We start from the raw sequence: 48,356 nt of genomic DNA, 5'->3' as shown, positions 1-48,356 counted from the left end.
CGAGGGGATGGCCGTCCTTACTCTCGCCGAACGCACGGACTTGATGTGCTGCAATAGAAGCCGCTTGAGCTGCATCACCCCAGGCTCACACTCTTGAACGCGGCGATGATGCTTTGGGCAGCGAGCTGCGCCTCATCTGACGTCGTCTGGAAATTGGTGACGGAGAGGCGCAGCACGTCGCGGCCGCGCCATTTGGCGCCGCCGGCGAAGATGATGCCGTCCGCCTGAATCTTTTCGATCGTCTTTCGCGTCAGTGCGTCGCCTTCTTCGTTCGGCAGGTCGGCTCCGAAGCGGATGACGAGCTGGTTCAGCGCCACCTCGTTCAGAATGGCGATGCCCGGTTGTTGCGACAGGAGATCGGCCACCAACCGCGCTGAGGCGCAGCACTGGTCGATCAGGGCGGCGATGCCGTCGCGGCCGAGATGTTTCAGCATCGCCCAGGTGGCAAAGCCGCGCGCCCGTCTCGAAAGCTCGGGCACGTAGAGTGAGGGATCGCGTTCGCCTTCGCCTGCGAGCGGCAGGTAGCTCGCGGCGATCGTCATGGCGCGGCGATGGGCGAGCTCGTCGCGGACGATCGCATAGCCGCAATCATAGGGCGTCTGCAGCCACTTGTGGCCGTCGGTCGCCCAGCTGTCGGCCGCTTCGATGCCGCGGCTGAGGTGGCTGGTCTTCGCTGATGCCTGCGCCCAGAGGCCAAAGGCGCCATCGATATGCACCCAGGCGCCTTTCGCCTTCAACAGCGGGATGATGGTGGCGAAATCGTCGAAGGCGCCTGTATTGATCTGCCCCGCCTGGAGAACGGCGATGACCGGTCCACAGAAAGTATCGAGCGTGCCCGCCAGCGCGGCCGGGTCTATCCGTCCCATCGCGTCGGCGGGCAGGCGCAGCACGCGATCATGCCCGAGGCCGAGGAACTGAAGCGCTGAGAAGACGGTCGTGTGGGCATCGTCGCCGATCAGCACCGTAATCTCAGGCGCCCCGAACAGGCCCTTTGCGTCGGCATCCCAGCCCACCTGGCGCAGCACCTCGCCGCGGGCGGCGGCGAGGCAGGTGAAGTTCGCCACCGTCGCGCCGGTGACGAAGCCGACCGAGCTTTCGGCCGGCAGCTTCAGGAGATCGAGAAGCCATCTCGCCGCGACGGTCTCGACGGCGGCCGCGGCCGGGGCGGCGGCATGGTTTCCGGCATTCTGGCCCCAGGCGCTGGTGAGGAAATCGGCCGCGACGCCGACCGGATGGGAGCCGCCGATGACCCAGCCGAAAAAGCGCGGCCCAGTGGTCGCATGCAGCCCGGGTTCGGCGCCGTCCGAGAGACGCCTGATGACATCAATCATATCGGAACCGGCAGCCGGCAGCGGCTCTTCGAAACAGGCAAGCGAGGCTGCGTAGTCGTGGGTGGGCATATGGCGGGCGGGCGCTGCCTGCCGGAACGCGGCCGCAAGGCGGGCGGCTTCCTGAAACAGAGATGCAATTGCCGTCATGCGGATCCCCCTGCCGCCACCGATCCTGGAGGGCCTCACCCTCGAAAGCAGGCTGCTGGCACACGCAATCTAGCCCATATCGCCGAGGCTGTCTTCGCCTGGCAGAACTCGGATCTGGGTTCCGGGGCCTTCCTTGGGCTTGCCGAGACCTCAAGACAAATTGAGCATCGGGGGAGGCGCTTCCTAAATATTTACAATAACTACCTTATCCCGTTCTGTGCATTTTTGAAACTTCGCGGCTCTTGTTGAAAATGATTGCCTTCGTTGCAAGTATCGTTCAATGATGCGGAAATATCATTTGCACCATTGTCAAGTTGGTGCTGCCAATCAGCGAGGGATATGCACTGAAATATTTCCTTCTCTACGCGCTGACATGCACGTTGGTCGGGATAGCTCTTCTCTTCATCATCCGTGAAGTTGTACCGTTCGCGATCGACAAGCCAACCGATCAATCGGTGGCCGGCTCAACAGATGAGCCGGTTGCCGGGCCAACCGGTGAGCCGTTGAGCGCGGCAACCGGCAAGCCGGTGCCGGGGGCAACCGGCAAGCCGGTGCCGGGGCGAACAACCGATCAATCCGCCGTCCAGCCAGCCGATCCCCTGATCGTCCGATCCACCGGCCAGCCGGTCGACGGGCCAACTGGCGAACCGGCAGCAAGGCCGACTGATCAATCGGTGGTCGGTCCGAGCGGTGAACCGGTCGTCCGGAAGGGTGGCCGGCTGGGGAGCCCGGCGCAGTGACCGGCGCCTGAGACGACGGATTTCCGTTCGACTTCGTCACTTTGAGCATATGCTGGACTACGAAGCTTCCTGACACCGGTTGCATCGGCTGAGGCCATCTGTATTGACAGTACCTCTCATCTCGCAGGAGGTCCCGATGGATGGAAGTGGCACGACGATCAGGCATGTCAGGGCAGACGAAGTGGAGGCCTTCCGGCGCATCCGTCTGGAAGCGCTTCGCACCGAACCGTCCCTCTTTGCAAGCCGCTACGAGGATTGGCAGGCTCTTTCTCTCGAGGAGTGGCGCAATCGCCTGAATGAGCCAGTTTTTATCGCCTTTCAGGGTGACGAACCCGTCGGCATAACTGGCCTAGTTCGGCAGCGGTCGAGCAAGATGGCCCATCGCGCGACGATCATCATGGTTTACGTGAGAAGGAGCCTGCGCGGAACGGGCCTTGCCGGCAAGCTGCTCGGCGCGGTGGCCGATCACGCGCGCGATATCGGCATCCTGCAACTGGAACTCTTCGTCAGCGCAGAAAACCCGGCGGCAATACGCTTCTATCAGCGGGAAGGCTTCTCCGAGATCGGTAGGATTCCCGGCGGGGTTCTGGAGGAGGGCAGGGAGATCGACGACGTCATGATGGCTCGCCGTCTGGTCGGTTAGGTCTCACGCGGATGTTTCAGCGCATGTCGGCTTGCCCAATCTATTGACCTCAAGTGGGGTTGGGGTTGCAGCATGCCGGCATGGGTTGGAGATTTGGCCGTGACGAAAATTCTGAAAGACGAGGATCTGGTCGGCAGCGCGCTGATGATGATCGCGATCGATGCTCTCGAGACCGCTTTTCTCGCGAGAGCCGACAATCGGTTGATCTCTCCGCCCCGGCACCATGTCTCGTTTCCCGATCGCGGCGATCTCGTCTTCACCGTCGGCGGCATCCTCGGCGAGAAACCGCTCGCGGGCTTTCGGGTCTATGAAACATTCGACGGGGCGGAGCATTCGCAGATCGTCGCGGTGTGGTCGGCCGACGACGCGAAGCTCAAGGGCATTATTCTCGGAGAGCGTCTCGGTAACCTCAGAACCGGTGCGATCGGAGGGCTCGCTATCCGGCATCTCAGCGCGCCTGACGCCAAGATCGTCGGGATCCTCGGCAGCGGAGCGCAAGCGCGAACCCAGCTTGCCGCGGCCGCCGCCGTTCGAAAACTGGACCGCGCCCGCGTCTATAGCCGCGACGAGGAAAATCGCGCCGCCTTTGCAACTGAGATGCAGCACGCCTTGGGTATTGAAGTGGAGCCTGCCGGCAGCGCTTCTGAAGCCGTCGATGATGCCGACGTCGTCATCTGCGCGACGACGAGCCGAACGCCCGTCATTCATGCCAAGGATTTAAAGGCCGGCGTGCACGTCAACACCGTCGGCCCGAAAACGCATGAGGGATACGAACTCGGCCTGGATATCGCCAATGTCGCAGCCGTGATCGCGACGGACTCTCCCGAACAGGCGCGCGCCTATGCTTCGCCCTTTTTCCTGGCCGGCTCCGGCAATGAGCACCGCATGACCGACCTTGGCGATATCGTGGCCGGGAAGGCGGCGGGGCGAGGATCGCCGGGGGATACGACCCTGTTTTGCTCCGTCGGATTGGCTGGAACCGAGGTCGTCGTCGCCTCGGCAATCCTCGATTTGCCGTGAGCCTGTTTCCCTTTATTCACGCCAGACCCAGCACATCCCCCATGGCGTATTCGCCGGGTGCGCGCCCTGCGATCCAGCGGGCGGCGGCAAGCGCGCCGCGGGCGAACATGCCGCGATCGAGAGCCGAATGCGAGAGCGTCACGACTTCTTCGGCGGCGGCAAACAGGACGCTGTGTTCTCCAACGAGTCCCCCGGCTCGCAACACGGCGAAGCCGATTTCGCCGGGCGGGCGCTCGCCGGTGATGCCGTCACGCCCGCGCCGCTCGACGGATGCGAGGGAAACGCCGCGGCCCTCGGCGGCGGCTTCGCCGAGCATCAGCGCCGTGCCGGACGGCGCGTCGATCTTCCTGTTGTGATGGGCTTCGAGGATTTCAATATCCCAGCCATTCGCGGGAAGGGCGCGCGCGGCCTGGGCGACGAGGCCAACCAGCATGTTGACGCCGATGGAGAAATTGCCAGAGCGCAGGATCGGAATCGCGCGGGCGGCCTTTGCGATCCGTTCGAGCTCATCCGGCTCGAAACCCGTCGCCCCGATCACCAGGGCCGGTCCGCCGGCGGAAGCGCATAAGGCGGCAAGTTCGGCGGCGGCACGTCCCGTCGTGAAATCCAGGATCACGTCGGCCGCCTTAATCGCGGCCGAACGATCGATCAGCCCGGCGCCGGCCGAGCCCTCGCGGCCGATGCCGCCGACGAACGCAAAATCCGGATCGGCCGCCAGCAGCGGCAGGATGGCACGACCCATGCGGCCGCTCGCGCCGGCGACGGCTATTTTGATTGGTGAGGTCACGGACTTTCCTTGGCTCGCGATATTTCCAACGGGCGGCTGTTTGCATCGGCATTACGCCGGCGAATGGGATCTGCCACTACCGCACTTGCGCTCCCGGGGCAAAGCAGCGGTCTCCTCTGGTCGTCTGGTGCCTACCAGTTGCCGGGGTCGGCGGTGTGGTCGATGCTGGCGAATTCGTCGGCCTTTTGCCGATCCAGCTTCACCTCCGTGCCAGCCTTCGTCTCGTCGACGACCGAGTAGCGGTCGGGGATCGGTCCCCTTGATAGTTCCTGATACAGGAGCAAGGCGGCCTCCTCGGCGGTGGCGGCCTCGATCTCCCGAGTGATTGATACGGTGAACTTGTGCATGGCTTCGGCCCTCTCGATCGGTGCGCCGGCGTGTGCGTGGCTTGCGCAGTCTGACACGAGTTTTGTGTCGATGACACTAAAACTGCTCGCTTAGAATTTGATTCATTTGATGGCTTCAGGTCTTTGTTTTTATGAATGTAGTGGTGCCAAGCCGCCGTACCGTTTTGGGCGAACTCAGCCGAGGAGATAGGTCATGCGCCTGAATCAAGTAACCGTTACGATGCCTGACCTCGATGCGGGCTGGAACTTCTACTGCGTTCTCGGTCTCACGCCGGTCGTCGACGCCCGTCCTCGCTATGCGCGCTTCGTATGCCCGGACGGGGACAGCACCTTCTCCCTGCATCAGGGCGAAGGCGGCGGTGGCGGCACCACGGTGTATTTCGAGTGCGAGAAGCTGGACGAGACGGTCGGCAGTCTCAGCGAGGCTGGTGTTCGTTTCGTCACCGGACCGGAGGACAAGAACTGGCTCTGGCGCGAGGCCGAGCTGTTCGACCCCGGCGGCAATCGCATCGTCCTTTATTTCGCCGGACCGAACCGCACCGATCCGCCGTGGCGAGTGGATAAGGCGGAACGCCCGAAGCAGGGCGTCTCGGCGCCTGCCGGTTCCTGCCATTCCCCGAATTGACGAATCGCCGTCGCCTCGGCATCTTTACTTCGGCGTGGCCTAACGCCGAACCTCCCAGGACCTTCTCCAGCAGGGTCTTCAACCGGAGGCAAAGGGACTTTCGTCTCGGGTCGTGATCCTTGGTCCTGATGTTTCGGGCCTGTTGCTGGGGAACGATGTCCGGAACGTGAGAGGCCCTGATATGACTGAGAATGGAAATTTCAAGCGACGGGTGCGTGCACGCGCTGCCAAGACGGGTGAATCCTACACCGCCGCCCGCAGGCATGTTCTTCCCAGGTCGGCGAACGATGCACAGCCTGAGGCAAGACGTTTGCGTCTCGCCGTGGCCCAAACCACCCATGCAGACGATCCCCGCGATGCCGACAAGCTTCGCCAGAGCGGACAGGAGATGCGCCTGCTGATGCGGCGGGCGCGAGAGGCAGGGGCGCGGCTCATCCACTTTCCCGAAGGAACGACATCATCGCCGAACAAGCGCATCATGTCGGAAATCGGGCCGAGAGAGATCGGGCCGTCCGATTGGCGGCGGTTCGAATGGGACGTGTTGCGTGAGGAGCTGGATGCAACGCGCAAGCTGGCGCGCGAGCTCGGCCTCTGGACGGTCATCGGCTCGGTGCATCCGCTGACGCCGCCGCATCGGCCGCACAACAGCCTTTATGTCGTCTCCGATCGCGGCGAACTGGTGACGCGCTACGACGAGCGGCTGCTGTCGAACACCAAGATCTCCTTCATGTACACGCCGGGTTCGATCCCCGTGACCTTCGAGGTCGATGGCATCCGTTTCGGCTGTGCGCTCGGCATGGAGTGCAACTTTCCTCAAATTTTCACCGAATACGAGCGGCTCGATGTCCACTGTGTGCTGTTTTCGTCCACGGGGGGGACGTCGGCCAATGATACCTCCTTCGCCGCCGAGGTGCAGGGGTATGCGGCGAGCAACAAGTATTGGGTGAGTTTCTCCATACTCGCACATCCCGGTTTAGCCGATCGCGTGTCTTCCGGGATCGTCGCGCCCGGTGGTCGGTGGGCAGCGCAATGCCCTGCGGATGGAACGGCCGCGATATCGCTCACCGATATCGACGACAATCACGGCGATATTGCCCGGCCGTGGCGGCGCAAAGCGCTGAGCGGCCTCTACGAGCCGCACCGCGTGGCCGGCGATCCGCGCAGTGACGGGCGGGATATGTTTTAGAGCCGGGTCGCGTCGGCGGCATTCCGGCAAAAGTGAATGCAAGGGATGCTGAACGCACTTGCGGAACCCTACCCACGGTTCCGCAATTTCTTCATACCCGCTTGTCCCGAAGTACCATTTAGCAGCGCCGCGCAATCTTCCCGTGTGAAATCGCTCGGACTGGGCTGGAGAAAAACGGTTTGCCTCTTATTTCAGTGGGCAATGCGAAACGAGAGCGAAAGGACCGCGCAATGGCAAAGAACACGATCTGCGTATGGTACGACAAAGACGCTGAGGCTGCTGCCCGCTTCTATGCCGCGACTTTTCCCGACAGCGCCGTGGGTGCCGTCATTCGGGCACCGGGAGATTACCCTGACGGCAAGCAGGGAGACGTTCTGGTTGTTGAATTCACCGTTGCGGGTATTCCTTGCATCGGCCTGAACGGCGGCCCTGCTTTCAAACACAACGAAGCCTTCTCCTTTCAGATCGCAACCGACGATCAGGAAGAAACCGATCGCTATTGGAACGCCATCGTCGGCAATGGCGGCCAGGAAAGCGAGTGCGGCTGGTGCAAGGACAAGTGGGGTGTGTCCTGGCAGATTACGCCGCGCGTCCTCTCCGAAGCGCTCTCGGCAGGCGGTGGCCAGGCAAAGCGTGCTTTTGACGCGATGATGACCATGAGGAAGATCGACATTGCGACGATCGAGGCGGCGCGGCGCGGCTGAGGCAGCTTCGAGCAGAACGATCTTTTACCAGGCTCGCATCTGGCGCGATCCGGCCGCGTGCCGATCTACGCAGTCGGCTCAGAACCAGAGATCGCGCACGCAGCGCCCCTTGGATGGAAGGTCTTCAAACGTGTCCAGGCCGTCGAAATGATCGATAGGCAGATGCTGAACGAGATCCGGCGGCGCAAGCCGCATGTTGACGGCCATGCGCCTGCGGCCATCCTTTCGAATCCGAAGGCCGCGCCAGCTCAAGACACAGGCGCAGGATGGGCAGAACAAGATTTCGAGAGACGGCTCGTCCCTGTCGGCGCGGGCGTAGGAGGCGGTCTCACCGGTGAGAGCGATGCGCTCTCCTTCGTAGTCATAGGCCCACAGCGTGCCGTAGCGTCGGCAGAGGGTGCAGTTGCAGGCGGTGATCGAGCCTGGATCACCTTCGAGTGTCCAGCTTGTCTTGCCGCAATGACATGAGCCCGTCAGCATGAGCGTCGGTTCGATCCTGCTTGCTATTCAAGGACGGCATCCTGCCTCAGTCGCGCGATGACCGCAATTGGGCGATCCGGCTCCGCTTGCTTCTCTGGCTTCCTAACCGGCGTTCGCGATACGTCAGGCTTCGTCAGGCTTTCTGAAATTTATAATTGAGATTGCAGCATGAAGATGATTTTCTGCGACCTTGCGTAGCTGAGTCCACGCCTCCTCCCGATTTAATCCGAGTGGCCCATGTCGATTTCAGATGCGATCTATCGTCCTTTCGAAAGCCTGATCCGGCCGCTCGATATCCCCTACCGGCCGCTGCCGTCGAAGGGGCCGGTGGCGGTACTCCTGCATTTCATCTCGATGTTTCGCGGCGTGCTGATTGTGGTGACGCTTTGCACCATGGCGAACGAGGCCATGAATCTAAGCATTGTCTGGGGGCTGTCGGTCATCGTCGACGGTGTTACGCAACAGGGTGCATCCGCTTTCCTGGCGAGTGAATGGCCGCTGCTGACCTTCCTCGGCTTGCTGCTCTTTCCGGCCATGCCGATCGCCTCGTTCCTCGTCAACACGCTGACCTCGCATACGCTCGGCATCGGCATGCCGGCCGCCATCCAGTGGCAGGGTCACAAGGCGGTGGAGCGGCAGGATCTCGGCTTCTTCCATGATCTCTATGCCGGCCAGGTCACCTCGCGCCTGCAGCAGGTGGCCTCTGCTGTCCAACAGCAGCTCATTTCCGCCTTCCAGTCCATTCCGCGCTTCCTGATGCAGATGGTGGGCTCCGTGATCCTGCTCAGCGCCTTGTCCTGGCAGCTCGCCGTGCCGACCGTCATCTGGATCACGCTCAACGTCCTGCTCGCCGTCAGGCTGGCACCGATCTTTACCGAGCGCGCTCGCCGCTCCGCCAAGCGGCGCAGCCTGATCGCCGGCGCCATCACCGATCTCTACACCAACATGCAGATGGTCAAGCAGTTCGCCGCCGAAGACAGCGAGGCGGGCACTATCCGCGGTATTATCGGCAAGTCGATCGAGACCCAGCAAAGCGAACAACGCATTTATCGCACAGCCGAGCTGACTGTTGTCGTCCTCAACGTGCTGCACTGGCTGTCCATTCTGTCGATCGGCTTTACCGGCCTCGTCGAGGGGGGCGTGACGATCGGCGAATTTACCGGCGCCGTCTATGTCCTCCAACGGCTGTCTGGCCACACCTTCACCTTCCTGCAAATGGGCCGGCAGATCTTCCAGGCGATCGGCACGATCAGGGATGCCATGCCGGTCATGACGACGCCGCCCGCGATCACCGACCGGCCGGATGCGGCAGACCTCAAGGTCGAGAGCGGCGAGATCCGTTTCGAAAACGTCCGCTTCGCCTACAAGTCAGGCAAGCCCGTCATCGATGATCTGTCGCTGACGGTCCGATCCGGCGAAAAGGTCGGCCTCGTCGGCCTCTCAGGCGCCGGCAAGACCACGCTCGCCAACCTGCTCCTGCGCTTCTACGACATCAGGGACGGCGCGATCTTCGTCGACGGGCAGGATATCCGCGCCGTCACCCAGGCAAGCCTTCGCCGTGCCATCGGGGTCATCGCGCAGGACGTCGCGCTGCTGCATCGTTCGGTCGGCGACAATATCCGTTACGGCCGGCCGGAGGCGACGAGGGACGAGATCGAAGCGGTGGCGAAGATGGCAAGCGCCGATGTCTTCATCGCCGATCTTTCCGACGGTGAAGGCCGCAGGGGTTATGACGCCTTCGTCGGCGACCGCGGCATCAAACTGTCAGGCGGCCAGCGCCAGCGCGTGGCCATCGCCCGCGTTCTCCTGAAGGATGCGCCGATCCTGGTGCTCGACGAGGCGACCTCCGCCCTCGACAGCGAATCCGAAGCCGCCATCCAGAAAAGGCTCAACCTAGTCATGGAGGGAAAGACGGTGATCGCCATCGCCCACCGGCTGTCGACCATCGCCAGGATGGACCGGATCGTCGTGCTCGACCACGGGCGCATCGTGGAGGAGGGCAGGCCGGACGAACTGGTCGAGCAAGACGGCCTATTTGCCCGCTTGTGGAAACGCCAGACCGGCGGCTTCATTCCCGAAGAGATCGACGAACTCTTGCCGGGCTCGCCGGCGGCCTGAGCGGCCGGTCCTCACGTAAACCGGGATAACATCAGCGGACTAGAAGCATGCGACGGGGACCTTCTCCATCGCCGCACCCCTTGACGATGGCGGCGACCGTCCTGCCTATTGCCGGCAAGGGAACCGGGGGCAGGGTGGTCATGATCAATCCGTCGAGCAGGTCGGGCAGGCGCGACCCCGATGTCACCATCCGTCGCATTCTGAAGGTCAACCATGCGGGCGAATTCGGCGCTATCAGGATCTATGGCGCCCAGATCCTGGTGGCCCGGCGACTGTTCCCCGACATCGTGCCGGCGCTTGAAGAGATGCGTCGGGACGAGATCGACCATTGCCGCCTGTTTCGCGAGGCGATGCCTGCAAGGAGCGCCAAGCCCTGTCGTGTCACGTCATTCTGGAGTCTTGGCGGTTCAGTCCTAGGCTTTCTGACGGCGCTAGGCGGGCGCAACTTGATCTGGATTTGCACTGAAGCGGTCGAAAGCACGGTCCATCGCCATCTCGAAGACCAGTTGGCTTTCCTTGCAAAGCGCGATCCCGAGCTTCATGCCCTCATCGCGTCGATCCAGGAACAGGAACTGGCGCATCTCAGGATGGCCGAAAGCAGCCAGAAAGGGGCCTCAGCCACGCCCTGCTCCTGCCCGTCGTCGGCGCCCTGACCGACCTGATGATCTGGCTCTCGACCTGGGGAGACTCGAGCTGGATGCGCGCCGAAATGGCGCGCGCGGGGAGGGGCTAGTCTCGCTGCGCAAACGGTGACTTGCTGCTGTCGGGCCTTTGGCCAAATGCGAGTGCACTACTCGACAAGCCCGAAGATGGGGCCGTAGCCGCCGTGCCAGGATCGGTCGTTGCGGCCCATTGCCGGATTGTAAAGTCCGACACCGCGTCCGCCATCAAGAAACAAGGCATCCGGGCATTTCAGATGGTCGCGGAAGAGCCGTGCGAAATCGTGGAAATTCACGCCGTCTTCGCTGATCGCGAAACGAACCGCGGCATGCTCGCAGACGCCGACACCGTTGCGGCGGGTTCGGTCTGTCGAGCCGACGATGAAGATCGGGTTCAGCTTGTTAGCAATGACAAGCATCGGGCCGGATTGCGTGGCGAACCGCACCTTGGGCCGACGCTTCAGAAATTCATCGGTCGGGAGTATCCCGGCACCTGCCTCACCCAGAAAGAACACGCCGTTCGGCTTCTTATAAAAATTCGGCACCTGACCGGCGGAGCTTTCGGCCTTGGTCGTATTGGCGGGCTGCAATTCCCTGGCGTTTTCGACATAAAGTCCCATCGGCGAAAAATTGGCCCGGTACATCCCGGCGTTGACGGCGAATGTCAGCGTTCGCCCCTCGGCGCGAACGGCTTCGGCAAGGCTTGAAAAAGTGCGATACGGTGCGTCATCGGCGTTCTTCCAGAACAATCGCAGGTCGGCTTTGCCCGGTTCCAGCGTGCAGACGACGTATTTTGCCTCTTCGAAGCTTTCCTGCTCACATTGTTCGGCATGCGCCTGATGCAGGAATGTCATCGTTGCTGCCAGCATGATGGCGGCGGCGAGCACGCTGTGTTTGAGATAGGTCATTGGTGCAGGACTCTCTTCATATCGATAATGAAGCGTTTAATTGTGAGATTGCAATAGTTTGATGCGGGGCTTCCGGCTCGTTGCGACGCTCGACGATGCTGTATTATAAGGCTGACAAGACAACACGAGGCAGAAGCGATGGTTGGGAAGTTTCTAAAGCGCGGTGCAATCATTGACACGAGGAAGAGCGAAGAGAGAACGAACGCTCTGCAAAAGCGAACTGGGCAAACCAGGTATCACGTTGACGCGGTGTCTTGCGGTTGCCCCGATGACAATTGTGGAGCATTTCATATCATCAGAACAGAGCGGCCACTTCCATCTGTTGAAAAAGCTGAACAAATTCTCCGATCACATCGACGGAACAAGAAACGGCCTGAAGATCGATAGGATATGCGATTGGAGACGCCCACCGACCATTGCGATCAATGACTACTCCAGCGATGCATGCCGGAGTCGCCGGCTCCGGTATCGCTGGTTCACAGCGTGATTGGTATCCGCTGATTTACCGCGAAAACCGCAACTCATCGTTCTTGTATGTTCGTATCGGCGCGATATGAGTTCCGCAGATCCTGTGGCAGGGAAGGGAAGATCATGAGTGTCTACGCAACAGTCGGTGCAATCGATTCCGCCAAATCGAATGGGTTTTATGATGCGACCTTGGCAACGATCGGATGGAGCAAACATCGGGAATTTCCCGGATGGAGCGCCTATTCCGAAGGCGGGAAGGGTGACGGTTTCGTTCTATGGGTTTGCAAGCCGTTCAACGGCAGACCCGCGAGCGCCGGAAATGGCTCGATGGTTGCTTTCATGGCCAAGTCCCGCGCCGAGGTGGATGCTTTTTATGACGTTGCCATGACCAACGGCGGAACGGACGAGGGCGCGCCTGGTCTACGTCCGCACTACGGGCCGAACTGGTATTCCGCTTACGTGCGTGGCCCCGCCGGAAACAAGATTGCTGTCGTCTATGACGGCTGAGGCCAGTTTGATTGCCGCAATTCGACGTCTCAGAGACTACCAAGCGGTACGGGCGGTGCCGAGCGCGGTCGTATGAGAGGATGAGACCTGGGCGACGTGCGCCTTGAGCGACACGACGCAGTTTCCCGGAACGCTGAGATTGTGCGACGTCAAGTGTTTCAGCAATGTCTCGGCGTCGCGCTTTTCGGTTAGCGGAAATGTCACAGTCATGCGAATTCTCCAACGAATAAACTGAGCATCCGCACAAATTAATGTCTAAATTCTTTTGCACTGCAACAAGAAAATTTTAACGATAAAATTAAAATCGATTAGCTTTCGGAGCAACCATTTTAAAAATCGTTTGAAATTGGATTTGGGGCTTCTCCATGGAAGCCTTGACTGCTTCGCCCAGCCGCCAGAGACGATGCCGTCAATGTGGGCATTGACCTATCCGGTCATTGACCCTTGCAGCTTATGGGATCCGAACCGGCCCGTTTCGACCGGTTCCCGCAGGTCGAAGTGCGGAGGGGAAGGCGCTTGGAGCGTCGTGAGCGTTAGGTGCGCTGGCCGACGTAAGATCGGGCGGTCATCTGCCGTTGCGGGCGGCCCAGCTCCTGAGCCGCAATCCGTTGAGCCTGATGAAACCTTCCGCGTCATGATGATCGAAGGCGATGGCGCTTTCTTCAAAGGTGACGAGGTCGGCGGAGTAGAGTGAGCAGGGGGAGGCGCGGGAGATGACCGAGGCGCTTCCCTTGTAGAGCCTGAGCGTCACTTCGCCGCTGACGAAAGCCTGGCTGTGGTCGATCAGGGCTTGCAGCATGTCCCGCTCGGGCGCGAACCAGAAGCCGTTGTAGATCAGCTCAGCGTAGCGCGGCATGATCTCGTCCTTCAGATGCGCCGCGGCGCGGTCGAGCGTGATCGATTCAATGCCACGATGGGCTGCGAGCAGGATTGTCCCTCCCGGCGTTTCGTATATTCCCCTCGACTTCATGCCGATGAACCGGTTTTCAACGAGATCGAGCCGCCCGACACCATGCCGGCCGCCCAGTCCATTGAGCTCGGTCAGCAATGCAGCCGGCGTCATGGCCTTGCCGTTCACGGAAACCGGATCGCCCCTTTCGAAACCGATGGTGATGATCTCGGGGGCATCGGGCGCGTCGACCGGATCGACCGTGCGCTGATAGACATGATCGGGTGCGACCTCCGCCGGATTTTCGAGAATCTTGCCTTCGGTCGAGGTGTGCAGCAGGTTGGCGTCGATCGAGAATGGCGCCTCGCCGCGCTTGTCGCTCGGCACCGGGATATGATGCTTTTCGGCATATTCCAGAAGCTGCATGCGGGAGCGGATGTTCCATTGGCGCCAGGGCGCGATGACCTTAATCGATGGGTCGAGCGCATTGACGGCCAGCTCGAACCGGAGCTGATCATTGCCCTTGCCGGTCGCACCATGGGCAACGGCATCCGCGCCGACCTCCCGGGCTATGCCGGCCAGATGCTTGGCAATCAGCGGCCGTGCGATGGAACTGCCCAGCAGATACTGCCCCTCATAGAGTGCGTTCGCCCGCAGCATCGGAAAGACGAAGTCGCGGACGAATTCCTCGCGCAGATCGACGATGCGGATGTCCTTGACCCCTGACATCTCCGCCTTGGCTCGCGCCGGCTCGAGCTCCTCGCCCTGGCCGAGATCGGCGGTGAACGTCATCACCTCGCATCCGTAAGTCTCCTGCAACCATTTGAGGATGATCGAGGTATCGAGCCCGCCCGAATAAGAAAGTACAATTTTCTCTATCTTGCTCATCAAGCCATCTCCGTTCTCAATCTGGAACGATAGGCCAGATCCTGCGCAATGATCTTGCGAAACATCCGCAAAATTGCGAAAGTTTGGCATATCATGCCATTGCAGCATCAATCGGAGCTATGAAATGCCAGTCGTCCTGGACCCGATCGACCGCCATATTCTGCGCGTGCTTCAGCGTGACGGGCGTATTTCGAACGTCGATCTGGCGAAGGAGGTAGGCCTGTCGCCGTCGCCGTGCCTGCGTCGTGTCCGGCTGCTGGAAGAGGCCGGGATCATCGATCGCTACGTCGCCGTGCTGGACCCTGCAAAGGTCGGGGCGGGGCTGACGGTTTTTGCCCGCGTCTGGTTCAAGACCCAGGACGCCGAGGTCACGCTCCGGTTTGCTGAAGCGGTCAGGCGGTTTCCCGAGGTGATGGAATGCTACCTGACGACAGGGGAATGCGACGCAGTCCTTCGGATCGTCACCGCCGATCTGCACAGCTATTGGCGTTTTCAGGCCGATCACCTGACGCGCATTCCGAGCGTTCTCAGCGTCAAGACCGACGTACCGATGGAAACGCTGAAGCGAAGTTTCGAACTGCCGTTGAGATAGGCGTCGTGCCCTATCCGAGAGAAGAGGAGGCACTCCGGCTCCTTGCCAGCCAGACGAGGCCTGTGACCAGGAGCAGGATCATCGCGGCATGGGTGATGTAATCGAGCGTGGTTTGCGGGCCGACGCCGACGGCGATGGTAAAGGCGCCGACGAGGGTGCCGAGGAGAGCGAAGGACTGGGCGAGGATCGCAGCCGTTCGGCTCCACGATCGGTCAAGGCCGAGCGAGATCAGGCCGAGATGAGTACGGCTGATATCACCGCTTCGGCAATCATCGCCCGCCGGTGTTCGTGGCCTTCGAGGATGAACCCGGCATGGGTGAGCGAGGCAATGGCAGAAAGACAGGTTTCGATCAGGAAGAGGATCGCGACGGCTGAACGCATGGCATGGCTCCTTGGCAAGGTGGACGCCCAATGGACTGCCGGGGAAGTCGCCGATAAGGTTTGATCGATACGATAATTTGAATAATAAAACTATTTTCAAGTATGTTGCGAGGACATTTGATGCCTTCCGCCTCCGACCGTCATGCCAGAGCCGCCGCCTCGGCGTGGCGGATGATGTTCGATCTCTTGACGAAAACGGCGCCGAAGCGGCTGGAAAGCCTTCAGGCGAGGGGGCTGACGCCAAACGATTCCAGGGCTCTGTTCACCTTGCAAGACGAGGGGGAGCCGATCAGCGCTCTTGCCCGCCAATGGGGGTGCGACGCCTCGACCGCGACGTGGCTGGTCGACCGGCTGGAGCGTGCGGGTCTTGCCGAACGCGTAACGCCGGAACACGACCGCCGCGTCAAGCTGGTACAGCTGACCGACAAGGGCGCAGTCACCAAGGACGAGCTGTTGACCGAGCATTATCGCCCGCCGGCGGAACTGCGGCACCTTTCGGCCGGAGAGCTCGAAGAGATGGCCAGGCTGCTTGCCAAGACCGAAGGCGGGCACTGACGGGCGAGGGATCGTATCGTCGTCGCGGAGGCTAGATCATTCTGGTTTCTCCGTGGCGCGGAGATGGTCTAACTTTTTATTTTTGCGCGATTGGGGACGCGCTGTGTCAGACGATTCCGTATTCCTTCAAGAGCGCCTGCTCGTCGCCGGAAACCCAACCAAATATCTTCGGCTCTCCATTCAGTTTCTGAACGAGATAATGGACATCGAAATCTATCGAGATATCCGGTGCGTCCTGTCGAGAGTAGATCGCCGTCCAGGCAAGGTGAGCCACGCAATGACACTCATCGATCGGGGAGAGCCTGAGATCGCGTATCCGCATCTCTTTCGTCCCTGTCGCCCGATACCGCTCATAGCCCTGCTCCATGATCCGTCCGAGTTGATCGTCGTTTTTTCCGGCCATGACCCCGGCGGGCGAGGCTGCGATGAACGCGGAAGCGTAGAACGACGTGCTCGCATCCAAATCCACATCACCATTCAGCGCGCGATTGAAGAACCGCTGATATCGCGCGAACAGGTTCCTGACCGCAGTCTCCATCGATCACCCTCAATTCCAATCGGGCATGCCGGGTAGCAGTATGCTTGTGCGTGGTGCAATTGCCAATGCCAGCCGAGAGTTCAAAGGAACTAGCCAGCATAGGCCGCTTCTAGATGGGCGATGATGATCTTCCTCATCCTGTACATGGCCTGGACCACCCGCTTTGCCTTCTTGCGGTCGCGGCCGCCGATAAGGCGGACCGAATTTCTCCGGCAGCCAGCCGTCCGCGCGCTCCGAGCCACCATTTGCCAGCAGCGAAAGCTCAAAGCATTTCGTGATTGGCTCCTTGCCGAAATCGGTCATTCTTGAGATGCCGGGTGCACCAGGGCTCGGCCGAATGGAGTCCGCGATGAAAAGGGTAAAGCTTGACCAGCGGTTTGGCCCCGCAGCGTTTGGCGATGATCCTGCCAATTATCACAGTGCGCGGCCGCCTTATCCGCAGGCGACCTGGGCGGCCCTGCGCGAGCGCGCCGGTCTCAGGGCCGGCATCGACATATTGGAGATCGGCGCCGGTTCGGGGCTGGCGACGGTGGCGCTGCTCGGTCACCGGCCGCGCAGCCTCGTTGCCGTCGAGCCCGATGGCCGGCTTGCGGATTATCTTCGCACCTCGATCGGCGATCCCTGTCTCGATATCGTGGAGGCGCCTTTCGAGACCGTCGATCTCAACCCGGCCTCCTTCGATCTGGTCGCTGCCGCGACGATGTTTCACTGGCTCGACCCGACGGCATCGCTGAAGAAGATCCATCGTCTGCTTCGGCGGGATGGAGCCGTCGCCCTGTGGTGGAACGTCTTCGGCGATGCGGGCCGGCCGGATGCCTTCCACGACGAAACGGTGCATCTGTTCGCGAGTCATCCGTCGAGCCTGTCGAGCGGCGATGCGGAGCGATTGCCTCACGGGCTGGACACTGGCGCTCGTGTCGGGGAACTGGCCGCCACCGGCTTCATTGCCGACGAGCCGCAATTTCTCTCGTGGACGCTGACGCTCGATCCGGTAGCCGTCCGCAGGCTCTACGCAACCTATTCCAACGTGACCACACTGCCGCCGGCCGAGCGCGGCGCGCTGCTCGATGCTCTGGAAGCCATTGCCGCATCCCGATTTGGCGGACGCGTTGAACGGAACATGACGACGGCGATCTATATCGCACGGCGACGCTCCTTAGAGGCGGACCATTAGTCGACCTGGATATGAATATGGTCGTCGTGGCGGGCGGCGCGGCAACCTTGAAAGCGGATATGGCTATCGGCGATGCCGAGCGCGTTCTTCAGATGCGGCTCGATGAAGATCTTCTGCAGGCCGAAGCGCGTCACACCTTCGCTCGTCAACCAGCCGATCGCGGCCGATGTGCGCTGCTCCTCGATCCAATAGGCCGGAAACAGAGGCTGCAGCGCATCGAAGTCCCAGCGGGTGGTAAGCCAGTCATTGCGCCCTTCGCATGGCCGTTCGTCGCCGGGGGCGGGTTGCTCGAAGGCGAAATAGCCGATCGGGGAACGGGTGGCGCCATTCAGGAAGGCACCGTCCTCATTCTTGTAATAATAGGCGAAGTCGAGCTTTTTCCCGTCGGCATGCGACAGATGCGGCAGTAGCGGAAAGCCGTTCATGAAAGGGAAATTCGCATCCAGCGCGACGGTGACGGTTCCGGGGAATTCCTTGTCCATGTGGGCGGCAAGCGCCTTTGCCAGATCGCGCAGCTCGGGTGTAACGTAGTTGCGGTTCAGCAGGCAATAGATCGGGGAGCGGACCACGAGCCGGTCCGTCGCGCCGGCGACGCAGGAGAGGCGAACTCGCCCGAAGATCGGCGCGGCGAGGCCTGCGGCAAGGTGGCGCCGGCATAACAAAGCAGGAAGATCGCAAGCTTTGCCAGAAATCGCCGTAAGCCCGAGGCGCGTGAGGCGGCCAGCGCCACGAGATAGGCGATGCCGCCGATCTGCGTCAGCAACGTCAGAATGAGAACGATCAGGGCGTGAAGGGCAAAACGGAACACGGGAAGGCCTTGCGGACGTTGTCGTTCCCATAGGCGAGGCGATACTGCTGCGCAAGGCGGATGGCGGGGGAAGTTCGCGGCTCATTTATGCCCTTCCTTTGAGTGCTCCGAATTGACAGGAGAAATTATCTGACTAAAGTCAGATAATATGACTTATGATCCTGTCGCTCGTGTCCGTCGTTTCAACCGTGCAGTCACCTCCGAAGTCGGCGCTCTCGATACGTCTTTCCTCGGACGCGGCCGTCCGCTGGGTGCTGCCCGCGTCCTCAATTCGATCGGCCGGGGGCAATCGGATGTTGCGGTGATCCGCGATTATCTCGGTCTTGACTCGGGGCTGATGAGCCGTCTGCTGCGCAGTCTGGAAGAGGAGGGTCTCATCGAGACGGTGCCGAACCCTCAGGATGCGCGCCGCCGCGTTGCCCGGTTGACCGAAACCGGCCGTTGCGAGTTTCAGGCTTATGAAGCGCTTTCCAATGCGCAGGCGAAGTCGTTTCTGACGCGCCATCGGCGCCCGGACGAACTGCTGTGCGCCATGGATATCGTCGCTTCCTCGCTGAGGCGTGAGCAGATCGTGATCGAGGAGAAAGACCCGCGGCACGAGGACGTCAGCTATTGTCTCCGCGAATACTATGGCGAACTAGCACGCCGCTTCGAGAAGGGTTTCGACGTATCGCTTTCTCGCGATCCCGACGCCAAGGATATGATCCGTCCGCGCGGCGCGTTCCTGGTGGCCATGTCGGATGGCTTGCCGATCGGCTGTGTCGGGCTGAAGGGTAATGGTGGCGAGGTCGCGGAGATCAAACGGCTCTGGGTCGCCCCATCCGCGCGCGGCCTTGGGCTCGCAAGGCGCCTTATGACAGCCGCCGAGAACATCGCCCGCGAGCTATCCATCAAGCTCCTGCGCCTGGATACGAATAGCGCGCTGCCCGAGGCAACACAGCTTTATCGCGGAACCGGCTGGAATGAGATCGAGCGTTTCAATGACGACCCATACCCGGACACGTTCTTTGAGAAGCGGCTTTAAGTGACGCTCGCTTTGAGCTGTCCCACTTCTCCTCCGTCATTCCTGTGCTCGTCGCAGGAATCCAGTGCGCCCAAGTCCTTGGGCGCGAGAGAGTTTGTTGCTTGGATGAGAGTCATTCACGGCGCCGACGCGCCGTGGCTGGATTCCTGTGACAGGCACAGGAATGAGGGAGGGCGAGGCACCGCCGTTGCCCAGCCCTTCGCATGGCTCAGGGCGTTCGGCCCTGCGATCGATTCACTGGATCGATCGCTCCTGCTTTGCAGGACCGGGCCTCACCCCTGCCGGTCAGGCGGCGAAGCGCTCCGTTATCGGGCGGCGGCGCAGGTTCGGCTGCGTTACCGCAGGTGGGTTATAGGCCGCCTCCAGCGGGCCGGTGTCGGTGCCGGGTGGGACGATCGCGTCGATCCGGTCGAGGATTTCGTCCGTCAGGCTCACCCCGGCGCCGGCAAGCAGATCGTCGAAGTGCTCCATCGTGCGCGGGCCGATGATCGCCGAGGTGACGGCGGGATGGGCGATGGTGAAGGCTATCGCCATGTGCGCCAGCGAAAGCCCCGCCTGCTGGGCGAGCGGGATGAGCCGTTCGACCGCGTCCAGCCGGCGCTCGTCGTTCATCTGCCTGGGGAAGCGTTTGGCGCGGGCGCTGTCGGGTTGCGGCGCGCCCTTGCGGTATTTGCCGGTGAGCATGCCCATCGCCAGCGGGCTCCACACCATCGCGCCCATTCCGTAACGCTCGCAGGCGGGCAGAACCTCGCGTTCGATACCGCGATTGAGGATCGAATAGGGCGGCTGCTCGGTGCGGAAACGTGCCAACCCGCGGCGCTCGGAAACCCATTGCGCCTCGATAATTTCCGAGACGGGGAAGGTCGACGATCCCACGGCGCGCACCTTGCCCGCCCGTATCAGGTCGGTGAGGGCCGACAGCGTCTCCTCGATGTCGGTATCGGGTGCCGGCCGGTGGATCAGGTAGAGATCGATATGGTCGGTCTGCAGGTGGCGGAGCGAATCCTCGACTGCGTGGATCAGCCAGCGGCGCGAATTGCCCTGCCGGTTCGGGTCGTCGCCCATCGGCAGATGTGCTTTAGTGGCGAGCACGATCTCGTCGCGCCGGCCCTTGAGCGCCTTGCCGACGATCTCCTCGGATTCGCCGCGGCTGTAGATATCGGCGGTGTCGATGAAGTTGATGCCGGCATCGAGCGCCTTGTGGATGATCCGGATCGAATCCTCGTGGTCGGGATTGCCGGCAGAGCCAAACATCATCGCGCCGAGGCAATAGGGGCTGACCTTGATGCCGGTTCTTCCAAGCGTGCGGTATTGCATGTCTGTTCCTTTATTGGGGAGGCGGACTTCGTGCGCATCGATGTGGCCAACATCGTCATGCTGTGTTAGCTTGCATAAACGGAACCGTATTCCGTTTATATACGGAACAATGTTCCGTTTTGCAAGTGAGTGAATGATGAGCGACGACAGAAAAGAGCAGGAGGACGGCCTGAAGCCCGGGGAAAGGGCGGACAGGCGTGTGCGCGCCGACGCCAAGCGCAATCTCGACGGGCTGCTTCAGGCGGCATTGACGGTGTTTGCGACCTCCGGCGTCGATGCCCCGGTGCGTGAGATCGCGGAGAAGGCCGGCGTCGGCATCGGCACCGTTTACCGGCATTTTCCCGAGCGTTCCGACCTCGTCGTTGCCGTCTTCCGCCGCGAAATCGACGCCTGCGCTGACGCTGCGCCGATCCTTGCCGCCGAACATGCGCCGGGCGAAGCGCTGGCCAGATGGATGCAGCGTTTCGTGGATTTTATCGCTGCCAAGCGCGGGCTTGCGGCGGCCCTGCACTCCGGCAACCCAGCCTTCGATGCCTTGCCCGCCTACTTCCAGCAGCGGCTGCAGCCGGCCCTTCGCTCGCTTCTCGACGCCGCCGCTGCCGCCGGCGAGGTCCGCACCGATATCGCGGCCGAGGATCTTTTGAATGCGGCCGCAAGCCTGAGCATGCACGCCTACGCCCAAGGGTCCGAACATGCCCGGCGTATGGTGTCCCTGCTGGTCGATGGGCTGCGCTACGGCGCCGTACAGCGGTGAAGATGTGCCGATGAAACAGGCCATCGCCCGGCCGGCACGTGCGCTCGGCCGGGCAACGGCCTGGCGTCATCAGGTCCGCATCGACAGTTCGATATCCTCTTCAAATGGCGTTGAGAGGTAGCCGGCTGCAGGCAGGCGCACGCGGGCGAGGTATTCGGGGCACTCCCAAAACTTACACCCCCTTCGCAGGCAGCCTTCAGAGCGGCACCTGCCAGGATCTTTTGCATTGGGATTTCCGTCTTGATGTCATCATCGCCATTGCCGCCGCGGGCATCCTGCGGCATGCGCTGGCGTGAAGGAATCGACCTTGGACATGTTGCTCTCCTCCATCTGATTGCGGATCGAAACTAGTTGCATTGGCGCATAAGTGATCCTATATTGCAACCAGTTTTAAGGAGAGAATTCGTGGATATTGAACTGCGTTCGGGCTGCCCGATCAATCTGACGATGGAAGTGCTGGGCGATCGGTGGAGTCTCATCATCATCAGGGACATCATGTTCGGCAACCGCCGCCATTTCCGCGATCTTCTGACCCATTCGGAGGAGGGCATTGCCTCCAACATTCTGGCTGCCAGGCTGAAGCGTCTGCTTTCGCTCGGATTCATCAGCAAGCGGGACGACCCGAGCCACAGCCAGAAAGCGATCTACAGCCTGGCGGAGCCAGCGATCCAGCTCGTGCCGGTCTTTGCCATGATCGGCGCCTGGGGACGGCGGCATCTGCCTGTGAGCGAGGAGCTGAGCATCCGTGCGCAGCTTCTCGAAGAAGGCGGGCCGCCGCTGTGGGACGAATTTATGGAGGATCTCCGGCAGATCCACATCGTCGACCCGATCGGCGGCGCCAACGGTACATGCACTTCGCCGGTGCTCGCTAAGCTGACTGCGGCATTCCTCGAGGTCCGCGCGAGATCGTTGTCGCAGGCATCCTGATATCGAGGAAGTCGGTCGGCTCGATCAGCCGCCGGCACCCTGGTACTTGCTGGTGGCATATCGCCAGTAGGCAATTGATATCAACACCCAGATCGGGCCGGCGAGGAGAGCCACCGGCCCGGCCCAGTCCCCGAGGATCGGGATGGGCTTGCCGAGCAGGGCGCCGACGGGGACCGAACTGGTGAGGGCGAGCGGGACCGCCGTGATGAGGATGGTCTGGATGCTGCCGGGGAAAATGTTGAGCGGGTAGCGCGTCAATTCCCAAAAGCCGAAGAAGATCGAGAACAGGTGGTTGGAGCGCACCCAGATCAGCGCCGTGGCGCCGATCATGGTGATGAGCGCCGCGGTCAGCAGCGTCGCGCTGAGGAGCGCGGCAATAAAGAACGATGCCGACCAGACCGACCAGGCGAAGTCGACGGACAGAACGGCCCAGCCCATCAGCGGGACCGCCAGGATGACGTGGCCGGCATAGCCGATATTGAGGCCGGAAAAAACCAGATAGGCCCAGGGGCTGAAAGGCTTGACCAACAGCGTGTCGAAAGTGCCGAGCCGCACCAGTTCTTCGAGGTCGCGCAATTGCACGAAGCTCATCGCGGCGCCGAGCGAGTAAGCCAGCAGCTGGAAGCTGAACAGCAGCGCCAGTTCCGGCCAGGTCCAGCCGCCAAGCGTATCGAAGCGGGCGAGCAGGATGCCGATGGTGGCAAAGACGCTGCCATAGGAAAGGATCTGCGCAAGACGGTCGAGCCAGAAAGCGCCGCGATATTCCATCTGGGAGCGGACATGCATCCGCACCAGCAGCGGCAGGACGCGAAGGTGATGAATAAGCACGATCAACCTCCCTGCACGGTGATGCGGGTGGAGGCGCAGCGCCACAGCCAGAGAACGCCGGCGAGGAACAGCGCGGCCCAGGCAAGGCCCAGGCCGAGATGCAGCCAGACATCGGCCGCGGACAGCCTGCCTAGATAGACCGCATTGGGATAATAGACCACCCAGGCGAAGGGCAGGTGGCGGGCAATCGTGGCCAGCGGTTCGGGGAAGAACCAGAACGGTATCAGTAGCCCTGAGAACAATTGCAGCAGGGCGCCTAGGATCCAGTCCAGCGAGAAGCTCGTCATCAGCCAGAAGGCGACGAGGCCGAAGAGCGCCGACATCAGGAACAGCAGCGTAAAGGACAGCGCCCAGAAGGCGATGAACATCAAGCCATCGAACAGGGTCGCCGGCGGCAGCATGCCGTAAAACAACGCGGTAAAGGCGATGGTCGGAATGACCTGGGTCATCAGGCGGTAACCAAAGCTGCCGCATTCGTTGGCGAAAAGATAGAGCGGATAGGACAAGGGCTTGAGCAGCCAGACTGCGATATCGCCTGTCTTGAGCGACCGGCCGATTTCGCCGATGATCCTTTCAGGGCGGGTCGCGCCCATCACGGCGCCGCCGAGCAGGGCATAGGTCACCATCTGCTGCAGGGACACGCCATCGACCACGATGCCGCCGATGCCGGCATAGGCCGCCTGCCAGATGGCGACACGCGCAAAGACCTGCACGAGTTTGCCGAAGATATTGGCCCATACTTCGTTGCGGTAGGCGAGCTGCGAATGGAAGGAGCTGCGGGCGAAGGCGAAATAGGCGCTCATGATGCCAGAGCCTTGGCATTGCGCCGCTGGTAGAAGGTGCGGATAACCTCTTCGATGTCGGGCTCGTGCAGCGCCACATCCTTGAGGCCGCGCCCGCTGCCGACCTCCGACAGGATTGCGACCAGCGATACGTCTTCACGCTCGATGAGATAGTTCTTGCGCAGGCCCTCATCGCTGACGAGTGCCGCGGTGCGCAACGGCAGCGGTCCAGGGTCGCTGGCAAATTCAAGTGTCAGCCGCCGGGCCGAACCCAATGCCGCGCGCAGGCTCTTCAACTCGCCGTCGAAGATGAGCCTGCTATGATCGACCATGATCAGCCGCGGGCAGATGGTCTCGATGTCCTGCAGGTCATGGGTGGTGAGGATGATGGTGACGCCGCGCTCACGGTTGATCTCGGCGAGAAAACGTCGCACGGCGTCCTTGGCGACCACATCAAGCCCGATGGTCGGCTCGTCCAGAAAGAGGATATTGGGGTCGTGCAGCAGCGACATCACGATCTCGGCGCGCATGCGCTGACCGAGGCTGAGCTGGCGCACCGCGCGGTCGAGAAAGGGCGTCAAATCAAGCAACTCGCTGAAGCGTCGGAGATTATCCGCATAGCGGGCGGTGGGAATGTCGTAGATGCGCTGATGCAGGGTAAAGCTGTCGACCAGCGGCAGGTCCCACCACAGCTGGCTGCGCTGGCCGAAAACGACGCCGATCTCGCGGGCATTGTCCATCCGCCGCAGATGTGGTGTCCGGCCGAGGACCGAGAGCGTGCCGTCGCTCGGCACCAGGATGCCGGTCATCATCTTGATCATTGTCGATTTGCCGGCGCCATTCGGGCCGAGATAGCCAACGGCTTCGCCGGCCGCGATGTCGAAACCGATGTCGGAAACGGCCAGAACTTCCGTATATTCGTTGGTCACCAGCGTCTTCAAGGCGCCCAGCAGGCCCGGAAATCGCTTGTGCTGCCGGAAGCGTTTGCTGACGCCCCGCGCCTCGATCAAAGCCGACATGTGTATTTCCTCAAGGGGTAATTCCAGCCGATTCGGCAGCAGCATCCAGGCTAACGCGAGGCTCGGCCAGTTCAAGCAAAAGTCGCTTTTTGGGGCGTTACTCAATCGGTCTAGCGTAGCCTTTTGCGTTGACAGCCATGATCAATCATTTCCTGTTAGGATCATGAAGATTCTCGCGATATCCGGCAGCGCCCGGCGCAATTCCACCAATACCGCCATGCTGCAGGCTGTTCGCGCCGTAGCGCCAAATGAGATCGAGATTTCGATCTTCGACGGCGTGGGGCGGTTGCCGGTATTCTCGCCCGATCTCGAGGGAGAGCATCTGCCGGAGGCAGTGCGGAATTTCATCGATGCGATCGCTCAGAGCGATGGGGTGATCATTGCCAGCCCGGAATATGTCCGATCCATCCCCGGCGGCCTTAAGAATGCGATCGACTGGCTCGTATCGGGAGATGAGATCGTCCATAAGCCGATCGCCCTGCTGCACGCATCCCATCGCGGCGACGACATGCTGACGGGTCTTCGCACCGTTCTTGCGACCATCACCGACCGGTTCGCGGGCGATATTTTCCTCAGGCTTCCTTTGATGAAGCTGGAGCCGGCCGAGGTGTTCAACACCATTGAGGCAGCGGAGAACCGTTCCAAGGTGCAGGCCTATCTTCAGGCATTCTCGGCCTATTGCACGGCAGACAGTAAGACCGCCTGAGGGTCCGCTCGCTGCATCATCGGACGTCCATCAGCAGGACGTTCTCGAATGCCGTCTTTTCGTGAAGCGTGTGCAGAATGACGAGCGGGGCTGCGAGCAGCGCGGCGAGGATGAAAGCGGAGAGGAAGTGTCTCGTCAGGAGACGAAGGATATGTCGGATCATCTTGATCTCCAGCTGCCGCGAATATTCTTGTGCTGGACCTCAACAATTGCAGCAGCATGACCGGCCGCCTTGCAAGCTCCGCAATGCTGCCGCAACCCTTGTGGCGGACAGAGGGGAGAGCGAGGTAATGGACGGGCGATGCGGATACTGCTGATAGAGGATGAGAGGGAGTTGGCCGCGGCGCTGTCGGTCGCACTCGGCAAACATGGGATCGTTACCGACCACACGGTGCATCTGGTCGATGCGGTCGAGCTGACGCGGCAGAACCTCTATGATGCGATCCTGCTCGACCGGCGCCTGCCCGACGGGGAGGGGCTGAGCTTCATTCCCGAGCTCAGGCGGACGGGGAAGGATACGCCGATCATCGTGATGACGGCGCTGAACGAACCGAAGGAGCGGATCGAGGGCCTCGACCTCGGGGCCGACGACTATCTCGGAAAGCCGTTCCTGGTCGAGGAGCTGATGGCGCGGCTCAGGGCCGTGCTGCGGCGATCGCCTGAACTGGCTGAACTCAAGATCACGGCCGGGCGGATGGTGATCGACCCGCTGCATCTCAGCGTCACCGTCGATGCCGTGCCGCTCGATCTGCCCCGGCGCGAACTTCTGGTGCTTGCAGCCCTTGCCCGGCGCAGGGAGAAGACCGTGCTGCGCTCGACGCTGGAGGCGGCGGTTTATAATTACGAAGAGGAAATCCAGTCGAACGCGCTCGACGCGCATATTTCGCGGCTGCGCAAGCGGCTGATCGATGCCGGCGCCGGCGTCGCAATTCATAATATCCGCGGCGTCGGCTATCTCATGAAGGAAGAATGATGCGCGAGGCGACCAAGTCGAACCTTTCACTCTGGTGGACGCTCAGCTGGCAGCTCAGTATCGTTTTCGTGGCTGTTGTTGCGACGGTGATCATCGGGCTTTGCATTTACGCCACCAGCATCCTCTCACCCAATGAAGGAATGCAGGTTCAGCTGACTGCAGTCCTCGAGGAAGCTCTTACGCGTGACTCGCAGGGCAGGATCGCCATAGCTGATAGCCCGCGTCTCAGGTCGTTTAAGGCTGAGAACAACAGGCTCTGGTTTTTCGTCGCAACACCCAGTGGAGAAACGGCCTCCTACGGCGTAATACCGGCGCCCTATGCCGACCTAGCCCGGTACGTTTACCTTATCAAAGACGCCGACATACGAGGGGCGTCTGGTACGACCGAGGTCGCCTCCATCGACCGTGTCGACACGGCAGAAGGCGAGTACAGAGTTATGTACGGCGGAAACGCCAGCAGAAGCTCCGCATTTCTGGCAATACTCGGCAAAACCTACCTCATTTACACACCACTTTTGGCCATCGCTTTGCCCGGGGTTTTTCTAACGATCCCCCGCGTCGTAGCGCGCGCTTTGGCCGGCGTGAAGGATATAGCGAGCAAGGCATCGGAAATCGAACCCCGCCGGCAAGGAGCCCGATTGCCGGTGGATGGTATTCCCACGGAAATCGCACCATTGGTGATTGCTTTTAACGGAACGCTTGAGCGGCTTGAGAACGAGTTTAAGAAACGCCAGCGTTTCCTGCTCGACGCGGCGCATGAGCTTCGGACGCCGATCGCTATCATGCAGACACGGATCGACGGCATGCCCGACGGGCGCGAGCGGCAGCGGCTGCTTGACGACGTGGCGCGGCTCGCGCAAGCGGCCGAGCAGCTGCTCGATTTCGAGCGCAATGACCAGGCGGCCGATCTCGACGAAATGGTTGATCTCGTCGAGATCGCCCGAATGACGGTTGCCGATCTGGCGCCGCTGGCGATTGCCGCCGGCTATCAGATTTCGTTTCAGAGCGAGGTCAAGAGCCTGAAACGCAAGGGCAGCCCTTCGGCGCTGCCGCGGGCAGTGAGCAACCTCGTGCGCAACGCCATCGATCACGGCGGCAACAAGGGCATGATCACGGTTTCTGTGTCGGGCTCACGTTCCGGCGGCGGGCGGATCACGGTCGCCGACGAAGGGCCGGGTATTCCGGCCGAACATCGGGAGCTGGTGTTCGAGCCATTTTATCGCGTCACCCCGAAGAGCAGGGGCGCCGGTCTCGGCCTCAGCCTCGTCAAGCAGGTCGCCGCAAACCATGGCGGCGAGGTCAGCATCGAGAGCAGCGCTGTCGGGACGCGGGTGGTGATCGAACTCGCATAGGTCAGGTTTGCTTGGCAGCATCCACCCTAATTCTGATCAGCAAAGGCTCTGGGAAGCGAACTGTAATGTTGCGGCAATTCTCGACCGCCACTTTCGCCCGAGTTCATCGGCGACGGAGGCCAGACAGCGTGCGCAGCAATCCATTCCCATTTTCCTTCCCCGTGGCGTCGAGAAGTTTGTGCCTCGCTCTGCCGGTGGCGCTCGTCATGGCCGCGGCCGGGTGCAGCTCGGTGCCGCTAAAGGAGGCCGGCACGCTTTCTTCCTATGGCAATCTCGGCGCGCCGAAGGGCAAGCTGTCGAAATCGCGCGTTTATGTCGATGGGACGCGCCTTAGCCCGGCAAAGACGCTGAGCATCGTGCCGACGACCTTCGCCTTCAACGCCGCGACCCGCGTCAAGTCGGACGCCGATCGCGTGATGGTGGCGAATGCTCTAGACCGGGCACTCTGCATTTCGCTCAGCGACAAATACCAGCTGGTCTCTGCCGGCCAGCCGGCAGATCTGACAATCCGCTCCGTCGTCACCGACATCGTGCCGACCAACAAGGCGATGGCGGGTGTTTCGACCGTGGTGACCGTCGGCACCGGTTTCATGCTGCCGGTCAGCGTGCCCCGCCTGCCGGCTGGCCTCGGCGGATTGGCGGTCGAGGCGGAGGCAGTCGACAGCGGTGGCGTACAGCGGGCGGCGATCGTCTGGTCGCGTGGTGCAAACTCGCTGCAGAACAATCCCCGCGTTTCCGAAGTCGGCGACGCCTATAGCCTGGCTTCGAAATTCAGCAGCGAGTTTTCCCGCATGCTGATCAAAGGCAAGGAGCCGAAGGGACTGGATGTCTCGCTGCCCTCGGGGCAGCGGATGAAATCCTGGCTCGGCGGCAAACCGAAATACGCCGCCTGCGACGCCTTCGGCCGCCCGCCCGGACTGATGGGCGCCGTGGCCGCCAAATACGGCGCGCCGCCGCAATGGACCGAGAAGAAGCCAAAACCGGCCGCGACCTATTGAGAGAATCCGGTGGCGGCGCCCGACAAGCCGTCGCGATCAGCACTCAGCCCGCCCCAGGCTGAGGGGACGGACGGAGCAAAGGCGGGCAAGGCTTGTGCTCCGTCCGTCTAGAAATCCGTCGCGCTTCACGTCAGACGACGACGCCAGGCCGCAGCCAGAAATACAGCTTGATCTGATCGGGTCTGTCGGAGGGAAGCGGGCGAGTTGGTTCGGCACAGGCATCAAAAAGCCCCGCATCTTGTTGCGAGGCTTGTTGCTAAATGGTGGACCGGTTAACGGCACTGGCGGCGTGGGCCGTAGTTCGGCTGGTAGGTATTGTCGGAGGCGCGATAGGACCGATATCGGCTGTAGCAATAGTCCGCATGCGAACTATAGGCACGTGCGCGCGGCTGCGAAGCGAGGATGCCGCCGATGATGGCGCCGGCGGCCAGACCGCCGATGATGGCGCCGGTGTTGTCGTGGCGGCGATACCGGCGATCGTAGCGACGATCCCAGCCATAGCGGTCGTCTCGGTAGTAGTCTCGGTCGCGGTAGTAGTCTCGGTTGCGATAGTGGCGGTTGCGATACCACCTGCGATTATTGCTGAACTGACCCGGGCAGTTCGTGAAGTTATTGCAGCCAACGGTCATGATGCGGGCATCGGCGCTTTGCGGCGCCGGTTGCGCCGATTGCACCGGGCTCGGCATGAACGCCGGGCCTGCCGAGGCCGGCATTCCGGAGAAGGCCGTCGCTATCGACAGGGCAATGATGGCGAATCTGTTCATTTCACTCACCTTGGGTAAACGGATGTATCGAGGGGATAACGCAGGGGAAGGGGAATGGTTCATTTCGGGAAATTCAGCAACAAGTTCAAATTGAAAGTAGATAGTCAATTAGATCTTTATGGATGGGCCGCATCAATGACCGAGATGTAACGGCACTCCTGTGCATGTCGGAAGGATTAGCATGCGCCTCTCCAGAATTCTCGGTGTTCTCTGTCTCTCGACGAGCTTCGCGATTGCACCTCTCAACATCACCTTCACCGATTTCTCGCCTGCTTTCGCGAAAGGCGGCAACGGTGGTGGCAATGGTGGTGGCAACGGTGGCGGTGGCGGTGGTGGCCACGGCGGCGGAAACAGCGGCGGAGGTCATGGAGGCGGTAGCAGCAATAGCGGCGGCGGAAAGGGCAGCGCCAGCTCGAGGGGGAAGACAGAAAGTGGCCGGACCGGAAGCACGGGCAAGGCCGCCAAGACGAAATCGGCCAAGCAGACTGTCAGTACGAAGGGCACGTCCAAAAAGACGACCATCGCCAAAGCGCCGGCGACAAAACCTGCAAAGAAGCCAGCAGCAGAGCTTGCCGGTCTCAATTCGCTGAAGCGCAACTTCCATGCTCTCATGAAAACGGCTGATCCTCGGATGGCCGCGATTGCCGCGTTCAGCACGGCGTACGCTCAATATGAACTCACCAACGGGGTGGCGCCACCGGCCGACGATCCGGTATTGGGCGATGCCGCCCTGACTGCGGCGCTGGCCGCCGCAACCAAGACAGGCACGGTCACGCCGGAGGCTTTGGGCTGGGCACAGGAGACGCTCGGTGTCGGAACAGCTATCGGAACGATCGACCAGATGAGAGACGCCTTGGCGGTAGCCGCCCCGACACCGGAAACCCCGGCAGCAGAGACCGAGACAGCGACCGGCGAGACGGCCGACGGGAGCGCGACGACAGACCCGGTCGCGGCTGAGGAAACCTCTGAGACTGGAATGGAAGTCACAGCGGACACCACTGAAGCCGCCCAAAGTATTGACCAAACCGAGACCTCTGCCACAAGCACCGAGACGACAACGAACCCGTAATCCTCCTTGAGGAACCTTGGGATTTGCCGAATTCATTGCTCCTTCGACGACGGGGCAATGCTGCTTGTCGTCGGCGACATGGCGCTGGATCAGGCCACTGCCGCCGTGCAACTGCCCGCGGCTCCAGACCCGGCTTCGTTGCCGGCCGTTGCGTATGTATGTCGGCCCCCTCGAACTCGCCGCCTACGCCAACAACCTGCTGGCCCTCACCGGACGGCGCTGGTGCGGGCTGTCAACAGGTCCATGGCTAAAGCATTGGCGAGCGAACGGAATGGTGAAAGGCCTTTTGAACCTGAAGGCGCGTTATCAGGCTCACCTTCCGCCGGCCAGCAGTCGGAGCTGGCTTTCGTCATGCACACCTTGGCGGTAAAGCTCGATGATGAGGGCGCCAAGACGGTCGGCCTCCTTGCCTGCTCTGTCGATCTTTAGACCGCTACAGAGAGATTCATGGACACGCCTGCACACATCGAGGTCTTCCGAGGCGAGCGGTTCGTCACGTGTGCTAAACAGCTTGTCTGACATCGCAATCTGCCCTTTTTGGATGCCGTGAATCGCTTTCGTGAAAAAAAAGATAATTTCGCGATCTTTGCTCTGCAAGATGGGCGAAGGTCCGAAATTCAAAAAACAATTTTGGCCGCGCGAGAAGATGCGGGCGAGGGCGGCGGCACGAGATGAGACCGATCAAGGCGTCGGCCGGACGGATGGTGTGAGCGTGAGATCTACTTGGTTGCGGGATCCTGGCCGCTTTGTTGCGCCAGGCGCAGCTCTTTCAGCCGCTTGGTTTTTTCGCGGCGGGCCCGCTGCTCCGCCTCGATGGTTTCCTTGGCGGCTCGCTCGGTGTTTTCGAAACGATCCTGCCGGTAAGCCTTTGATGAGGGTTCACGTTCTCTTTTCATGGCCGCTAAACGCAAATCGGCGAAAACGGTTTCATGGGAAAATGAGTCACTGGCCGTCAATCGATCGACATGGCCGGCGTGCCTACGTATGGAGTCACAGCCATAACAGCAACCGGGCGCCTCGTCGGCGCCCGGCAACATCACGGATCAGCCCTTGATGAAGGCGAGGATGTCGGGGTTTATGATGTCGGCATGAGTGGTGCACATGCCATGCGGGAATTTCTCGTAGACCTTCAGCGTGGCGTTCTGCAGGAGCTTGGACGAGAGCAGGGCAGAGTCGGCGATCGGCACGATCTGGTCGTCGTCGCCATGCATGACGAAAGTCGGCACGGTGATGATCTTCAGGTCTTCGGTGAAGTCGGTTTCCGAAAAGGCCTTGATGCCGTCGTAATGCGCTTTGGCGCCGCCGATCATGCCCTGGCGCCACCAATTGTTGATGACCGGTTCCAGGACCTTCGCGCCCGGCCGGTTGAAGCTGTAGAACGGACCGGCCGGCAGATCGTAATAGAACTGCGCGCGATTGGCGGCGAGCTGCTTGCGCAAGCCATCGAAGACTTCGATCGGCAGGCCACCGGGATTGGCTTCGGATTTTACCATGATCGGCGGCACGGCGCCGATGATCACCAGCTTGGCGACGCGGCCCTGTGGTTGGCCATGGCGGGCGACATAATGGGTCGCTTCGCCGCCGCCGGTGGAGTGGCCGACATGGACAGTATTCCTGAGGTCGAGATGCTCGACAACGGCTGCGGCATCGGCGGCGTAGTGATCCATATCGTGACCGTCGCCCACCTGGGTCGAGCGGCCATGGCCACGCCGGTCATGGGCGACGACCCGGTAGCCCTTCTCGAGGAAGAACAGCATCTGGGCATCCCAGTCGTCGGAGCATAGCGGCCAGCCGTGATGAAACATGATCGGCTGGGCGCTCTTCGGCCCCCAATCCTTGTAGAAGATTTCGACGCCGTCCTTGGTGGTAACCGTGCTCATCTTTTGGCTCCGTTGGTTGGGGTTGGTTGGATTGATGCGGTCAGAAGTTTGCGCTGTTGCCTGCAGAATTGACAAGGCCACGAGCGCCGTTGGGCCGGAGGCCAGGGGCAAGAAGGTCGCGCCTGATCAACCCGAATATGTTGATGTGCTTATTGAATGCTTCTTTCTATTCTGTTGACATGACAGAAGTTTGTATGTTTCCGCGAGGATGGGTGTGAACCCGCCCATTTCGCATGGCTGCTTTGCACTGCGAACATTCTTTTAATCCACGGTATCTCGGCTGTTGGCCATCTCAGGCTAGTCCGTCAGGGGCGCGGCGAACGTCTGTAATGAGCCATTTTTTTGATATTCGTTCAATATATCCGTCCGGGTAGTTCAATATATCTGTCCGGGGTAGGTGGGCTCCCGTTCTGCCGCCGCGTGCATGCCGCTGCCGGCGCTCACTTGAACGCGGTTCATCGCCCAACCATCTAATCCTCATACAACAGCGCCATGGCGGACCGTCGCAACCGCGACGGCTTTGCCGGCGGCGGGACGGCCGTTATTGCCGCCTGAGGATCAAATAATGGGTTACATGGATAAGGACATAGCGCCTCAGAATGATGGGGCGCTGATCGATGCCTATTCGCAATCGATCGCAGCAGCAATCGACATCGTCGGGCCGGCAGTCAGCCGGATCGAGAGGGTGGGAGGCCGGCAGGGGCACGGGTCTGGCTTCGCCGTCTCGCCTGACGGCCTGATCATCACCAACAATCACGTCGTCGACGACGCCAAGGTCGTCCGCATCACCACGCCTGACGGCTTCGTCACCGAGGGCCGGGTGTTGGGTCGCGACGTCGATACCGACATTGCCCTCATTCGCGCCAATACAAGCACCGGCGCCTGGGCGAAGCTCGGAGATTCTCAACGCCTGCGCAGGGGCCATATCGCGATCGCGATCGGAAACCCGCTCGGCTTCGAATGGACGGTTACCGCCGGCATCGTCTCGGCGCTCGGCCGGTCGATGCGGGCGGCCAGCGGCCGGCTGATGGAAGACGTGATCCAGACCGATGCGGCGCTCAATCCCGGCAACTCGGGCGGGCCACTGGTGTCATCGGGCGGGGAGGTCATCGGCGTCAACACCGCCGTCATCCAGGGTGCGCAGAGCATCGCCTTCGCCGTCGCGTCGAATACGGCCAATTTCGTGGTTTCGGAAATTCTCCGCTATGGGCAGGTCAGGCGTGCCTTCATCGGCATATCAGGCGACACGATCGTGCTGCCGCGCCGGGTGGCCCTTGCGGCGGGCACGGTGCAGACGACTTCCGTGCGCATCCGCCGCGTCGAAGCCGATGGGCCGGCGGCGAAGGGAGGGCTGCAGGAGGGCGATTATATCCTCGCCATCGACGGCAGCCCGGTCGGCGGCGTCGATGATATCGTCCGATTGATGGATGGCAGCAGGATCGGCAGGGATACGGAGATTTTGGTGTTTTCGGTGGCGGGCCGGATCGAGAAGAAGATCTTGCTGCCGACGGCGCGTTCCTGACGCCGCACTTCGACGCCATGACGAGACGTCACGTACGTCAGGCGCTGACCGCTTGCTGCTCGGTCCCCGAAAAATCCACCGCCGCAAAGGCTGCCGCCAGCACCTCCGGCCCAGCGCCGTTTTTCGCGGCATCGGTCGAGAGGATCTGGCGGTAGCGGCGGGCACCGGGCAGGCCGGTGAAGAGGCCGACCATATGGCGGGCCACGTGCTGCAGCCGGCCGCCGCTGGCGATGTGGCGTTCGGCATAGGCCATCATCCGGTCACGCAGCGTCTCCCAGTCCGGCTCGCTCGCAGGGGCGCCGAAGAAGCGCTGGTCGATGTCGGCAAGGATCGCCGCATTCTGATAGGCGGCGCGGCCGAGCATGACGCCATCGACATGGTCGAGATGGACGGCGGCTTCGTCGAGCGTGCGGATGCCGCCGTTGATGCCGATGAAGACGTCGGGCCAGCGCTGTTTCATCCGGTAGACGATCTCGTAGTCGAGCGGCGGGATCTCGCGGTTTTCTTTGGGGCTCAGGCCCTTCAGCCAGGCCTTGCGCGCATGGATCCAGATCGCGTCGGCGCCGGCGTCTAGAACGCGGGTGATCAGCTCGGGCAGCGCCTGTTCCGGTTCCTGCTCGTCGACGCCGATCCGGCATTTCACCGTCACCGGCACGGTTGCAACCCTTTTCATCGCCGCGATGCATTCCGCCACCGTCTCCGGCGTCAGCATCAGGCAGGCGCCGAAGGTGCCCGACTGCACGCGATCGGAAGGGCAGCCGATATTGAGGTTGATCTCGTCATAGCCGTAGGGCTCGGCGATCTTCACCGCCTCGGCAAGCTTTGCCGGGTCCGATCCGCCGAGCTGCAGCGCCAGCGGATGCTCGGCGGCGTCATGACCGAGCAGCCGGTCGCGCGGGCCGTGGATGATCGCATCGGCCACCACCATCTCGGTATAGAGCAGCGCCTCGCGGCTGATCTGCCGGTGGAAATAGCGGCAATGCCGATCCGTCCAGTCGATCATTGGGGCGACCGCAAAAATCGGCCTCTTCTGCGTCATCGACGTTCCATTATTCCTTGTTACCGGTGCAAGCACGGCACCGTCACCGCCGTATGGGGCGGGCATCCATCAAGCGCGCATATAACACTTGCCAATACGATCGACAAATGACCGCCGATCACCACAAACAGAAACGGCGCTCCTTGCGGAGCGCCGTTTCTGCCGCCGAAGCGATTGTCTGACTTACGAAGCCGAGATGTTGACAGCCTTCGGGCCCTTGCCCATGCGATCCGGCTCGGTGTCGAAAGTAACCTGCTGGCCTTCGCGCAGCGACTGGATGCCAGAAGCCTGCAGCGCAGAGATATGGACGAAAACGTCCTTTGCGCCGCCGTCCGGCGTGATGAAACCAAAACCCTTGTCCTGGTTGAAGAATTTTACGGTGCCCTTGGTGGCCATTGGGATCGTCCTTTTCCCTTAGTCTGTGTAGTATCCGCGCCCCCGAGAGGAAGCGGACGGCTTTAGCTTTCGCCCCGATCGATTGGGACGAAGGGTCAGTCGGAGAAGTCACGTACGGGGAAAGAACGTCTACGTAGGCGGGTAGTCCCGCGCCGCCTTCCAAACGGAAGGGATTACCACATCAGTCCAGTCACCGGCATGCAAATGCCCGAGTAAGTCAATTCGTGCCAGCATTTCGGGCAAAAAGCAAGCGGGATTATTGTGGCATGCCCGCATCGATGTCGGGAAATGCCGAAGATTCAGATACTTGACCACAGGTTAACGAATTCTTGCACGGCTGTGCCATATCGGGATTTTGTGCCGAAACGGGATGAGCGGCGGATTCGATAGCCGGACAGGGATATGTAGGAAGTGGTTGGGGCGGCAGGCACACCGATCAGTCTCATTCATTGTGATGAGGATCGCAAAGTCTGCTCTCCGGTGTTCCTCGCGCCGTCTTTGCTCCGCCCTCATCCTGAGGTGCGGAAGCCGGAGGCTGAAGCCTCGAAGGACGGGGGCGGCCACCGGCGCCATAACCTTAGATTTTGCATAGGGGGCTTTGTGGAATGCAGGAGCTTCCACGCCCGCCCTCGTGGTTCGAGACGGCCCCTTGGGCCTCCTCACCATGAGGGCTCTCTTTGGCGCCTGCGGCTTTTATTCTACAGCTAGTGCAATTGTCCGCTCCATCCTCGTCGTAGGCGAGACCCCCAAAGGCTTCCCGCCTACTGCGCGTCACCCAGCAACGCGCCGAGGCTCCACGGATTATCACCCTTCTGATTAGCGATGTCGTCGACCTTCCAGCCGCCGTGTTCGCGTACCAGGGTGTAGAAGAGCGTCACCTCTTCGCCGTTTTCGAACTCCACCTCCACCTCGGCCTTGTCATCCAGCAGGATCGGTTGGCCGATCCTGACGTCGCTGGCCGCGCCGTCCTGACCTGCGATGACGGGATCGAAGTCGATCGCGCCGACATCGCCCTCCGGCGTGTTGTCGAGATCGGTCTGGTGGAGTTCGTTCAGGTGGTCGGAGAAGAAGGTCGAATAGGGTGAGGGCGCCTCGGCGTCGCTGTTGTCGGTGTCGTAGCTATAGAGTGCCTTGAGCAGCGCCTTCGGCGTCTTGTAGGTCTGTGCCGATGCGGGCAAGGCTGCGACCGCCGACACGGCGAGGGCGAGGATGAATGTGGGCAGGCGCATGCGGGCTCTCCTCGGATAAGCGGTGAATCATAGCGGAATCAGGCGCTGAGGTGGAGCGGCATTTTTGGAGGGGTATCAGGGTTTGGCTCGGCCATCGCTGCTTATGAAAGGCTTCGCGCTTGCTTGTGGCAGGCGCCCGGGCGAGACTTCCAATCAAGCTGGGGAGGGTGAGATGAAATGCATCGTCGGATTCTTCATGACCAAGCCTGGAAAGCGCCATGCCTATCTGGCCGCGGCGCAGAACCATCTCGATCAGAGCCGGCTCGACCCGGATTGTCTCTATATCGAGCTGGTACCGATGCCCGAGCATCCCGACAAGATCCTGCTGGCCGAGGCCTTCACCAGCGAGGAAGCGCATCGCCGGCACGAGGATACGGACCACATGCGTGAGTTATGGGCCGTCGGCCCGACGCTGCTGTCGCATGTCGTTATCGACAATGTGATTTCCGCTCAGGTGGAGCATATCGACGAGCGGTTTGACTGATGCGTGCCTGATTTCGCGCGGCCGCCCATCGGTGGGGCTTGCACGACTGCAAGTCCCACCTCGGTGCCCGGCAATTCTGTCGCGGCTAGATCAATGCCTCATGCGACAGCGCAAATGACGTCTCGAAGACGTCCTTCACAGCGAGCGTGAAATCGTGGCTGGTGACGTTTCCGGCCGCGTCATAGGCTTCGGCGGTGAAGGTCAGGCTATGGGCGCTTTCGTAGTCGATCGCCGCCTTGGTCTGGATCTTGTTGCCGACGAGCTTGAAGATGCCGTCGGCATCGTCCGTCAGCCGCCATTTCACCGTGTCGCCTTCCGGATCCTTTGCCGTGAGCAGGCCGACCGAGGTGCCGATCGCGACGTTCTCCGAGACCGAGCTGCGCGAGAAGGCGAGATTGGTCGGCGCCTTGTTCACGGGGGCCTCGTTGACGTCGAGCACGTTGATGGTGATGTCCTTTTCGACCGTGACCTTGCCATCCGAAATAGCGACCTTGATCGTGTGTGATTTGGCGGTCTCGTAGTCCAGCGCCTTCGAGGTGACGATGCGGTTGCCATTGATCCGGAAGTGGTCGTTGGCTCCGTCGATCAGCGTAAAGGTTAGCGCGTCGCCATCGGCGTCCTTGGCGCTGAGCAGGCCGACCGTGGTCCAGATCGGTGTGCTCTCCAACAGGGAAGTTTTCGAGAGCTGTATATTGGTGGGCGCGATGTTGCTGCCGTCGGGCGTGAACTTTCCCTTGGCGAAATCGTAGACGCCGTCGGCAAAAAGGGCGAATTCAACATCGGTCAGCGTATCCTTGCCCTCCAGGGCGCTCGTCAGGATGTGGCTGCCATTGTTCAATGCGAAGGTGTATTTGGCGAAATTGCCTGAGAAGACCGCCGTATCGATGCCCGCACCGCCCAAAAGCACGTCGTTGCCGGCGCCGCCTTCGAACCTGTCGTTGCCGTCGGTCCCGAAGAAGTAGTCGTCGCCGCCGCCGGTCTTGACGTCGATGCCGAAGGCGGTGCCGAAGATGTCGACGTGGCGGTTTGCTAGCTCGTCGGAGAGGTCGGCATGGGCGCTGTCCGTCAATGTCAGCGCCAGGACATCATTCTCGTAGCCCGGCTTGTCGTATTTGACGATCTTGTCGAAGCTTTCGAATTGGGCGGCCGAAGCGAGAACCTCGGCTCCTGCCGTTTCGAGGATTTCGACGTTCTTGATCGTGAAACCGGCAAGCCCGATGGATTCCTGCCCAGGGCCTAAAGTAGGTTTGATGACCTGCAGCGTGTCCGTGCCGGCGCCGCCATCGATTACTCCGGAAAGCGCGGAAGAGTGTGACTGCAAGTTGATGGCATCATTGCCATCGCCGGCATCAATATCGAAGGCCTCAGGGGCGGTGGACATATTATCGCCATCGGTGATTTTATCGTCGCCCGCGCCGCCTTTGATGACGTCATTTCCGACGCCGCCGAAGATCTGATCGTTGCCATCGCCGCCGGTCAATTTGTCGTTGCCGGCATTGCCGTTGATCGTGTCGTTGCCGCCGCTACCATCGAAAATATCGTTGCCGTCGGTTCCCGTAAATATGTCGTCACCGCCGCCAGTCTTGACGTCAATACCGGAGACCGTGCCAAATATACTAGCCCGACTGTTTCCAAGCTCGTCGGAAAGATCGACATGGGCCTTGTCCGTCAATCTCAAGATGGCGATGGAGGAGCCGAAAGCGTCCTTCGTTCCCGAGATTTTGTCAAAGCTTTCTAACTGCGCGGATGAACCGGTAAAGCCATACTCATTCGTTTCAAGAATTTCGAAATTCTTGATCGTCAGCCCGGCTAGCCTGGATACGCGCAGTGTATCAATGCCGGTACCGCCATCGATCGTGCCGGAAAGCCCCTGAGACTGTGTCTGGAGGGTTACGATATCGTTTCCGTCGCCGGCATCGATGTTGAAGACTTCTGATGAAAGACTCGAAACATCACCATCGACGATTACGTCGTCGCCCTTGCCACCGATCAACCGGTCATTTCCACCATTGCCGTTGATGTAGTCGTTACCGTCGCCGGCGTCGAAGATGTCGTTGCCGGCAGTTCCGGTGAGAAGGTCGCGAGCGCTCCCGGTCGTGACGTCGATGCCGGAAACGTTAGGGCCGCCAAAGATGTAGTTTAGCTTGCCTGCCAACTCGTCGGAAAGATCGACATGGGCGCCGTCTGTCAAGACCAGCTGCACGGAAGAATCGGAGCCGGTACCGATGATTTTATCGAAGGATTCGAATTGTGCCGTCGATGCGGTCACGCTGGATGTCGCAGGCTGGAGAATCTCGACGTTCTTGATCGTCAGGCCTGTCAGATCATTGGCTTGCAGCGTGTCGGTGCCGGCCCCGCCGTCTATCGTTCCCGATATCTTGGCGAAAGAGCCGGTGAACAAAATCACTTTGTCGTTGCCATCGCCGGCATCGATATTGAAGGTTTCAGCGACATCGGAAAAATAATCTCCGTCGCTAATCGTGTCATTACCCGCGCCGCCCTTGAGGACGTCATTGCCGACGCCGCCGTAAATCTCGTCATTGCCGTCGCCGCCATTCAGCGTGTCATTGCCTGCTTCACCATTGAGCAAGTCGTTACCGGCGCCGCCGCTCAGCGTGTCTGCGCCACCACCACTCACTATGGTGTCGTTGCCGGCGCCCGTCGTGATCGTATTGGGGCCGCTCGAGCCCCTGACGCTCGCGGAAACCGAGCCCAACTCGTCGGCGAGGTCTGCCACGCTGGAATCTGAGACGGTGAGGGCGACGGCGGAGAGAGGATTAGCGGCGGAATGGCGGATAACATCGTAAGCTTCGAACTCAGCGCCGGTCTTGGTAACTGTGGCGCCGTTCGTGTCCAGAATATTCAAGGCCATATATATCTTTCCCCAAAAGATGCATTGTACTCGGCAATATGAGACATCCCCGAAAGAACTGTTTTATTGCTCAGCGGACGACAACCCCTCGGGGATCTATGCCAATCCTCGATTAACTTTTCAATGCAAAATTGTGTCTTTTCATTGCTTTTTTAATGAAAAACTAAGGATGAAATACTGGGGAAACGGATTTTAATTTGGGAACTTAAAGTCATACTTTGGTTTCGTAAATAGTATTATCTTTCATTTTCGGGTGGGATGCTCTCGCGAAAATTGTGTTTTCAGTGAGTTCTTCGGCGGTGCCGCGCCGCGCGACCATCCCGTCGCTATCGCAGGTTGGTGCTGGCTTCGACTTGTCCGGCTTTCCACGCGGGAGGTGTCACACGAGCTTGATGAGGCCTGCTTCCGTGGGTCTGAAGCCGCAGGCGCGGTAGAAGCCGGTCAGGTGCGGTTCGAAATCGACATGCAGCCACTCGGCACCGCGCTCCCGCGCAACCCGCGTCGCTTCCCTGACCAGCCGCGTGGCGATCCCCTGCCTCTGCATCTCGGGATGGACCGAGGTATCGAGGATGAAGGCATGGATGCCGCCATCCCAGGCGACATTGACGAAGCCGACGAGCCGGTCGTCCTGATAGGCGCCGATATGAGCGAGGCTGCGGGAGAGGATGGGGGTGAAATCTCGGTTGTGCGGGCTGTCCCAGGCAGCGGAAAAGAGCGCGTTCAGTTCGGCGGCGGACGGGAAAGGGTCGATGCGCAGGTCCACCATGGATGGTTCCTTTCCTTCAGCGGGCATGAGGTCTTCCGGATCAAGGGCGGACGCAGGCTCATTCCGTCACGGTGACGAGCCGACCGTCGCGTCTTTCGAAAATCCTGTCGGAGAGAAAATCGACGCCGCAGTGTTTCGCCATGTCGATCAGCTGCCTGGCCGTATTCAGCGCGGAGGGCGCTTTTCGGTCGATCACGGCGACCTCGTCACGCTGGCGCAGGATCAGGAAGGCGCCATCCGGGAAATTCTTGTCCACCATCGCCCAGAATTCATCCGTCAGCACGATGGCCGGCGTCAGCGGCGGGTTGTCGTCGATCCGGTAGGACATGGAATCAGCCGCTGTATGGCTTCATAAGCCTCCCCTTTTAGCTATCTGATTTGAATCAAGAATGGCCGTTATTCTCGGGTCTATGGAAATGCTTGTAACGCTAAACGATGCGTCAGCGATTAGCTCGCCAATAGCTGTATGAGATGAATTAAGGACTAAATTGGATTCTTCCGGCAATACCGCTGAAGGCACCTTCAGAAATAAATGCGCGGCGTCTTTATACCAAGTGGCGCCAATTTTAAGACATGTTTGGCTATCAGGCATCCTCCAGTGCGGGTCGAGTTCGTACAACTCGGTTGACGTTATTTCACGCGTATATTCCGGGCTGAGGAAACGCGCGGGCATCTCTATATGTGCTGCCACCAGCGGCAAGGTTGTTTCATTTGGATGAATGTTCAGGTGAACTAAGTGCTCAAGCAGGCCAAGCGCTCTGCTGCTGGCAAAGTATGTCACTCTTGAGCCTTTTGCATGCCAGCGGCCGGCAACTCGCAAGCCCCCAGCTCCGGATACAAGCTCAATCAAGCTTTGAGCGTACATTTCTTTGGTGATACGAAAAAGATGAGCCTGGATCATGCATTAAATCCAAATGCTGCTCTTAAGAGTAAGTCCTCTACCGCCGTTGCACCGACCTCTGTAACTAGCAGATTCATAGGTGCTCGGCCGCCTAATCTTTTGTCTTGGGGTTGTCGGAGCCAACCGAGAGCTAAGTTCGAGGTGCCCAATACCGATATAGCAAGCAATACTATCTTTGCTAGACGTACTGTCGCGTCCCCCTCAGACGGTGTGAGGCGACCTATCGTTCGGCGTCTTGCCAAAGTGCGCTTGGGAGCGACTATGGTCTCAAGTTCGCTTGGCGTTAATCCAATGATCGTAAATTTTTCTAGAATCGTGACAGGCAAGCCGTCTTGCACAAGCCTGGCGAGATCTGCTGAGCTATTGACGCTCCTTCCTATTTTGACTGGACCACCAAGAAAGTTGACGATGTCTTGAATCGTCGAGGTTACTGCTGCGTCGTCCACGGGGGAGGTAGGCAGCGCTACAGCTCGAGCGAGAAAGTCTCTATTGGGCAGTTTTTTGATATCTTGCTTCTCATCCTTATGATCAAGCTCGGCGCCAAACTCGCTGTTCTTGTCCAAACGTGTAAGAGAAATTCCGTTGTAGGTTACGCTGTCAAAAGAAGCACTCCCGCAATGAATAAAGCGTACAGTGGGAGATATTAAAGTCTCAATTAAATATCTTCTATGTTCGGCTAGGCAAATCACAGCTAAGTCGAGTTCGGTCGCGAAATCAATTAACTCATTGGACAGATTTGATATTTTGTCTTGCTGGCCATTCCTATAAAATTCGTCGAAATTGTCTATTATTATTACATCCAAGCCACGATTTTCTTGAATTATTCGAAACTTTGAAAGTAATTCTTCTAAATTATCCTCCTTTTTGTCGTCAATGTAGAGGGGGATTTTCTGCATCGTCATGCTGCATTCGACGAGAACCTGAAACTCATTTTCAGTGATATTTCCATTCTTAATATCATCTGTGCTTATATTTGTTTGATCGGAGATAATGGCCGTAGCAATATTTTCGGCAGACATCTTCGTTGAATAATAACCTACAACTCCGCCGCGGTCGGCGAAAGTGGAGCCATCTGTCGATACTGACGCCTGGTAAGCGGCAGCAATATTGTAACCAATATCTAGGGAAAGTAGTATTTTCTTAGCGTCTTCGTCCCCGGTGAGGAATACGATCTCACCCCGATTTATACCGCCTTCCAAAAGGCTATCGATTGCTGAGATGTTTGTTTGAATAACGCCGTGTTCGACGTTTTGGAAGCGACGGCTGACTGTTCGGAGAGCTCTTCTAGCTGCCCGATTTAGATCATCAATTCCGTCATCGGCGAGGGCTCTCACTACTGTATTCTTCAAGGTCTACCTCGGCGTAAAGACGCGGCTTCACAGTAATCTTTTCGTCAATTTACCACGAAATTACGCTTCTGCCAAATGCCGCATTGGCGGTGGCATTTGGCGCGGAAAAGCCGAATGCTACCCCGTTTTTTCCCATTCCTTCTTCAATTGGCTGATAGGGTCTGGCTTGCCGAGGTTCGCAAATTATTTCCTGGGAGTTTCAACATCCAAATCGGCGTATTTTTCCATACGTTCGCGAAATCGTTCGATTGAGCGCTCTAGCAGGAACGCCGAAGCGAATGTCACCAAACTCATAAAAACAGAAAGCCTCTGGAAAGTCTGCGCATTAAAATTGAGTTTATCACCGGTCAATAATATTCCAGAGGCTTGCAATATTAAGAAGAAACCAAAGCCGACTATTATGCCTAACACAAAATCGCTCAGGATTTTTTTTGAAGAGAAAACTTCAACGACATCAAAATAAACCTTGATTAAGGTTCTGGTTATTGTGCCGATAACCGAGGATATTCCAATCATTAAAAAGAATAATGCGTAATTTACATTGCCGATCACCTGGGAGCCATGGTTGAAAAGAACCATCCAGGCTGCAATCAAAATCAACGTGAATGCAGACAGGTAGATTTGCGGGTGCTGAACTCGATCATCAAATGGGTTGTTTTTTGAGAGTTTAATAGCTGCATTCACCACGCATGAGGCGGATGAATCTCCCCATTTGGCAGATAGTGTATCCAATTCTGCATGAGTAAGCACCTGCCCATAACGTGAACTTACGGCATCCCATATTTCCTTCGCAGCACCACCAAATTGCGGCACTGCAAGCACGGGACGCTTTAAGGAGAACGCGGCGAACCCTGCCGTTGAGGTTCCGCTCTGTCCACCAATCACTACTATCGCCTGACTCTCCAAAAGGGCGGTAAGATGTCGATTGCCCTGATATCTCCGTTCGACCAGCTTAAACTTGCCCTTGGGAAGTTCCGTCTCTTCAACGGGCGGTTCATCCGCTTTGCGAAAGAAGGTGACTTCGCTTATGCAATCAACTTCGGACATTCCTTGGATGACGTGATAATCAGCGGTATGCGGCCTGAGCGAACCGATCACAACGCCGAAACCGCGTGAGGCAATTTCTTTTCCAATTGCCGCACACGCAAGTTTCATTTCCTCAAAATTTGTAGAATTACGCGGTTCCGAGCCAACTATATGGATTTTTGTCATGGTTGCATCCCGCTCAATCGAGGTCGCTTAATAATTGCATTATTCTTGCGAAAATCAATAGAACTTAAGAAGAGAAGCAACGCTGGGGGTGCGTTATCCTTTGACAGCATCTGCGAGATTTAGCGAACGGGAAATAAATGGGTTTATAACTTTACGGCCTTGAGACCACGACGAGCCTAATTCGATAGAGCCTTGGCGCGCGTAAATCAGCTCAACGCCCCGGCCGCCCCGTCTTCCCCTTCGTCCGCCCCTTGCGCTTTTGCTCACCAGGGTCCTCATAGCTCCCCACACCCGTCTTCCCGCGCACGACCGGCCGCACGTCGTCGCGCTCCGGCTGGCGTGCCGGCCCTTCGTTTGCGCTGCGGGCGTTCGTCTCTGCAATCGATTCACTGGATCGATTGCTCCAGCTTTCGCCGGACCGTTCCTCACCCAGCAGCGGTGAAAACCGCTTCGTGCTTTTGGCTGCATCCGGCTTTTCCGGCAGTGCGCCGGTGACCGGCTTTTCGGTTCGGCCGACCGTCATTTCATCGAGGTCGTTTTTGCGGAAGAGGGTCTTCTTCGTGGGTTCGGCGATGTCGCGGCCCATCTCATCCAGAGCGGGTTTGCGGAAGAGGGGGGTAGTGGTGTCGGTGCCTGGGCCCATGTCGTCGAGGCTGGGTCTTGAGAAGTAGGAGGGGGTGGCCCCCTCATCCGCCCTGCCGGGCACCGACCGGGGTCGAGCCGCTTGTCTCGACCCGTCCTCCGGACCCCCGGCTGGGAGAAGGGACTCGCGGGTCGCTTTGGCGTTCCGTCTGACGCCTTCCATCGCCTTCGACTCCTCGCGCGCCATCGGATCGTCCATGACGGCCAGCTCGGCAGCCTTGAGGCGTTTGATTTCGTCGCGGAGACGGGCGGCTTTTTCGAAGTCGAGGTCGGCGGCGGCGTCGCGCATGCTCTTTTCGAGCGCGTTGAGGTGGGTCTGCAGATTGTTGCCGACGAGGTTGCCGCCATCGGCGAAGCCCTTGCCCGAAACGCCCGAGATATCGGCGCGGACGTGGTCGCGTTCGTAGACGGAGTCGAGAATGTCGGAAATCCTGGCCTTGACCGATTCCGGCGTGATGCCGTGTTCCTGGTTATAGACCATCTGCTTTTCGCGGCGGCGGCTGGTTTCCTCCATCGCCCGCTTCATCGAGCCGGTGACCTGGTCGGCATAGAGGATGACCTTGCCGTCGACGTTACGCGCGGCGCGGCCGATCGTCTGGATCAGTGAGGTCTCCGAGCGCAGGAAACCTTCCTTGTCGGCGTCGAGGATGGCGACGAAGCCGCATTCGGGAATGTCGAGGCCTTCGCGCAAAAGGTTGATGCCGACCAGCACGTCGAAGGCGCCGAGGCGGAGATCGCGGAGGATTTCGATACGCTCCAGCGTGTCGATGTCGGAGTGCATGTAGCGGACGCGCACGCCCTGCTCATGCAGATATTCGGTCAGGTCTTCGGCCATGCGCTTGGTCAGCACGGTGCAGAGGGTGCGGTAGCCCTTGGCCGATGTCTCGCGGATCTCACCGAGCACATCGTCGACCTGGCTGCGGGCCGAGCGGACCTCGACTGGTGGGTCGATCAGGCCGGTCGGGCGGATCACCTGTTCGGCGAAGACGCCGCCTGATTGTTCCATCTCCCAGCCGCCGGGGGTGGCCGAAACCGCGATGGTGTCGGGGCGCATGGCGTCCCATTCCTCGAAGCGCAGCGGCCGGTTGTCCATGCAGGAGGGCAGACGGAAGCCGTATTCGGCCAGCGTCGCCTTGCGCCTGAAGTCGCCCCGGTACATGCCGCCGATTTGTGGCACGGTGACATGGCTTTCGTCGATGAAGACGAGGGCGTTGTCGGGGATATATTCGAACAAAGTCGGCGGCGGATCGCCGGGGTCGCGGCCGGTGAGATAACGCGAATAGTTCTCGATGCCCTGGCAGGAGCCTGTGGCTTCGAGCATTTCGATATCGTAGCGGGTGCGCTGCTCCAGGCGCTGGGCTTCCAGCAGGCGGCCGGCCTTTTCCAGCTCGGCGAGGCGGAGCCGGAGCTCCTCCTTGATCGACTTGATGGCGCCGTTCAGCGTCGGGCGCGGGGTGACATAGTGCGAATTGGCGTAGATCTTCACCGATTTCAGGTCGCCGACCTTCTGGCCGGTGAGCGGGTCGAATTCGGTGATGGCGTCGATCTCGTCGCCGAACATCGAGATGCGCCAGGCGGCATCCTCCAAGTGGGCGGGGAAGAGCTCGATCGTGTCGCCGCGCACCCGGAAGGATCCGCGTGTGAAATCCATGTCGCGGCGCTTGTATTGCTGCGCGACGAGGTCGGCCAGCAGCTGGCGCTGGTCGAGCCGGTCGCCGACCGACATCTGGAAGGTCATCGCCGTATAGGTCTCGACCGAGCCGATACCGTAGATGCAGGAGACCGAGGCGACGATGATGCAGTCGTCGCGTTCGAGCAGTGAGCGCGTCGCCGAGTGGCGCATGCGGTCGATCTGCTCGTTGATCGAGCTTTCCTTCTCGATATAGGTGTCGGAGCGCGGCACATAGGCTTCCGGCTGGTAATAATCGTAGTAGGAAACGAAATATTCCACCGCATTGTCGGGGAAGAAATTCTTGAATTCGGAATAGAGCTGGGCGGCCAGCGTCTTGTTCGGCGCCAGGATGACGGCCGGGCGCTGCGTCGCCTCGATCACCTTGGCCATGGTGAAGGTCTTGCCGGAGCCGGTGACGCCGAGCAGCACCTGGCTGCGGTCGCCATTTTCCAGTCCTTCGACGAGATCGCGGATAGCGGTCGGCTGGTCGCCGGCCGGCTCATAATCCGACTGCATGCGGATGGCGATGCCGCCTTCGGATTTGTCGGGCCGGGCAGGGCGGTGCGGCGTCCAGATCTTGCCGTTCTTGTGCAGCGGATTGCCGCTCTCGATCAGTGCCGACAGCGCCTCGACCGTCGCGGTGACCGCGGTGCCGGCCTGCAGCGACGAGGCTTCCTCCAGCGTCGTATCCATGCCGGAGACCGGATTGAGGCCGGCGGCGGCGCGCGTCTTCGGGTCGGTCGAACCGCCCATGGAGGTGCCGCGCGCCGATTTCGACGCGCTGACGCCGCCGTCGCTGGTTTTCGTCCTGGCGGCGATTTCCACCTTCTTGCGATGTTTGCCGGCCTTGGAGGCGATCTGGCGCTGGGTCTCGACGCCCGAGGCTTCGGCATCGGCCTCCAGCTGCTTCACCCAATCGGCAACCGAGCCTGAGAGGGGGGCTCCCTCAAAAGACGATTGAGGGGCTTCCTCGAAGCCATTCGGGGCGGGGGATTTCTTCGGAGATTTGGCCATGGGCGGAATATGGAGAGAGTCACCGCGAAAGTGAAGAGGGAAAGAGTACAAAAGGGAAACGAATGAATCGTTCGGATTGGCTTAATAATTCCGAACCTTGTGGGGCTGGGGCCGGCGTGCCCGCCCCGCCCTTCGAGGCCCCTGCGGGGCACCTCAGGGTGAGGCTCTCTTGGGCGCTGGCGGCCTCCTTCGCGCCAGCGAGCGGCTGCGGCATCCTCCAACCTCCCTCATGCTGAGGTGCGCAGCCCGAGAGGGCGGAGCCTCGAAGCACGCGCTCGGCGCTGCTCCTTGCAGCCATCGGTAACCCCAAATGCATCCCCAGTCGAATAAAAGTCTGTGGTTGAAGGCTGGGCAGCCTCCCGCAATGCGC

Annotated in this window: 48 protein-coding genes and 4 pseudogenes; 22 read left to right on the top strand and 30 right to left on the bottom strand. The window is 60.3% G+C overall.

Annotation, left to right across the window (positions count from 1 at the left end):
- Positions 1–74 precede the first annotated feature (74 nt).
- A complete protein-coding gene (locus RWK44_RS08575; protein ID WP_168284871.1) occupies positions 75–1,478 on the bottom strand; it encodes a pyridoxal phosphate-dependent decarboxylase family protein in 1,404 nt (467 codons plus the stop codon).
- Positions 1,479–1,792: 314 nt separating this feature from the next.
- Here RWK44_RS08575 and RWK44_RS08570 point away from each other — a divergent pair, with 314 nt between their 5' ends.
- From RWK44_RS08570 to RWK44_RS08560, 3 genes are all read left to right on the top strand, one after another.
- On the top strand, positions 1,793–2,218 hold the full coding sequence (locus RWK44_RS08570) for a hypothetical protein (RefSeq protein ID WP_168284870.1): 426 nt from the start codon (positions 1,793–1,795) through the stop codon (positions 2,216–2,218).
- A gap of 136 nt (positions 2,219–2,354) precedes the next feature.
- Entirely contained in the window at positions 2,355–2,861 is a 507-nt protein-coding gene (locus RWK44_RS08565) for a GNAT family N-acetyltransferase (protein WP_168284869.1), read from the top strand.
- 99 nt (positions 2,862–2,960) lie between these two features.
- Positions 2,961–3,881, top strand: a complete 921-nt coding sequence (locus RWK44_RS08560; RefSeq protein WP_316028665.1) for an ornithine cyclodeaminase family protein — start codon at positions 2,961–2,963, stop codon at positions 3,879–3,881.
- A gap of 16 nt (positions 3,882–3,897) precedes the next feature.
- Here RWK44_RS08560 and dapB read toward each other — a convergent pair whose 3' ends face one another.
- Together dapB and RWK44_RS08550 are read right to left on the bottom strand one after the other, a co-directional pair.
- Positions 3,898–4,668, bottom strand: coding sequence for a 4-hydroxy-tetrahydrodipicolinate reductase (dapB, locus tag RWK44_RS08555; RefSeq protein ID WP_168284867.1), 771 nt, complete (start codon positions 4,666–4,668; stop codon positions 3,898–3,900).
- Positions 4,669–4,799: 131 nt separating this feature from the next.
- Positions 4,800–5,015, bottom strand: coding sequence for a hypothetical protein (locus tag RWK44_RS08550; protein ID WP_077978559.1), 216 nt, complete (start codon positions 5,013–5,015; stop codon positions 4,800–4,802).
- A 193-nt stretch (positions 5,016–5,208) separates the two neighbouring features.
- On the opposite strand from RWK44_RS08550, the gene RWK44_RS08545 reads away from it, so the two are divergent.
- The 3 genes from RWK44_RS08545 to RWK44_RS08535 all read left to right on the top strand — a co-directional run bounded on the left by RWK44_RS08545 (position 5,209) and on the right by RWK44_RS08535 (position 7,530).
- Positions 5,209–5,640 carry a VOC family protein gene (locus RWK44_RS08545; protein ID WP_316028664.1) on the top strand — a complete coding sequence of 144 codons (432 nt, stop codon included), beginning with the start codon at positions 5,209–5,211 and terminating at the stop codon, positions 5,638–5,640.
- A gap of 181 nt (positions 5,641–5,821) precedes the next feature.
- Positions 5,822–6,826 (top strand): carbon-nitrogen hydrolase family protein, encoded by a 1,005-nt coding sequence (locus RWK44_RS08540; RefSeq protein WP_316028663.1) that lies wholly within the window; start codon positions 5,822–5,824, stop codon positions 6,824–6,826.
- 230 nt (positions 6,827–7,056) lie between these two features.
- On the top strand, positions 7,057–7,530 hold the full coding sequence (locus tag RWK44_RS08535; RefSeq protein ID WP_130787251.1) for a VOC family protein: 474 nt from the start codon (positions 7,057–7,059) through the stop codon (positions 7,528–7,530).
- A 78-nt stretch (positions 7,531–7,608) separates the two neighbouring features.
- On the opposite strand, the gene RWK44_RS08530 is transcribed toward RWK44_RS08535, so the two are convergent.
- Positions 7,609–8,010 carry a GFA family protein gene (locus RWK44_RS08530; RefSeq protein WP_316028662.1) on the bottom strand — a complete coding sequence of 134 codons (402 nt, stop codon included), beginning with the start codon at positions 8,008–8,010 and terminating at the stop codon, positions 7,609–7,611.
- 237 nt (positions 8,011–8,247) lie between these two features.
- Between RWK44_RS08530 and RWK44_RS08525 the strand changes: the two genes are divergently transcribed.
- Together RWK44_RS08525 and RWK44_RS08520 are read left to right on the top strand one after the other, a co-directional pair.
- Entirely contained in the window at positions 8,248–10,128 is a 1,881-nt protein-coding gene (locus tag RWK44_RS08525) for an ABC transporter ATP-binding protein (RefSeq protein WP_221944035.1), read from the top strand.
- 140 nt (positions 10,129–10,268) lie between these two features.
- Positions 10,269–10,861: pseudogene (locus tag RWK44_RS08520) on the top strand (demethoxyubiquinone hydroxylase family protein).
- 57 nt (positions 10,862–10,918) lie between these two features.
- Here RWK44_RS08520 and RWK44_RS08515 read toward each other — a convergent pair.
- Complete coding sequence (locus RWK44_RS08515; RefSeq protein WP_316028661.1) at positions 10,919–11,695, bottom strand: phosphodiester glycosidase family protein; 777 nt, start codon at positions 11,693–11,695, stop codon at positions 10,919–10,921.
- A gap of 591 nt (positions 11,696–12,286) precedes the next feature.
- On the opposite strand from RWK44_RS08515, the gene RWK44_RS08510 reads away from it, so the two are divergent.
- Positions 12,287–12,670 carry a VOC family protein gene (locus tag RWK44_RS08510; RefSeq protein WP_168284861.1) on the top strand — a complete coding sequence of 128 codons (384 nt, stop codon included), beginning with the start codon at positions 12,287–12,289 and terminating at the stop codon, positions 12,668–12,670.
- Positions 12,671–12,706: 36 nt separating this feature from the next.
- On the opposite strand, the gene RWK44_RS08505 is transcribed toward RWK44_RS08510, so the two are convergent.
- The gene (locus RWK44_RS08505; RefSeq protein WP_003540843.1) at positions 12,707–12,880 is read right to left on the bottom strand and encodes a hypothetical protein; all 174 of its coding nucleotides are present in this window, start codon (positions 12,878–12,880) and stop codon (positions 12,707–12,709) included.
- A gap of 355 nt (positions 12,881–13,235) precedes the next feature.
- On the bottom strand, positions 13,236–14,447 hold the full coding sequence (locus RWK44_RS08500; RefSeq protein ID WP_316028660.1) for an argininosuccinate synthase: 1,212 nt from the start codon (positions 14,445–14,447) through the stop codon (positions 13,236–13,238).
- Between the two features lie 124 nt (positions 14,448–14,571).
- Between RWK44_RS08500 and RWK44_RS08495 the strand changes: the two genes are divergently transcribed.
- On the top strand, positions 14,572–15,039 hold the full coding sequence (locus RWK44_RS08495; RefSeq protein ID WP_168284859.1) for an Lrp/AsnC family transcriptional regulator: 468 nt from the start codon (positions 14,572–14,574) through the stop codon (positions 15,037–15,039).
- A 10-nt stretch (positions 15,040–15,049) separates the two neighbouring features.
- Here RWK44_RS08495 and RWK44_RS08490 read toward each other — a convergent pair.
- A pseudogene (locus tag RWK44_RS08490) lies at positions 15,050–15,420 on the bottom strand (hypothetical protein).
- Positions 15,421–15,540: 120 nt separating this feature from the next.
- Between RWK44_RS08490 and RWK44_RS08485 the strand changes: the two are divergent.
- Positions 15,541–15,975: a MarR family winged helix-turn-helix transcriptional regulator gene (locus tag RWK44_RS08485; protein WP_168284858.1), complete on the top strand. Its 435-nt coding sequence runs from the start codon at positions 15,541–15,543 to the stop codon at positions 15,973–15,975.
- A 106-nt stretch (positions 15,976–16,081) separates the two neighbouring features.
- Here RWK44_RS08485 and RWK44_RS08480 read toward each other — a convergent pair whose 3' ends face one another.
- The gene (locus tag RWK44_RS08480; RefSeq protein WP_131663642.1) at positions 16,082–16,513 is read right to left on the bottom strand and encodes a nuclear transport factor 2 family protein; all 432 of its coding nucleotides are present in this window, start codon (positions 16,511–16,513) and stop codon (positions 16,082–16,084) included.
- A 337-nt stretch (positions 16,514–16,850) separates the two neighbouring features.
- Here RWK44_RS08480 and RWK44_RS08475 point away from each other — a divergent pair, with 337 nt between their 5' ends.
- The gene (locus tag RWK44_RS08475; protein ID WP_316028659.1) at positions 16,851–17,687 is read left to right on the top strand and encodes a class I SAM-dependent methyltransferase; all 837 of its coding nucleotides are present in this window, start codon (positions 16,851–16,853) and stop codon (positions 17,685–17,687) included.
- Here RWK44_RS08475 and RWK44_RS08470 read toward each other — a convergent pair.
- Positions 17,684–18,495: pseudogene (locus RWK44_RS08470) on the bottom strand (hypothetical protein). The gene RWK44_RS08475 and the pseudogene RWK44_RS08470 sit on opposite strands and share 4 nt — an antisense overlap.
- Before the next feature lie 148 nt (positions 18,496–18,643).
- On the opposite strand from RWK44_RS08470, the gene RWK44_RS08465 reads away from it, so the two are divergent.
- On the top strand, positions 18,644–19,519 hold the full coding sequence (locus RWK44_RS08465) for a bifunctional helix-turn-helix transcriptional regulator/GNAT family N-acetyltransferase (RefSeq protein WP_131663639.1): 876 nt from the start codon (positions 18,644–18,646) through the stop codon (positions 19,517–19,519).
- Between the two features lie 285 nt (positions 19,520–19,804).
- On the opposite strand, the gene RWK44_RS08460 is transcribed toward RWK44_RS08465, so the two are convergent.
- Positions 19,805–20,836 (bottom strand): aldo/keto reductase, encoded by a 1,032-nt coding sequence (locus RWK44_RS08460; RefSeq protein ID WP_316028658.1) that lies wholly within the window; start codon positions 20,834–20,836, stop codon positions 19,805–19,807.
- Positions 20,837–20,969: 133 nt separating this feature from the next.
- On the opposite strand from RWK44_RS08460, the gene RWK44_RS08455 reads away from it, so the two are divergent.
- Positions 20,970–21,590 carry a TetR/AcrR family transcriptional regulator gene (locus RWK44_RS08455; RefSeq protein WP_131642597.1) on the top strand — a complete coding sequence of 207 codons (621 nt, stop codon included), beginning with the start codon at positions 20,970–20,972 and terminating at the stop codon, positions 21,588–21,590.
- A gap of 69 nt (positions 21,591–21,659) precedes the next feature.
- On the opposite strand, the pseudogene RWK44_RS08450 reads toward RWK44_RS08455, so the two are convergent.
- Positions 21,660–21,752, bottom strand: a pseudogene (locus tag RWK44_RS08450) (O-methyltransferase); the annotation flags it as partial.
- A gap of 243 nt (positions 21,753–21,995) precedes the next feature.
- Between RWK44_RS08450 and RWK44_RS08445 the strand changes: the two are divergent.
- Positions 21,996–22,517 carry a winged helix-turn-helix transcriptional regulator gene (locus RWK44_RS08445; protein ID WP_025395039.1) on the top strand — a complete coding sequence of 174 codons (522 nt, stop codon included), beginning with the start codon at positions 21,996–21,998 and terminating at the stop codon, positions 22,515–22,517.
- Positions 22,518–22,541: 24 nt separating this feature from the next.
- On the opposite strand, the gene RWK44_RS08440 is transcribed toward RWK44_RS08445, so the two are convergent.
- The 3 genes from RWK44_RS08440 to RWK44_RS08430 are packed head-to-tail and all read right to left on the bottom strand — an operon-like array spanning position 22,542 to position 25,146.
- Positions 22,542–23,345, bottom strand: a complete 804-nt coding sequence (locus RWK44_RS08440; protein WP_131663638.1) for an ABC transporter permease — start codon at positions 23,343–23,345, stop codon at positions 22,542–22,544.
- Positions 23,346–23,347: 2 nt separating this feature from the next.
- A complete protein-coding gene (locus RWK44_RS08435; protein ID WP_131642594.1) occupies positions 23,348–24,148 on the bottom strand; it encodes an ABC transporter permease in 801 nt (266 codons plus the stop codon).
- Complete coding sequence (locus RWK44_RS08430; RefSeq protein ID WP_131663636.1) at positions 24,145–25,146, bottom strand: ABC transporter ATP-binding protein; 1,002 nt, start codon at positions 25,144–25,146, stop codon at positions 24,145–24,147. Before RWK44_RS08430 ends, RWK44_RS08435 begins: the two co-directional genes overlap by 4 nt.
- Before the next feature lie 163 nt (positions 25,147–25,309).
- On the opposite strand from RWK44_RS08430, the gene RWK44_RS08425 reads away from it, so the two are divergent.
- On the top strand, positions 25,310–25,852 hold the full coding sequence (locus RWK44_RS08425; RefSeq protein ID WP_131642592.1) for an NADPH-dependent FMN reductase: 543 nt from the start codon (positions 25,310–25,312) through the stop codon (positions 25,850–25,852).
- 16 nt (positions 25,853–25,868) lie between these two features.
- Here RWK44_RS08425 and RWK44_RS08420 read toward each other — a convergent pair whose 3' ends face one another.
- Positions 25,869–26,015, bottom strand: a complete 147-nt coding sequence (locus tag RWK44_RS08420; RefSeq protein WP_316028657.1) for a hypothetical protein — start codon at positions 26,013–26,015, stop codon at positions 25,869–25,871.
- Between the two features lie 138 nt (positions 26,016–26,153).
- Between RWK44_RS08420 and RWK44_RS08415 the strand changes: the two genes are divergently transcribed.
- The 3 genes from RWK44_RS08415 (at position 26,154) to RWK44_RS08405 (ending at position 29,175) form a co-directional block, all read left to right on the top strand.
- Positions 26,154–26,825, top strand: coding sequence for a response regulator transcription factor (locus RWK44_RS08415; protein ID WP_168284857.1), 672 nt, complete (start codon positions 26,154–26,156; stop codon positions 26,823–26,825).
- Positions 26,825–28,177, top strand: coding sequence for a sensor histidine kinase (locus tag RWK44_RS08410; RefSeq protein WP_168284856.1), 1,353 nt, complete (start codon positions 26,825–26,827; stop codon positions 28,175–28,177). Before RWK44_RS08415 ends, RWK44_RS08410 begins: the two co-directional genes overlap by 1 nt.
- 65 nt (positions 28,178–28,242) lie before the next feature.
- Positions 28,243–29,175: a DUF3313 domain-containing protein gene (locus tag RWK44_RS08405; protein WP_316028656.1), complete on the top strand. Its 933-nt coding sequence runs from the start codon at positions 28,243–28,245 to the stop codon at positions 29,173–29,175.
- A gap of 272 nt (positions 29,176–29,447) precedes the next feature.
- On the opposite strand, the gene RWK44_RS08400 is transcribed toward RWK44_RS08405, so the two are convergent.
- A complete protein-coding gene (locus RWK44_RS08400; RefSeq protein ID WP_077978536.1) occupies positions 29,448–29,939 on the bottom strand; it encodes a BA14K family protein in 492 nt (163 codons plus the stop codon).
- A 181-nt stretch (positions 29,940–30,120) separates the two neighbouring features.
- Here RWK44_RS08400 and RWK44_RS08395 point away from each other — a divergent pair, with 181 nt between their 5' ends.
- Positions 30,121–31,008, top strand: a complete 888-nt coding sequence (locus tag RWK44_RS08395; RefSeq protein WP_316028655.1) for a hypothetical protein — start codon at positions 30,121–30,123, stop codon at positions 31,006–31,008.
- Between the two features lie 312 nt (positions 31,009–31,320).
- On the opposite strand, the gene RWK44_RS08390 is transcribed toward RWK44_RS08395, so the two are convergent.
- From RWK44_RS08390 to RWK44_RS08380, 3 genes are all read right to left on the bottom strand, one after another.
- Positions 31,321–31,530: a hypothetical protein gene (locus RWK44_RS08390; RefSeq protein ID WP_131619898.1), complete on the bottom strand. Its 210-nt coding sequence runs from the start codon at positions 31,528–31,530 to the stop codon at positions 31,321–31,323.
- Between the two features lie 197 nt (positions 31,531–31,727).
- Entirely contained in the window at positions 31,728–32,048 is a 321-nt protein-coding gene (locus RWK44_RS08385) for a hypothetical protein (RefSeq protein WP_410056133.1), read from the bottom strand.
- 3 nt (positions 32,049–32,051) lie between these two features.
- On the bottom strand, positions 32,052–32,888 hold the full coding sequence (locus RWK44_RS08380) for an alpha/beta fold hydrolase (RefSeq protein WP_316028654.1): 837 nt from the start codon (positions 32,886–32,888) through the stop codon (positions 32,052–32,054).
- A gap of 565 nt (positions 32,889–33,453) precedes the next feature.
- Here RWK44_RS08380 and RWK44_RS08375 point away from each other — a divergent pair.
- Positions 33,454–34,410, top strand: a complete 957-nt coding sequence (locus RWK44_RS08375; RefSeq protein ID WP_077978532.1) for a S1C family serine protease — start codon at positions 33,454–33,456, stop codon at positions 34,408–34,410.
- Positions 34,411–34,447: 37 nt separating this feature from the next.
- On the opposite strand, the gene dusA is transcribed toward RWK44_RS08375, so the two are convergent.
- From dusA to RWK44_RS08360, 3 genes are all read right to left on the bottom strand, one after another.
- The gene (dusA, locus tag RWK44_RS08370) at positions 34,448–35,449 is read right to left on the bottom strand and encodes a tRNA dihydrouridine(20/20a) synthase DusA (RefSeq protein ID WP_077978531.1); all 1,002 of its coding nucleotides are present in this window, start codon (positions 35,447–35,449) and stop codon (positions 34,448–34,450) included.
- A 183-nt stretch (positions 35,450–35,632) separates the two neighbouring features.
- Entirely contained in the window at positions 35,633–35,845 is a 213-nt protein-coding gene (locus RWK44_RS08365) for a cold-shock protein (RefSeq protein ID WP_003540801.1), read from the bottom strand.
- A 761-nt stretch (positions 35,846–36,606) separates the two neighbouring features.
- Positions 36,607–37,074, bottom strand: a complete 468-nt coding sequence (locus RWK44_RS08360; RefSeq protein WP_131663631.1) for a DUF3828 domain-containing protein — start codon at positions 37,072–37,074, stop codon at positions 36,607–36,609.
- A 172-nt stretch (positions 37,075–37,246) separates the two neighbouring features.
- Here RWK44_RS08360 and RWK44_RS08355 point away from each other — a divergent pair, with 172 nt between their 5' ends.
- Complete coding sequence (locus RWK44_RS08355; protein ID WP_131663630.1) at positions 37,247–37,558, top strand: putative quinol monooxygenase; 312 nt, start codon at positions 37,247–37,249, stop codon at positions 37,556–37,558.
- 85 nt (positions 37,559–37,643) lie between these two features.
- On the opposite strand, the gene RWK44_RS08350 is transcribed toward RWK44_RS08355, so the two are convergent.
- The 7 genes from RWK44_RS08350 to uvrB all read right to left on the bottom strand — a co-directional run bounded on the left by RWK44_RS08350 (position 37,644) and on the right by uvrB (position 47,986).
- Positions 37,644–40,430, bottom strand: a complete 2,787-nt coding sequence (locus RWK44_RS08350) for a metal-binding protein (RefSeq protein WP_316028653.1) — start codon at positions 40,428–40,430, stop codon at positions 37,644–37,646.
- Positions 40,431–40,809: 379 nt separating this feature from the next.
- Positions 40,810–41,196, bottom strand: coding sequence for a GNAT family N-acetyltransferase (locus RWK44_RS08345; protein ID WP_222061206.1), 387 nt, complete (start codon positions 41,194–41,196; stop codon positions 40,810–40,812).
- A 58-nt stretch (positions 41,197–41,254) separates the two neighbouring features.
- A complete protein-coding gene (locus RWK44_RS08340) occupies positions 41,255–41,524 on the bottom strand; it encodes a hypothetical protein (RefSeq protein ID WP_246621837.1) in 270 nt (89 codons plus the stop codon).
- 21 nt (positions 41,525–41,545) lie between these two features.
- Positions 41,546–42,097, bottom strand: coding sequence for an RES family NAD+ phosphorylase (locus tag RWK44_RS08335; RefSeq protein WP_222060983.1), 552 nt, complete (start codon positions 42,095–42,097; stop codon positions 41,546–41,548).
- Positions 42,094–43,446, bottom strand: coding sequence for a DnaB-like helicase C-terminal domain-containing protein (locus tag RWK44_RS08330; protein ID WP_222060988.1), 1,353 nt, complete (start codon positions 43,444–43,446; stop codon positions 42,094–42,096). The genes RWK44_RS08335 and RWK44_RS08330 overlap by 4 nt, the downstream gene beginning before the upstream one ends.
- 183 nt (positions 43,447–43,629) lie before the next feature.
- The gene (locus RWK44_RS08325; protein ID WP_222060997.1) at positions 43,630–44,658 is read right to left on the bottom strand and encodes a hypothetical protein; all 1,029 of its coding nucleotides are present in this window, start codon (positions 44,656–44,658) and stop codon (positions 43,630–43,632) included.
- Between the two features lie 211 nt (positions 44,659–44,869).
- Positions 44,870–47,986 carry an excinuclease ABC subunit UvrB gene (uvrB, locus tag RWK44_RS08320; RefSeq protein WP_222060998.1) on the bottom strand — a complete coding sequence of 1,039 codons (3,117 nt, stop codon included), beginning with the start codon at positions 47,984–47,986 and terminating at the stop codon, positions 44,870–44,872.
- Between the last annotated feature and the right edge of the window lie 370 nt (positions 47,987–48,356).

Source organism: Rhizobium sp. 25PS6, from assembly GCF_032464655.1.
GTDB classification, from domain to species: Bacteria; Pseudomonadota; Alphaproteobacteria; order Rhizobiales; family Rhizobiaceae; genus Rhizobium; species Rhizobium laguerreae.
This window is presented reverse-complemented; position numbering and strand designations above follow the sequence as displayed.

What these genes read in the sequence shown, in the direction of transcription:
- RWK44_RS08575 (WP_168284871.1), bottom strand. Translation starts at nt 1,478, where the DNA reads ATGACGGCAATTGCATCTCTGTTTCAGGAAGCCGCCCGCCTTGCGGCC.
- RWK44_RS08565 (WP_168284869.1), top strand. Translation starts at nt 2,355, where the DNA reads ATGGATGGAAGTGGCACGACGATCAGGCATGTCAGGGCAGACGAAGTG.
- RWK44_RS08550 (WP_077978559.1), bottom strand. Translation starts at nt 5,015, where the DNA reads ATGCACAAGTTCACCGTATCAATCACTCGGGAGATCGAGGCCGCCACC.
- RWK44_RS08545 (WP_316028664.1), top strand. Translation starts at nt 5,209, where the DNA reads ATGCGCCTGAATCAAGTAACCGTTACGATGCCTGACCTCGATGCGGGC.
- RWK44_RS08540 (WP_316028663.1), top strand. Translation starts at nt 5,822, where the DNA reads ATGACTGAGAATGGAAATTTCAAGCGACGGGTGCGTGCACGCGCTGCC.
- RWK44_RS08535 (WP_130787251.1), top strand. Translation starts at nt 7,057, where the DNA reads ATGGCAAAGAACACGATCTGCGTATGGTACGACAAAGACGCTGAGGCT.
- RWK44_RS08530 (WP_316028662.1), bottom strand. Translation starts at nt 8,010, where the DNA reads ATGCTGACGGGCTCATGTCATTGCGGCAAGACAAGCTGGACACTCGAA.
- RWK44_RS08525 (WP_221944035.1), top strand. Translation starts at nt 8,248, where the DNA reads ATGTCGATTTCAGATGCGATCTATCGTCCTTTCGAAAGCCTGATCCGG.
- RWK44_RS08515 (WP_316028661.1), bottom strand. Translation starts at nt 11,695, where the DNA reads ATGACCTATCTCAAACACAGCGTGCTCGCCGCCGCCATCATGCTGGCA.
- RWK44_RS08510 (WP_168284861.1), top strand. Translation starts at nt 12,287, where the DNA reads ATGAGTGTCTACGCAACAGTCGGTGCAATCGATTCCGCCAAATCGAAT.
- RWK44_RS08505 (WP_003540843.1), bottom strand. Translation starts at nt 12,880, where the DNA reads ATGACTGTGACATTTCCGCTAACCGAAAAGCGCGACGCCGAGACATTG.
- RWK44_RS08500 (WP_316028660.1), bottom strand. Translation starts at nt 14,447, where the DNA reads ATGAGCAAGATAGAGAAAATTGTACTTTCTTATTCGGGCGGGCTCGAT.
- RWK44_RS08495 (WP_168284859.1), top strand. Translation starts at nt 14,572, where the DNA reads ATGCCAGTCGTCCTGGACCCGATCGACCGCCATATTCTGCGCGTGCTT.
- RWK44_RS08485 (WP_168284858.1), top strand. Translation starts at nt 15,541, where the DNA reads ATGCCTTCCGCCTCCGACCGTCATGCCAGAGCCGCCGCCTCGGCGTGG.
- RWK44_RS08480 (WP_131663642.1), bottom strand. Translation starts at nt 16,513, where the DNA reads ATGGAGACTGCGGTCAGGAACCTGTTCGCGCGATATCAGCGGTTCTTC.
- RWK44_RS08475 (WP_316028659.1), top strand. Translation starts at nt 16,851, where the DNA reads ATGGAGTCCGCGATGAAAAGGGTAAAGCTTGACCAGCGGTTTGGCCCC.
- RWK44_RS08465 (WP_131663639.1), top strand. Translation starts at nt 18,644, where the DNA reads ATGACTTATGATCCTGTCGCTCGTGTCCGTCGTTTCAACCGTGCAGTC.
- RWK44_RS08460 (WP_316028658.1), bottom strand. Translation starts at nt 20,836, where the DNA reads ATGCAATACCGCACGCTTGGAAGAACCGGCATCAAGGTCAGCCCCTAT.
- RWK44_RS08455 (WP_131642597.1), top strand. Translation starts at nt 20,970, where the DNA reads ATGATGAGCGACGACAGAAAAGAGCAGGAGGACGGCCTGAAGCCCGGG.
- RWK44_RS08435 (WP_131642594.1), bottom strand. Translation starts at nt 24,148, where the DNA reads ATGAGCGCCTATTTCGCCTTCGCCCGCAGCTCCTTCCATTCGCAGCTC.
- RWK44_RS08430 (WP_131663636.1), bottom strand. Translation starts at nt 25,146, where the DNA reads ATGTCGGCTTTGATCGAGGCGCGGGGCGTCAGCAAACGCTTCCGGCAG.
- RWK44_RS08425 (WP_131642592.1), top strand. Translation starts at nt 25,310, where the DNA reads ATGAAGATTCTCGCGATATCCGGCAGCGCCCGGCGCAATTCCACCAAT.
- RWK44_RS08420 (WP_316028657.1), bottom strand. Translation starts at nt 26,015, where the DNA reads ATGATCCGACATATCCTTCGTCTCCTGACGAGACACTTCCTCTCCGCT.
- RWK44_RS08415 (WP_168284857.1), top strand. Translation starts at nt 26,154, where the DNA reads ATGCGGATACTGCTGATAGAGGATGAGAGGGAGTTGGCCGCGGCGCTG.
- RWK44_RS08410 (WP_168284856.1), top strand. Translation starts at nt 26,825, where the DNA reads ATGCGCGAGGCGACCAAGTCGAACCTTTCACTCTGGTGGACGCTCAGC.
- RWK44_RS08405 (WP_316028656.1), top strand. Translation starts at nt 28,243, where the DNA reads ATGTTGCGGCAATTCTCGACCGCCACTTTCGCCCGAGTTCATCGGCGA.
- RWK44_RS08400 (WP_077978536.1), bottom strand. Translation starts at nt 29,939, where the DNA reads ATGAACAGATTCGCCATCATTGCCCTGTCGATAGCGACGGCCTTCTCC.
- RWK44_RS08395 (WP_316028655.1), top strand. Translation starts at nt 30,121, where the DNA reads ATGCGCCTCTCCAGAATTCTCGGTGTTCTCTGTCTCTCGACGAGCTTC.
- RWK44_RS08390 (WP_131619898.1), bottom strand. Translation starts at nt 31,530, where the DNA reads ATGTCAGACAAGCTGTTTAGCACACGTGACGAACCGCTCGCCTCGGAA.
- RWK44_RS08380 (WP_316028654.1), bottom strand. Translation starts at nt 32,888, where the DNA reads ATGAGCACGGTTACCACCAAGGACGGCGTCGAAATCTTCTACAAGGAT.
- RWK44_RS08375 (WP_077978532.1), top strand. Translation starts at nt 33,454, where the DNA reads ATGGGTTACATGGATAAGGACATAGCGCCTCAGAATGATGGGGCGCTG.
- dusA (WP_077978531.1), bottom strand. Translation starts at nt 35,449, where the DNA reads ATGACGCAGAAGAGGCCGATTTTTGCGGTCGCCCCAATGATCGACTGG.
- RWK44_RS08365 (WP_003540801.1), bottom strand. Translation starts at nt 35,845, where the DNA reads ATGGCCACCAAGGGCACCGTAAAATTCTTCAACCAGGACAAGGGTTTT.
- RWK44_RS08360 (WP_131663631.1), bottom strand. Translation starts at nt 37,074, where the DNA reads ATGCGCCTGCCCACATTCATCCTCGCCCTCGCCGTGTCGGCGGTCGCA.
- RWK44_RS08355 (WP_131663630.1), top strand. Translation starts at nt 37,247, where the DNA reads ATGAAATGCATCGTCGGATTCTTCATGACCAAGCCTGGAAAGCGCCAT.
- RWK44_RS08350 (WP_316028653.1), bottom strand. Translation starts at nt 40,430, where the DNA reads ATGGCCTTGAATATTCTGGACACGAACGGCGCCACAGTTACCAAGACC.
- RWK44_RS08345 (WP_222061206.1), bottom strand. Translation starts at nt 41,196, where the DNA reads ATGGTGGACCTGCGCATCGACCCTTTCCCGTCCGCCGCCGAACTGAAC.
- RWK44_RS08340 (WP_246621837.1), bottom strand. Translation starts at nt 41,524, where the DNA reads ATGTCCTACCGGATCGACGACAACCCGCCGCTGACGCCGGCCATCGTG.
- RWK44_RS08335 (WP_222060983.1), bottom strand. Translation starts at nt 42,097, where the DNA reads ATGATCCAGGCTCATCTTTTTCGTATCACCAAAGAAATGTACGCTCAA.
- RWK44_RS08325 (WP_222060997.1), bottom strand. Translation starts at nt 44,658, where the DNA reads ATGACAAAAATCCATATAGTTGGCTCGGAACCGCGTAATTCTACAAAT.
- uvrB (WP_222060998.1), bottom strand. Translation starts at nt 47,986, where the DNA reads ATGGCCAAATCTCCGAAGAAATCCCCCGCCCCGAATGGCTTCGAGGAA.